Source organism: Pseudomonas sp. MLB6B (genome assembly GCF_054508135.1).
Map to the genome: position 1 here is coordinate 2,444,366 of NZ_CP199313.1, position 56,781 is coordinate 2,501,146.

The window sequence follows — 56,781 nt, forward strand, 5'->3', positions numbered from 1 at the left end:
ATCGTCCAGGCACGCCCGGAAACGGTGAAGAGCCGTGCCAGCGCCAACGTCATGGAGCGCTACCTGCTCAAGGAAAAGGGCACGGTGCTGGTGGAAGGCCGTGCCATCGGCCAGCGCATTGGCGCCGGCAAGGTCCGCGTGATCAAGGACGTTTCGGAAATGGACAAGGTCCAACCCGGCGACGTGCTGGTCTCGGACATGACCGACCCGGATTGGGAACCGGTGATGAAGCGCGCCAGCGCCATCGTCACCAACCGTGGCGGGCGCACCTGCCACGCCGCGATCATCGCCCGCGAACTGGGCATTCCGGCGGTGGTCGGCTGCGGCAACGCCACGCAACTGCTCAAGGACGGCCAGGGCGTCACCGTATCGTGCGCCGAGGGCGACACCGGCTTCATCTTCGAGGGCGAACTGGGCTTCGACGTTCGGCAGAACTCGGTCGATGCCATGCCCGAACTGCCGTTCAAGATCATGATGAACGTGGGCAACCCCGACCGCGCCTTCGACTTCGCGCAGCTGCCCAACGAAGGCGTAGGCCTGGCGCGCCTGGAATTCATCATCAACCGCATGATCGGCGTACACCCCAAGGCGCTGCTCAACTACGACGGCCTGCCGCCCGAGCTCAAGGACAGCGTCGACAAGCGCGTGGCCGGCTACAGCGACCCGGTCGGCTTCTACGTCGAGAAACTGGTCGAGGGCATCAGCACCCTGGCCGCCGCCTTCTACCCGAAAAAGGTCATCGTGCGCCTGTCGGACTTCAAGTCCAACGAATACGCCAACCTGATCGGTGGCAAGCTCTACGAGCCCGAAGAGGAAAACCCGATGCTGGGCTTCCGCGGTGCCTCGCGCTACATCAGCGAGTCCTTCCGCGACTGCTTCGAACTGGAATGCCGCGCGCTCAAGCATGTCCGCGACGTGATGGGCCTGACCAACGTCGAGATCATGGTGCCGTTCGTGCGCACCTTGGGCGAGGCCAGCCAAGTGGTCGAACTGCTCGCCGAGAACGGCCTGGCCCGTGGCGACAACGGCCTGCGCGTGATCATGATGTGCGAACTGCCGTCCAACGCGATCCTGGCCGATGAGTTCCTCGAGTACTTCGATGGCTTCTCCATCGGTTCGAACGATCTGACCCAGCTGACCTTGGGCCTGGACCGCGACTCGGGGATCATCGCCCACCTGTTCGACGAGCGAAATCCTGCGGTGAAGAAGCTGCTGGCCAACGCCATCGCCGCCTGCAACAAGGCCGGCAAGTACATCGGCATCTGTGGCCAGGGCCCCTCGGACCATCCGGATCTGGCCAAGTGGCTGATGGAGCAGGGCATCGAGAGCGTGTCGCTCAACCCCGACTCGGTGCTGGAAACCTGGTTCTTCCTCGCCGAAGAGCGCGTCGGCGACTGATACGCCAGCTGGGCGGGCCGTGGCCTGCCCAAGCCTTCGCCTTGCACTGCGGGCAAGTTCCGATGTCGACGTCGATTGGCATTGGGCCTTGCCCGCCGTGCATTTATACTCGCGGTTTTTTCGTGCGCCAGATTCCATGCAAAGCAGCAGTGCTCTCTTTCCCGTCGCCTTGCTCAGTGCCGAGCGACGCGGTGACCTCAGCGAAGACGTCTACCGTATAAAAGCCGGCAAGGCTGCCGACCCCAGCGTCGAGTTGGCGGTGACGCGCCTTGGCCGTGTCGAGCAGACCGTGCCCCAAGGGGTGCCGGTCATCCTCCTGCACGGCAGCTTCTCCAACCGCCGCTTCTGGTTTTCGCCCAAGGGCCTGGGCCTGGGCGCCTTCCTGGCGCGGGCCGGGTTCGACGTGTGGATTCCCGAGATGCGCGGCCATGGGCTGTCGCCGCGCAACCGCCAGTGGCGCGGCAACCGCGTGGCCGACTACGCCCGTGAGGATTTGCCGCTGATCGCAGCGTTCGTCGCCGAAAAAGCCGGTCGCGCTCCGCATTGGATCGGCCACTCCCTAGGGGGCATCACATTGGCCGCGGCCTTGGGCGGCGGTTACCTGCCGGCCGAACAGGTCGCCAGTGTGGCGCTGTTCGGCACTCAGGTCAGCCATGCCCATTGGGCGCTGAAGGTGCCGCCGCTGGTGTGGGCCGCACGTCTCGCGCTGCGCCGTTTCGCCCAATTGTCGGGGTCGCGGCTCAAGCGTGGCCCGGAAGACGAGCCCATCGGCCTGGCCCTGGAAACCCTGCGCTGGCACGGCCTGTTCGGGCGGTTCGGCGAGAAGGGCAACGATTGGTGGACCGGGTTGGCGCAGGTAGAGGTGCCGGTGCTGGCGGTGGCCGGTGCCGCCGATTCCAGCGACCCAGCCTGGGCCTGCCGCCGATTGCTTGAGCAGATGGGCGGGCAGCACCGGCAGTTCCTGTGCCTGGGCAAGGCGCAGGGCTTCGAAGCGTTCGGGCATGTCGACATGCTGGTGAGCAAGGCAGCGCAGGCCCAGGTGTGGCCGTTGGTCGAAGCCTGGCTACGCGATCCGCTGCACGGCGTGCGCGAGGCCGAGCGGCTCGAAGCGCCACGGGTGACCGCAGCCGCCTCCGCGGTGTAGCCTTGGCCGGCGATTCTGCAAGACCCTAACCTTGCTTGCCAACGACAGGAGTGTGCCATGCAGCATTACCTTACCCCCGACCTGTGCGATGCCTATCCCGACCAGGTGCGTGTGCTGGAGCCCATGTTCAGCAACTTCGGCGGCCATGATTCGTTCGGTGGTCAGATCGTCACCCTCAAGTGCTTCGAGGACAATTCCCTGGTCCGCGAGCAGGTCGAACTCGACGGTACGGGCAAAGTGCTGGTGGTCGACGGTGGCGGTTCGCTGCGCCGCGCGCTGCTGGGCGACATGCTCGCCGCCAAGGCTGCGCAGAACGGCTGGGAAGGCTTGCTGATCTACGGTTGCGTACGCGACGTCGACGCCCTGGCGCAGACCAACGTCGGCATCCAGGCCCTGGCCAGCCATCCGCTGAAGACCGACAAGCGTGGCGTAGGCGAACTCAACGTGGTGGTGGCCTTTGCGGGCGTCACGTTCCACCCAGGCCACTATCTGTATGCCGACAACAATGGCGTAGTGGTCTCGGCCACGCCCTTGAGCCAGCCGCAGTGAGCGGCGCGTAATCTGGATGATGTGTCGATGACCGAGGAAGACAACGCGCAGTGGGGCCTGGTGCATGCATTGCTGCTCGACGGCAAAGGCGGTGCGCGCGCAGTACCGCGCACCGAGCTGGCCGGGCTGCAGTTGGCCGCCGAGCAGAGCTTGTGGTTGCACTGGGATCGCAGTCACCCGCAAACCCGTGGCTGGCTGCTGCACGACAGCGGTTTGAGCGAGTTCGCCTGCGAGCTGCTGCTCGAAGAGAACACGCGGCCCAGGCTGTTGCCGCTGGCCGACGAGCAGATGCTGCTGTTCCTGCGCGGGGTCAACCTCAACCCCGGCGCCGAGCCGGAAGACATGGTCTCGGTGCGCATCTTCGCCGAAGCGCAGCGGGTCATTTCGCTGCGCCTGCGGCCGCTGCGCGCGAGCGACGAGATCATCCAGCAACTGGCCGAGGGTCGCGGGCCGAAGACCGCTTCGGAGCTGTTGGTGGTGATGGGCGAGCTGTTGACCGAAAAGGTCCAGGCGCTGGTCACCGACCTCACCGAAGAGGTCGATCTGGAGGAAGAGAAGGTCGAGGCCGACGAGCACTATTCGCCGGCCCAGGGCAGCCTGCAACAGATCCGCCGCCGCGCCGCCGCGCTACGACGATTCCTGGCGCCGCAGCGCGATATCTATGCGCAGCTGTCGCGGCACAAGTGGAGCTGGTTCGCCGATTCCGATGCCGACTACTGGAACGAACTCAACAACAGCCTGATCCGTTATCTCGAAGAACTGGAGCTCGCCCGCGAGCGCGCTGCGCTGGTGCTCGAGAGCGAAGACCGCAAGCGTGACGAGCGCATGAACCGGACCATGTATCGCTTGGGCATCATCACCTGCATCTTCTTGCCGATGAGCTTCGTCACGGGCTTGCTGGGCATCAACGTCGGCGGCATTCCCTGGTCGGAAAGCCCCAATGGCTTCGTCTTCGCAAGCCTGGTGGTACTGGGCCTGGCGGTAGGGCAGTGGTGGCTGTTCCGCCGCCTGCGCTGGGTGTAGGTCATCCGTGGGCCAGCGCTATGTGACCTGCCGCCGGGCGCTCTCGTCTTTGACTGACACTACGCGAGGTGCCCATGCACGATCCGTTTGAACAATCCTTGCGCGACCTGCTCAATGCCGCGCCGTCCGGCCAAGACCGTGACGACGCCGCGTGCCTGGGGCGCGTGCTGAAAACCGCCAACCGCCAGGTCGGTGCTGGCGACCTGTTCACCTTGCTCGGCCGTTGCGGCCAGGCGCTGATGGTTGCCCTCAACAATGGCTCGGCGCATGTCGCGCCGGTGCGCCGCACACCTGCCGCTGGCAGCAACGCTGATAAGGCCGATTGATTATGGAACTCGATCTCTGGACCCAGAGCCTGGTCACCGCGATGACTGCGCTCTGGACCAAAATTGCGAACTTCATCCCCAACCTGTTCGGCGCCCTGGTCGTGGTGCTGCTGGGCTTCGTGGTCGCCAAGCTGCTCGACACGCTGTTGTCCAAGCTGCTCGCCAAGTTCGGCCTCGACCGCTTGATGAGCGGTACGGGCCTGACGAAGCTGCTCGGCCGCGTCGGTATCCAGGTGCCGATCTCGACGCTGATCGGCAAGATCGTCTATTGGTTCGTGCTGCTGATCTTCCTGGTGTCGGCCGCCGAATCGCTGGGTCTGGAGCGCGTCTCGGCGACCCTCGACATGCTTGCGCTGTATCTGCCGAAAGTGTTCGGCGCTGCCCTGGTGATGCTGGCCGGCGTCCTGCTGGCGCAACTGGCCAACGGGCTGGTGCGCGGCGCCGCCGAAGGCGTGGGGCTGGAATATGCCGCAGGCGTCGGGCGCATCGCCCAGGGTCTGGTGATCATCATCGCCATCTCGGTCGCCATCAGCCAGCTCGAGGTCAAGACCGACCTGCTCAACCATGTGATCGTCATCGGCCTGATTACCGTTGGTCTGGCCATGGCCCTGGCCATGGGCCTGGGCAGCCGGGAAATCGCCAGCCAAATTCTGGCCGGCATCTATGTCCGCGAGCTTTTCCAGGTTGGCCAGCAGGTCCAGATTGGCGAAGTAGAGGGGCAGATCGAGGAAATCGGTACGGTCAAGACCACGCTGCTGACGGACGAGGGCGACTTGGTCTCGGTGTCGAACCGGCAGCTGCTCGAGCACCGTGTGACTCGCCGCTGAACGGGCAAAAGCTGTTAATGTATGCCGCCGCTGAAATCGGGCCTCGATGGCCCCGCGGCGACATTGACCTGACTGTCGGCCAGATTCGCTTTGAATAAAGTTCACCCGCTACCTATGCGTTACGACCCCCGCGAGCTCTCCGACGAGGAGTTGGTGGCGCGTTCGCATGAGGAGCTGTTTCACGTTACCCGTGCCTATGAAGAGCTCATGCGGCGCTACCAGCGGACCCTGTTCAACGTGTGCGCACGTTATCTGGGGAACGACCGCGACGCCGACGATGTCTGTCAGGAAGTGATGCTCAAGGTGCTTTACGGGCTCAAGAATTTCGAGGGGAAGTCGAAATTCAAGACCTGGCTGTACAGCATCACCTACAACGAGTGCATTACCCAGTATCGCAAGGAGCGACGCAAACGACGGCTGATGGATGCCTTGAGTCTCGACCCTATCGATGAGGCGTCCGAGGACAAGGCTCCCAAGCCTGAAGAAAAAGGCGGACTGGATAAGTGGCTGGTGCACGTGAACCCGATAGACCGGGAAATTCTGGTGCTGCGCTTCGTCGCAGAGCTGGAATTCCAGGAGATCGCGGACATCATGCACATGGGGCTGAGCGCGACCAAGATGCGGTACAAGCGCGCACTTGATAAATTGAGGGAAAAATTTGCAGGGTTGGCTGAAACTTAGTCGCTTGCAGGTCTCTCTAATCAACTGGCGAGTCTGCTAGACTCGTCGTCGAGTCGTGCCTTCACCCGGATGGTGGAGGGACTTCTTAACTACCATCAGATGGGGATTCAAACGGATGAAACTGAAAAATACTCTGGGCCTGGCCATTGGCTCGCTCGTAGCTGCCGCCTCGTTCGGCGCTATGGCTCAAGGCCAAGGCGCTGTCGAAACCGAAATCTTCTACAAGAAAGAATTCTTCGACAGCCAGCGCGACTTCAAAAACGACGGCAACCTGTTCGGCGGCTCGATCGGCTACTTCCTGACCGACGACGTTGAACTGCGTCTGGGCTACGACGAAGTGCACAACGCCCGTGGCGACGACGGCAAGAACATCAAGGGCTCGAACACTGCCCTGGACGCCGTTTACCACTTCAACAACCCGTACGACGCTATCCGTCCGTACGTATCGGCTGGTTTCTCCCACCAGTCCCTGGGCCAGAGCTTCCGCGGCGGTCGTGATCACTCCACCTTCGCCAACCTGGGCGCTGGTGCCAAGTGGTACATCACCGACATGTTCTACGCCCGTGCCGGCGTTGAAGCTCAGTACAACATCGACCAAGGTGACACCGAGTGGGCACCGAGCGTTGGCGTTGGTCTGAACTTCGGTGGCAGCCCAAAAACCCAAGAAGCTCCAGTGACCCCGGCTCCAGTTGCTGACGTCTGCACCGACAGCGACAACGATGGCGTCTGCGACAACGTCGACAAGTGCCCAGACACCCCAGCCAACGTTACCGTTGACGCTGATGGCTGCCCGGCCGTTGCCGAAGTCGTTCGCGTTGAGCTGGACGTCAAGTTCGACTTCGACAAGTCGGTCGTCAAGCCTAACAGCTACGGCGACATCAAGAACCTGGCTGACTTCATGAAGCAGTACCCACAGACCACCACCACCGTGGAAGGTCACACTGACTCCGTAGGTCCAGACGCTTACAACCAGAAGCTGTCCGAGCGTCGTGCCAACGCTGTCAAGCAAGTACTGACCCAGCAGTACGGCGTAGAATCCAGCCGTGTTGATTCGGTTGGCTACGGTGAGTCGCGCCCAGTCGCTGACAACGCCACCGAAGAAGGTCGCGCTGTCAACCGTCGCGTTGAAGCTCAAGTAGAAGCCCAAGCCAAGTAATTGGTCTGACGCTTCATGAAAAACCCGGCTTCGGCCGGGTTTTTCTATTTATGGGTTTCGCCAGCGTCCATACGCTGATGGCATCCGCTGTATAGCGTGGGTACACAGGTTTTCCGACCATTTTTCAAGCGGTGCAGGCGCCCGCAGCCTGACCGTTGACGTACGCGTCAAGATTTTTCAGCGCCGTCAGGCGCAAGGGTTGGACGCTCGGCCCTGTCGTCCAAGGCTTGTGCTGGCTATAATCGCCACCCCACGCCTTCCGAGTCTTGCCCGCCCATGTATAACCTGGCCCGCCAGCTGCTGTTCAAGCTTTCCCCGGAAACCTCCCACGACCTGTCCCTGGACCTGATCGGTGCCGGAGGCCGCCTGGGGCTCAACGCCAAGCTGTGCAAGCAGCCGGTCGCAGCGCCAGTGCAGGTGATGGGCTTGAACTTCCCCAACCCGGTGGGCCTGGCCGCAGGCCTGGACAAGAACGCCACCGCCATCGACGGCTTCGCCCAATTGGGCTTCGGCTTCGTCGAGGTCGGCACCGTCACCCCGCGACCGCAGCCGGGCAACCCCAAGCCGCGTCTGTTCCGTCTGCCAGAAGCCAACGCAATCATCAACCGCATGGGCTTCAACAACCTGGGCGTGGATCACCTGCTGGGTCGGGTGCGCGCAGCCCATTACCGTGGTGTGCTCGGCATCAACATCGGCAAGAATTTCGACACGCCTGTGGAGCGTGCCCAGGACGACTACCTGCTGTGCCTGGAGAAGGTCTACGCCGACGCCAGCTACATCACCGTCAACGTCAGCTCGCCTAACACGCCGGGGCTGCGCACCTTGCAGTTCGGCGATTCGCTCAAGCAACTGCTCGACGCCCTGGCGGCGCGGCGCGAGCAGTTGGCCATCCAGCACGGCAAGCGTGTGCCCTTGGCGATCAAGATCGCCCCGGACATGAGCGACGAAGAAACCGCATTGGTGGCGGCTGCGCTCGTGGCTTCGGGTATGGATGCGGTCATCGCCACCAACACCACCCTCAGCCGCGAAGGCGTCGAAGGCTTGCCCAATGCGGGCGAGGCGGGGGGCTTGTCAGGCGCGCCGGTGCTGGACAAGAGCACCCACACGGTCAAGGTATTGGCAGGGGAGCTGGGCGGCAAACTGCAGATCATCGCGGCGGGTGGCATCACTGAGGGCCGGCATGCCGCGCAGAAGATCGAAGCCGGGGCCAGCCTGGTGCAAATCTATTCGGGCTTCATCTATAAAGGCCCTGCCTTGATCCGTGAGGCGGTGGACGCCATCGCTGCACTCAAACGCAGCTGAACACCTAGATCGCGGGCATAAAAAAGGGCCTCATGGGGAGGCCCTTTGGGCATTGGCCCGACGCCTTGAAGGGGCGCTTTGAGGGGTACGGATTCAGTGTCCTTGTTCAGCCAACGGCGTGAAGTTCGTTGAGCCTATGGATACCTGCGGTGCCAGTCATGCCGTCCCAGTTGTCGCCTCGGCCCTCACGCCATCCGTTGATCCAGGCCTGACGCACGGAGGGCAGGGTGAAGGGGCAGAGTTCACGGGATTTACCGGTCACTCCATATTGGTAGCCACGAGAAAAAGCTCTTTCCAACGGATCACGCTTAAGTCTTCTCATAGGGTGTTGCCCTCACTTGTTGACTGTAATGTCCCGTCGACCTCTGGGAGGTCGGGCAGAATCGTTCTGCCGGTGTGCGCTCGCTGCCGGCGTGGCGAGCTGGTAGTGCCGCTTCGTTGCGAAGTGGCCTGGGGTCAGTTCTAACCAAACACGATCAGGGTGTGAATGATCGATTTGTCATAAGAAGGTAACGTTTCCGAAGGTGAGGGGATAAGTAAATAAATGCGACTCAAAATCATCGCCCCAAAACTGCCTCTCGATCAGTCGCTTACGCGCGTTTGAAATCATTGGGCCAGCCTCCAGCGTGAGGGGCTCGCGGTACGACGTAATACGACGAAGGGTCATTACCAGCCCACGACTTCACGAAATTTTTCATACTGTCTGGCGCTCGAATATCTTTGGCACTCGCCAAAACCCGATCGCTCAGCCGGCCCGGCCTTCGCCATGCGCAAGGCCAACCGCGCGACCACTTGAAAGGCGCGCGGCAAAACCTCGGTGGGGACCTTGCGTCGACCTGCCGCCCACTCAGCCTAAAGGCACTGGATTACTCATGTCGGACCTCATCGAACTCTACCTCACCTGCCCCAAAGGCCTCGAAAGCCTGCTGGCCGAAGAAGCCCGCGCACTGGGCCTGACCGAAGTGCGCGAGCACACCTCGGCCATTCGCGGCACGGCCGACATGGAGACCGCCTACCGCCTGTGCCTCTGGTCGCGCCTGGCCAACCGCGTGCTGCTGGTGCTCGAGCGCTTCAGCATGCGCGATGCCGAAGACCTCTACCACGGCGTGCACGGTGTCGATTGGCAAGACCACCTGGCGGCCGACGGTACCCTGGCGGTGGAGTTCAGCGGCCATGGCTCGGGCATCGACAACACCCACTTCGGCGCGCTGAAGGTCAAGGACGCGATCGTCGACAAGCTGCGCAACCGCGAAGGCCTGCGCCCCTCGATCGACAAACTCAACCCGGACCTGCGCGTCCACCTGCGCCTGGACCGCGGCGAGGCGATCCTCTCGCTGGACCTGTCCGGCCACAGCCTGCACCAGCGCGGCTATCGCCTGCAGCAGGGCGCCGCGCCGCTCAAGGAAAACCTCGCCGCCGCCGTGCTGATCCGCTCCGGCTGGCCACGCCTCGCCGCCGAGGGCGGCGCCCTGGCCGACCCCATGTGCGGCGTCGGCACCTTTTTGGTCGAAGCCGCGATGATCGCCGCCGACATCGCCCCCAACCTCAAGCGCGAACGCTGGGGCTTCAGCGCCTGGCTCGGCCACGTGCCGGCCTTGTGGCGCAAACTGCACGACGAGGCCTTGGCCCGTGCCGAAGCGGGTCTGGCCAAACCGCCGCTGTGGATCCGCGGTTACGAAGCCGATCCGCGCCTGATCCAGCCAGGGCGCAACAACGTCGAGCGCGCCGGGCTCAGCGACTGGGTGAAGATCTACCAGGGCGAAGTCGGCACCTTCGAGCCGCGTCCCGACCAGAACCAGAAAGGCCTGGTCATCAGCAACCCGCCCTACGGCGAGCGTTTAGGCGACGAAGCCAGCCTGCTGTACCTCTACCAGAACCTCGGCGAGCGCCTGCGCCAGGCGTGCATGGGCTGGGACGCGGCGGTGTTCACCGGAGCGCCGGAGTTGGGTAAGCGCATGGGCCTGCGCAGCCACAAACAATATGCCTTCTGGAACGGCGCGCTGCCGTGCAAGCTGCTGCTGTTCAAGGTGCAGCCCGACCAGTTCGTCACCGGCGAGCGGCGCCAGAGCGTTTCCGGCGAAGCGCCGTCCGCACCGCGTCAGTCGGATGCGCCAGTCGTCCATGAGCCGGCGCGCTTGTCCGAAGGCGCGCAGATGTTCGCCAACCGCTTGCAGAAGAATTTGAAGCAGTTGGGCAAGTGGGCGCGTCGCGAGCAGATCGGTTGCTACCGTCTCTACGATGCCGACATGCCCGAATACGCCTTGGCCGTCGACGTCTACCAGGACTGGGTGCACGTGCAGGAATACGCGGCGCCACGCTCCATCGACCCGGAAAAGGCCCAAGGTCGTTTGCTCGATGCCCTGGTCGCCATTCCCCAGGCATTGGGCATCGACCCGCAGCGCGTAGTGCTCAAGCGCCGCGAACGCCAGAGCGGCACCCGCCAGTACGAGCGCCAGGCCACCGAGGGCCGGTTCCAGGAAGTCAGCGAAGGCGGTGTCAAGCTGCTGGTCAACCTCACCGACTACCTGGACACCGGCCTGTTCCTCGACCATCGCCCGATGCGCATGCGCGTGCAGCGCGAGGCCGCCGGCAAGCGCTTCCTCAACCTGTTCTGCTACACCGCCACGGCGTCGGTGCATGCGGCCAAGGGTGGCGCGCGCAGCACCACCAGCGTCGACCTGTCGAAAACCTACCTGGACTGGGCGCGGCGCAACCTGGCGCTGAACGGGTTCTCCGAGCGCAACCGCCTGGAGCAGGGCGATGTGATGACCTGGCTGCAAGCGGCCACTGACAGCTTCGACCTGATCTTCATCGACCCGCCGACCTTCTCCAACTCCAAGCGCATGGAAGGGGTGTTCGACGTCCAGCGCGACCACGTGCAACTGCTCGACCTGGCCATGGCACGCTTGGCGCCGGGCGGGGTGCTGTACTTCTCTAACAACTTCCGCAAGTTCCAGCTCGATGAGCACCTGGCCCAGCGCTACGCGGTGGAAGACATCACCGCCCAGACCCTGGACCCGGACTTCGCCCGCAACAACCGCATCCACCGCGCTTGGCGCATCACCTTGCGTTGAGCCCGTAGTTTCGGCCGCGGCTCACCTGCACGGTGAGCCGCGGCCAGCGGATGCGGCATTCTCTGACCTGCGCGAGACTTTCGTATGAGCGACACACTACACATCACCGACCTGGCTGTGGGCGAGGGCAAGGCAGTCGTCAAAGGCGCCTTGATCACCACGCAATACACCGGCTGGCTGGCCGACGGCAGCGAATTCGATTCGTCCTGGTCGCGCGGCAAACCCTTCCAGTGCGTGATCGGCACCGGGCGAGTGATCAAAGGCTGGGACCAAGGCCTGATGGGCATGCGCGAAGGTGGCAAGCGGCGCCTGGTCGTACCCGCAGCGCTGGGCTACGGCGAGCGCAGCATGGGCAAGATCCCGGCGCACGCCGAGCTGACGTTCGAAATCGAGGTGTTGCAGGTGCTGACTCGCGACGATTGAGCGGTCATGTTCCGGCAATGAGAGGCCATTAGACTCGATCAGGCAGAGTCGGTCGGGAACAAAACACGCCAATCGCACTCTGAGGTTCCACCCAAGGCTTGACCCTCTTCTGCCAGCGACCTGTCTGGCAACAGACGGCGTCTGCCTGTGGGCTTTCTCCTTTTGCCGCAAGAGCCTGCTTATGACGTTGCCTGCCTTCCTCCGTCGTCGTCGCCACCTGTTCCTGGGTCTGGCCCTCGTAGGGGCCAGTGTGCCCGCAGCGCTGTACATGCACGACCGCCGCGCCGAACCCGTCGACGGCACCCAGACCCTGGTCTTCATGCGCCACGCCGAAAAACCCGGCGAAGGGCTGGGCCAGCTCAACTGCCAAGGCCTCAACCGCGCCCTCGACCTGGCCACGGTGCTGCCCGAGCGCTTCGGCGACGCCGATTACGTGTTCGCCGCCAACCCCACCCGGCACGTCGAAGAAGGCAGCCAGGATCTGAGCTACAGCTACATCCGCCCGTTGATGACCATCACACCGAGTGCGATTCGCCTGGGGCTGCCGGTGAACATCGACTTCGACGCCAACGACGTCGACGACCTGGCCGACGAACTGATGCGCGACAAGTACCGCAACGCCACGGTCTACACGGCCTGGTCCCACGGCTATCTGCCCGACCTGATCAATGCCGTAGCCGACAAGGCCACCGGCCAGAAGCATACGATCACCGACGATTGGAGCGGCGACGACTTCGACACCCTCTACGTGCTGACCCTGACCTGGCACAACGGCAAGGCCAGCCTGCTTAGCCGCAACGTCCGCCAGGGGCTGGACGACGGCGCGCATAGCTGCCCGACCTGATTCCACTTCGTTTGGGACTGACGCCTGAGCCAGAGGCCGGCGTTGCTGCCCATCGCGAGCGGGCTAGTACCCCAGCCGCTCGCGTGTTCGAGCCGCCGAGTGTCTCAGCGGCCCAGACGCGGCGGCCAGCCGATCACCTTTTTCGGCCGGGGCTTGGCGTAGGTGCGCACTTTCGACGTGCTGAGCCCCAACCGTACCAACGACTCGGCGATCGTCACCGCCGCGCTGACCCCATCGACCACCGGTACGCCGGTGCGCTGCCGAATCTCTTCGTCCAGCCCCGCCATGCCGCCGCAACCCAGGCAGATCACCTCGGCCTTGTCGTCGCGCACTGCGCGTTCGGCCTGCTCGACGATGGCCTGCACCGCGCGCTGCGGCTCGGATTCGAGTTCCAGCACGGCCAGGCCGCTGGCGCGTACCGAGGCGCAGCGGTCGTACAGGCCCGACAGTTTCAGGCGGTCTTCGATCAGTGGCACGGTGCGGTCGAGCGAGGTCACCACCGAGTAGGCATGGCCCAGGTACATGGCGGTGCTGGCCGCCGCGTCGGTGATGTCCACCACCGGCACGTCGAGCAGTTCCTGCAGGCCTTCGCGGCCATGCTCGCCGTAACCGGCCTGGATCACGGCGTCGTACGGCTCGTCATAGGCCAGGACCCGGTCCATGACGGCGATGGCCGCCAGATAGCTCTCGAAATTGCCTTCCACCGACTCTGCGCCGAACCAAGGCGTCAGGCCGACGATCTCGGTACCTGGCGCCGCCACGCTGCGCGCCTGTTCGGCGATCGCTTCGGTGATGGCTTCGGTGGTGTTGACGTTGACGATCAGAATACGCATCGGAAAATCCTTGCTCAGTGACTGCTGTGGTCGACGGCGATGCATTCGCCGCTGACGTCTTGATACACGCGGTGGCGTGGCGCGATCAGCAGGTAGATCGCCGCTGCGATGCCCGCACCGATCAGCCAGGAGAACGGCGCCACGCTGTGGAAGTTGGGCACCAGCGCCAGGACGATCGATAGGGCCGCCGCCGGCACGAAGGCCGCGACCGCGCGCAGGTTGACGCCGCGGCTGTAGTGGTACGCGCAAGCCGGGTGTTCGCTGTACAGCTCGGGTACGTTGATGCAGCCTTTGCGCAGCAGCCAGTAGTCGGACATGATCACGCCGTACAGCGGGCCGAGCAGGGCGCCCAGGCCCGAGAGGAAATACACGATCACCACCGGGCTGTTGTACAGGTTCCAGGGCAGGATCAGCACCGCCAGGGTGGCGCTGATCAGGCCGGCGCGGCGGAAGTTCAGGTGGCGCGGCGCCAGGTTGCTGAGCACGAAGGCCGGCGCGACGAAGTTGGCCATGATGTTCACCGCCACGGTGACGATCAGGAACGCCAGGCAACCCAGGACCAGGAATGCGGTGTGCGGAATGGTCGCGACGATCTGCGTCGGGCTGTCGATGATCTGGCCGTTGATCTTGAACTGCGCACCGCACAGCACCACGGTGATCACCGCGAACACCAGGATGTTCACCGGCAGGCCCCAGAAGTTGCCGACGCGGATGGTCTTGCGGCACGGCGAGGAACGGGCGAAGTCGCAGAAGTTCAGCACCAGGGTGCCATAGATGGCCAGCCACAGCGCGCCGCCAGCGAAGATGTTGCGCCACATCTCATAGCCGGTCAGCGGTTCGGCCACCGACCAGGCGATGCGGGCATCGGCCTTGAAGTACATGTAGAAGGCCAGGCTGGCCACGGTCAGCAGGATCACCGGGCCGGCGAAGGCCTCGTAGCGGCGCACCATCTCCATGCCGTAGGCGAGGATCACCAGCTGCACCACCCAGATCGCGATGAAACACACCCAGCCCAGGCTCGACAGCCCCAGCACGCTGTTGTGGTCGTAGGCGGCCACCTGCGGCCATACCGCGGTCAGCAGCACCCGCAGCACCACGGAGGCCAGGTAGGTCTGGATACCGAACCAGGCGATGGCGATGACCGCGCGGATCAGCGCCGGAATCTGCGCACCGTGGATGCCGAAGGCGATGCGGCTGATGACCGGGAAGGGCACTCCGGTTTTCTGCCCCATGTAGCCCGACAGGTTCATGAAGAAGTACACCAGCGCCGCGCCGATGGCCAACGACATGAGGATCTGCCACCCCCCCAGCCCCAAGGCGAACAGGCCCATGGCGAAGGAATAGTTGGCAATGTTGTGCACGTCGTTGGTCCACAGCGCGAAGATGCTGTAGCCGCCCCAACGGCGACCGGCCAGGCGGGTCGGCGCAAGGTCGCGGTTGTGCAGGCGCGGGCTCAGTTGCAGGTCTGGCGGAAGTCCGTCCAGGGGAGCTGAGGTGGAGGTCGGGGAGGCGATGGGGTGTTCAGGGGCAAGGTTGAGGCTGGTGCTCATTCCGGCAGGCTCCTGATGCGCGTGTACTGCGGTGAGGGGCCGGTGCAAGGCGGGCCGTCTCGTCAGTGCAGCGTGGGCATCACTGGGTTCTGGGCGCAACTGCCACCACTCGGTCGGCGCTGCGGGTTCTTGTACTTATGTTCTGTTTAAGTTGTATACAAAACACGAGTGCAAGAAAGCGAGTTCCATGCCAGGACTTGAAACCTGTAAGGCAAAAGTGACCCTGATGCATCTGGAGTTAAAAGATAAATTATTGAAATTTATGGATAAATGTTTGAACGAGTAGCTGGATTATTACTTTGGTAAAGCCAATAAGCTGATCTTTCAGTCAAATAATGAAACGTGCAGCGTGTAACATCTTGGGGCGCCGTCCGAAAAAGTGCACACAATATTGACACCTAAGGTTACAGTGGTGTGTACAAAACAAATGGCTGCCATTCAGCTACGCACTGCCCTGTATACAGCGCACTCAGCCCATCGGCGGCAAGCGCCGCTTCACCGGGCTCTTCTTGATGATCGCGGTGTTGCTTTCGGCGATCAGGCTCAAGCGATCGAGCAAGGTGTCCAACTGCTCCATGGAGCGCACGTGCAAACGCGCGATGAAGCAGTCCTCACCGGTGACTTTGTCGCACTCGGTGAATTCAGGAGTGGAGACCACATGGCGCTCCACTTCCTGCAGGCGACCTGGCAGCGGGCGGATACGTACGATGGCCTGCAGCTGGTAGCCGAAGCTGCGCGGGTCGACGTCGACCGTGAAGCCGCGCAGCACGCCGCGCTCCTCCAGGCGGCGCAAGCGTTCGCCCACGCTGGGCGCCGACAGCCCGGTCACCTGCGCCAGCGCCTTGAGCGAGCGGCGGCCGTCTTCCATCAGTGCGTTGACCAGCAACTGGTCGATTGGGTCGATCATGGTGAGCCTCGTCGGGTGGAAAGCGATATTGGCCTTGATAGTAAAGGCCGGAGCGGCATTTGGCCTCGTTTAAGATCTGGAGTGGCCGCACGCCGTTTTCCATACTGATCCCCTATTCGAAGGAGGTGCGCAATGAATGACTCGGTGCGACGGGGTTCGCTGGAAATGATCGCAGCCATGCTGATTTCGGGCACCATCGGCTGGTTCGTGCTGGTCAGCGGGCAGGCGGTGATCGACGTGGTGTTCTGGCGCTGCGTGTTCGGCAGCCTGGCACTAGGGGTGATCTGTGCGGCGCTGGGGCATCTGAAATGGGGCGTGCTCACCCGGGCCGCATTGGGTTGGGCGGTGCTCAGTGGGGTGGCCATCGTCGGCAATTGGCTGCTGCTGTTCGCTGCCTACTCGCGGGCGTCGATCGCCATCGCCACGGCGGTCTACAACCTGCAACCGTTCCTGCTGCTCGGGTTGGCGGCCTTGTTTCTCGGTGAGAAGATCACGGCGGCCAAGCTCACCTGGCTGGCCGTAGCCTTCGCCGGCGTGCTGGCCATCGCCGCCGCCCATGGCCAGGGCCAGGCGCAGGGCGACGACTACCTGCTGGGTATCGCCCTGGCCTTGGGGGCGGCATCGTTGTATGCCTTGGCGGCAGTGGTCATCAAACGTCTGCGCGGCACACCCCCCCATGTGATCGCATTGGTGCAAGTGCTGACGGGTGCAGTGCTGCTGGCGCCCTGGGTGATGCCCGTGAGCCTGCCGCAGGCCTCGGGACAGTGGGCCAGCCTGGTGACCCTCGGTCTGATCCACACCGGGGTCATGTACGTCTTGCTCTATAGCGCCATCCAGCGCTTGCCTACCGCGCTCACCGGAGCGCTGACGTTCGTCTATCCCGTTGCGGCGATACTGGTCGACTGGGCGGCGTTCGGGCATCGCCTGGGCGCGTTGCAGTGGTTGGGTGTCGGCTTGATCCTCCTGGCCGCCGCAGGCATGCAGCAGGGATGGTGGTTCGCGACGGCCAAGCCGGTTGCGCTCGACCGTTGAACGGTCGACGCCGACGAAGCGCCAAGACTGCGGGCAAAGCCGGTAGAATGCGCGCTTTTCAGCTTGCGGCCCCGCCATGACCTCGCCTATCCAGACCCTCGAACAGCACCTGCTCACCGCCCTCGATCCGCCGCCAGCGGAAACGCGCCGCCTGTTCCATGGCCGCGGTCGCTGCTGGCCGGGGCTGGAGCAGATCACCGTCGATTGGCTGCAGGGCGTGCTGTCGGTGGCGCTGTTTCGCGAGCTGCCGCCTGAGCAGCTGGCCGAGCTCGAAGCCATGTTGCGCCGGCTCGCCGAAGGGCCGGCATGGCACGGCCAGGCAATTTTGCTGCAACACCGCTACCTGCCCGACAGCCCCGGCCAATGGCTGCTGGGCGAACCCTGCGTACAGCGCGAAGTGGTGGAGGATGGCCTGACGTACCTGCTCGACCTGGGCGTGCGCCAGAACACCGGGCTGTTCCTCGACATGCGCCATGGTCGGCGCTGGGTACGCGAGCAGGCGGCAGGCAAGCGCGTGTTGAACCTGTTCGCCTATACCTGCGGCTTCTCCGTGGCGGCGATCGCCGGCGGCGCTGAGCAGGTGGTCAACCTCGACATGGCCAAGTCGGCCCTGGCACGTGGCCGCGACAACCACCGCCTGAATCGACACGACGCCTCGCGCGTGGCCTATCTGGGCCATGAGCTGTTCAAGTCGTGGGGCAAGGTGCGCAAGTATGGCCCTTATGACCTGATCATCATCGACCCGCCGACCTTCCAGCGCGGCAGCTTCGTGCTGACCCAGGACTACGCCAAGATCCTGCGCCGTCTGCCGGAGCTGCTGAACGCAGGCGGCACTGTACTGGCCTGCGTCAACGATCCGGGTGTCGGCGTGCAGTTCCTGCTCGACGGCATGGCCGAGCAGGCACCGCAGTTGCGCTTCGTCGAGCGCCTGGACAACCCGCCGGAGTTTCCCGACATCGACCCTGAAGGCGGGCTCAAGGCGCTGGTGTTCGTAGCCGCTTAAACCGGAGCGGCCGGTGCCTCGACCCCCGGCAACCGTACCGGATAGACCTGGGCGAAGTGCACGTTGTCGGTCTGGTCGACACGCTTTTTCAAGCGCTCGTTGAAGGCGCGGCTCACCGCGTACTGACCCCCGGAAATGGTACGGAACTGCGCGGTGAGGACAAAGCCGTTGAGGTCCATGCGGTCGACGCCGAACACCTGCAACGGCCCTTGCAGGTTGCTGTTGAGCAACGGGTCGGCGGTGATCGACTGGCCCACCTCGTGGATCAGCGCCAGCGAAGCGTCGACGTCGCTGTCGTAGGTGAACTGCACCGAGAAGAATGCATAGGCGAATTGCCGCGATTGGTTGGTGACCGCCTTGATCTGGCCGAACGGCACCGAGTGCACGAAACCTTTGCCGTCGCGCAAGCGCAAGGTGCGGATGGTCAGGCTTTCCACCGTGCCGGCATGGCCTGAGTCGAGCACCACCCAATCGCCAATGGAAATGGTGTCTTCGATGAGGATGAACAGCCCGGTGATCACATCCTGCACCAGCTGTTGCGACCCGAAGCCGATGGCCAGGCCGATCACTCCGGCACCGGCCAGCAACGGCGCGACGTTGATGCCCAGGTTGGCCATGGTGGTGATGGTGCAGATGACGATCAGGATCACCTTCACCGCATTGCGCAGCATCGGCAGGATGGTCCGCACCCGCGTGCTCGGTTGCCGCGCCGCACGGCGGCCCACGGCGGGCTTGAGCGCCTCCTGGATGGCCGTGTCGAGCACGACCCAGAGCAGCCAGGTCACCAGCAGGATCAGGCCGATGGTCGAGACCGAATTGCTGATCGCCTTGCCCAGGCTGTTGCTCAAGGCGAAGTCCAGTACCGAAAAGCCCCAGATGCGCCCCAGCAGCTCGATGAAGGTCACCGCCATGGCGATGCGCAGCAGCGCGTGGGCCAGGCTGCGCACGAGTTCTTTATAGGGGCGGGTGCGCTGGGCGTTGTCGGGCGTACGAGGGGCGAGCACATGTTGCAGGGTGGTGCTGAGGAACACCGCACCCACCAGCAGCACCGTGGTCAGCAAGGCGTTCTGCAAGGCCTTCTGGCTTTCCTCGCCCGCGCCGATCAGGTGCACCGCCGAGACCAGGATCATCAGCAGGATCGGCAAGTACCAGACCTTGGAGAAGATCCGCAGCGTTTCCTGCACGGCGCGATGCTGCAGGCGCTCCTTCAAGTCGCGGTTGCGGATCAGGTGCGCCACCGGCCTGCGCAGGCGCAGCACCAGGCTGGCGAAGATCGCGGTGGCGATGAGGCCCGTGAGCACCGCCACGCTGCTGGTGATGTTGCCGCCCAACTGGCGGGCGATCTGCGGGCTGGTCAAGGCGTCGCTCCAGGCCGCCAGGAAGCCGATCAGGAACAGCGGCTTGGGCGCGATGCGGCGGATCGCCGCCACGGCGCGGCGTTTGTGCCCGGCGTCGAACAGGGTGATCAGGCACAGGATGATCGAGGTCGAGAACAAGCCACTGCTCGTGGCATAGGCCAGGCTCAGGCCTGTGGCGCGGGCGATCGAAGGGTCGACGAAGCGGCTGGCGTATACCGCCAGCGGCAATGCGGCCAGGGCCGGTACGGTGTAGGGCAGCAGGTAGTCCAGCAGCGCGCGTATGCGCACGCGTCCGCGCATCCAGGCGGTGGCGGCCAGGCGCTTGCTGAGCAGGCGACCGAGCAGGTTGAGCACCACGAAGCTGCCGGCCCAGGCCAAGGTCAGCAGCAGGAAGTCGACGAACAGTTGCAAGGTGTCGCTGGCCGAGTGCTTGTCGACCAGACGCTCGACTTCCTTGCTGGCGCGGTCGGTACGCAGGCGCCAGGCATCGACCAGGTGTTCGTCGAGGTCCAGCTCCTTGCCGGCGCTGTCCAGACCGTCGGCCAGGGCGCCGAGCAGGCCGCCTTGCAAGACCGGCGCAGGCTCGGCGGGTGGCGCTTCGGCAGGCGCCGGGTCGGCGGCCCACAGGTGGGTGCTCAGTAGGCAGCCAAGCAGAAACGGAGTGAGAGAACGCAGCACTGATCGATCCTCGAGCCGGGGTGAGCGGGCAGGGGTAACCAGGAAACTGAGTGGCAGAAGGGCGGGAAGTTCGATGGGGTTGAGGTGGCGGCTGGCCGAGTGAGCGGAGTGGGATGCCTGATCTAGGGCGGTTGAGCCTGTTGCGGATACCTCTGCCTTCACCAGATTTGGGTTCAGTGTTGGAGCGGCCGGTTCAGCGCTCCGATCAGCTCCGATGGGCCGCGTGGCGGCGCTGATGCAGGTATCGCGCTCGGTCGGTGCGATCTGGATCGAGGCCACTGGGCCGGGGTTGCCGACCATCGCGGCTGAAGCCGCTCCAACAAATGAGATGCACGTCACTCGTGTAGGAGCGGCTTTAGCCGCGATGGCCGGCAGCGCCGGCCCAACGGCCTCGACCCTGATCGCCCAGAATGAACGCGGTGCCTGTGTCAGGGCCGCTGCCTGGCCGATTGCGGCTGATCGAAATGAAAAGCGCGCATCGCCCGAGAGTTCAGATCGTTTCGAGCCGCAAGCAGGGCGCCTTCCAGGCGCTTTTACTGTTGGGTATAGATCTGATCGAACACACCACCGTCGTTGAAATGGGTCTTCTGCACGGTGCGCCAGTCACCAAAGGTCTTTTCCACCGAGAGGAAATCCACCTTGGGGAAGCGGTCGGTGTACTTTGCCAGGACCGTGGCATCGCGCGGACGCAGGTAGTTCTGCGCGGCGATTTCCTGAGCGGCCGGCGACCACAGGTACTTGAGGTACTCCTCGGCGACGGCGCGGGTGCCTTTCTTGTCTACCACCTTGTCGACGACGCTCACCGGCGGTTCGGCTTCGGCCGACACGCTCGGGTACACGACCTCGAACTGATCGCGGCCGAACTCGCGGGCGATCATTTCCGCTTCATTCTCGAAGGTCACCAACACATCGCCAATCTGGTTGGTCATGAAGGTCGTGGTTGCGGCGCGGCCGCCGGTGTCGAGCACCGGGGCCTGCTTGAACAGCTTGCCGACGAACGCGCGGGCCTTGGCTTCGTCGCCGCCTTGCTTGAGCACATAGCCCCAGGCCGACAGGTAGGTGTAGCGGCCGTTACCCGAAGTCTTGGGGTTGGGCACGATCACCTGCACACCGTCCTTGAGCAGGTCGGGCCAGTCTTTCAGCGCCTTGGGGTTGCCCTTGCGCACGATGAACACGGTGGCCGAGGTGAAAGGCGCGCTGTTGTTCGGCAGGCGCGTGACCCAGTTGTCGGGCACCAGCTTGCCCTTGTCGACCAGGGCGTTGATGTCGGTGGCCATGTTCATGGTGATGACGTCGGCCTGCAGACCGTCGATCACCGCGCGCGCCTGCTTGCTCGAACCACCGAACGACATCTGTACCTCGACCTTCTCGTTGTGCTCGGCCTGCCAGTGTTTCTGGAAGGCCGGGTTGTAATCCTTGTAGAAGTCGCGCATCACGTCGTAGGACACGTTGAGCAGAGACGGAGCGGCTTGGGCCAGGTTGCCCAAAGCCAGGCCGGCGACGAGCAGTGACGCGCTGAGGAGTTTCTTCACGATCGGTCCTTGTAGAAGGTGGATGGCACAGTGCCTGCGACTATAGCGGGTGGCCGTGGCCGAGCTAAAGAACAAAAAGTGAGGTGGATATGCGCCAAGTGCCGCGCTTGGCCGGCCGTGGGTCGGCGTGCTAGCCAGGTGCAATGGCCGCAGGCCTGGCATCGCTGTAGCCAGGCATCGTCAGGATCTGGGCCGCCTCACGGCCCATGACAGGTATGCGCGCAGCGGCGGCCGCTCAACCCTTGCCGAACAGGCTGCTGCCACAGCGCGAGCAGAACGCCGCAGTCTGCTCGTGCTGGGGCTTGGCGCAACGCGGGCAATCCTGCTGCAAGCGCTCCCCACGCATGGCGTTGGCCAGTTCGGCGGTGAAGATGCCGGTGGGCACGGCGATGATCGAATAACCGGTGATCATCACCAGCGACGACAGCACCTGGCCCAAGGGCGTCTGCGGCACGATGTCGCCGAAGCCCACGGTGGTCAGGGTCACGATGGCCCAGTAGATGCCCTTGGGAATGCTGGTGAAGCCATGCTCGGGCCCTTCGATCACGTACATCAAGGTGCCGAACACGGTCACCAGGGTCGAGACGCTGACCAGGAACACGATGATCTTCTGCTTGCTGCCGCGCAGCGCCTTGAGCAGGTAGTCGGCCTGGTTCAGGTAGGGACTGAGCTTGAGCACGCGGAAGATGCGCAGCATGCGGATCACCCGCACGATCAGCAGGTACTGCGCGTCGCTGTAGTACAGGGCGATGATCCCCGGCACGATCGCCAGCAGATCGACCAGGCCATAGAAGCTGAAGGCGTAGCGCAAGGGCTTGGGCGAGCTGTACAGGCGGGTCAGGTATTCGAGCAGGAAGATGGTGGTGAAGCCCCACTCGATAGCGGCCAGTACGCCGGAGTAGCTGCGGTGGACCTCGCTGATGCTGTCGAGGATGACCGTGACCAGGCTGGCGAGGATGATCAGCAGGAGGATCTTGTCGAAGCGACGTCCGGCAACGGTGTCGCTCTGGAAGACCATGACGTAAAGGCGTTCACGAAAGGTGGTTGACATCGAATGGTCAGGTCTTGAAAGGGGGCATAAGCCCAGAAGGGTTATCTAATACTGACAAGCGTGTTCGAGCCTGGCAGAAATGCCAGCAGCGGGCAGGTGATCACTGTGAGACAGTCGACCAGTGGATCCTAAGGAAGCAACCTCAATGAAATCAGCCTATTTCTATGGGAACGACACACTGGTCCTAGCGACCGTTGGATTGTCTTCGACTCGCTTATTCCGCACCGGTATGCCATTGGCAGAGTTGCCTTCTGACCAGGGTGTACGAACGCTGCTTATCGACCGCGCCCAAACGGTCTTGGGGGTGTCTGACGGTGAGCACCGCTGTTCCTTTTCTCCCTATTGTTGGATGGGAACGCGCACCAAGGCGCTTCTCGCCTTCAATGGACACTGGTTGGATCGTACGACGCACAGCTACCCGCTGGGTGCAGGGCAACGCAGCTATTCGCCGGCCTTGATGCGCTTTTGTAGCAGCGACAGTTTGAGTCCGTTCGGTGTTGGAGGCCTTAACGCTTATGTGTATTGCCAGAACGATCCCATCAATAAAAGGGATGACTCCGGTCATTCCCCAGGCCTGCATAACAATTTGAAGCGGCTCCATGAGCTTGGTCCAGCTCTCCTCGCATCCCATAAAAATCAACGTCTAGCAGGCTACCAATACGACGCAGGGAAAAATACGTTCACTGAATTCCGTGCGCGTTCTCATACGGGCGGTTTTGCAGGTACGCTTGTGAGCAAGGCTTCGAAGCCAGATGGATTGAACCCCGGAGATATCCAAGGGGATTTTTTCGTCAGTACTGACATGAGTCTTTTTATAAAAACGAAAACGGTTCAAAGCCAAACCGCTGCCCAAAGCTCCACGTTTGCAAGTGTTTCGCTGGAGGGGTATTCAGATGTTTTCCAACGGGCGGGTTATAAGAGGTGGTCCGTTAATCCAATGTTTGCCAGGGTGTCGGACCTGGCCAGTGGAAACTTTGGGCCTGAGATGCTTATCGATAGAGATGGAATGCGTGTTTTCAATCCGAACGCTTCAGGCAATACGCATGCTGGAGCCATAGATCAGTGCGGTACGTCTGTGGCTGAGATGAGTCGTATAAGGGGCAAGACCTGATGGGGCCATGTTCGCATCGTGGGTGGATCACACCAAGCTGCAGAGGCACAGTAGTAAGCGTGGAGGGTCTATCCATGAGCATCTTCCTGATCGAAGATGCTCATCGTTGGGGCGTCGATGCGAACGAGTGCGCTGCCTTCAGGAATACTGAAGTATCAGTCAGATGATCGAGCGCGGTTCACAGCGGCCAAATCCACTAACGAAATTGTGCCTTGCATCAACCAACACCCCACCACGAACGGTGCCGTCAACCCCGCCACCGGCATCAGCTCGAACGCCGGCTGCAACACCAGCGCCAGGGTGATCGCCAGCAGCGTCACCCACGGTCGCTCCCCCTGCCGGCTGAACGCCAACGCCGCCAGCGCCGCATTGAATCCACACAGCCCCATCCACGCCGCCTGCTCCTGACCCGCCAGCAGTGCCACCCCGCCACCAAGCGCCGAGCCGATCACCGCCCACATGGCCGCATACGGCTGTGCGATGAGCAGGCCCACCACAACAAGCAGTCCTGCCAATGGGTGGTCCAGTAGAAATATCTGCCCCACGCCGCGTAACAGCCCGTGCAACGGATTCGCCTCGACGACCGCTGGCACCTTCGGCTCGGCCAGCAGCAACGTCGCCCACCCCAACAACACGAACGGCGCCGTATACGCCACCAGCAACCTGCCCCCACGCTTGCGCCACTGGTGCGTGACGATGCTCGACAACCCCCCGGCCGCGATGATCAGCGGCGGCAAGATGGCCGACCACGGCAGCACCGCGCAGATCAGGATGCCGATCAGCACGCCGTTGTAGCAGTACAAGCCGGCCTGGCGGTCGGCGCGGTCGTAGCCGCGACGCTGGGCCGTGAGCAGGCCGGCGAGGGCGCCGAGCAGGGCGCCGCCGACCAACGTCGGGGCGGTGAGCAGAATGGCCAGCAGGCAGCACAGGCCGCACGGCGGGCTGCGCAGCAGCAGTACCTGGCTGAAACCGTTGAGCAAGGCCGTAGCCCAGTCGGGGCAAGGGTTGACGAAGTTCTTGGTGTACATGGGGCGTCGGCGGAGTGATGGGAAATGTATGCCTGGGAATGGGTGATGCAGCTCGCCTGACGTGGGGCCATCCGCAAGGCACGATGCCCGCGACCGACCCCATTGCTGGGCGTGGCCGCAGGAGCGCCATCGTTGGCTCGCCCAAAGCGCGCTACACCAGCACCTCGATCCGTAGCGTATTGGTCGTGCCCGGCTTGCCAAAAGGCACACCCGCCGTGATCAGCAAGGTGTCGCCCAACTGCGCCATTCCTTGCGCCTGGGCGATTTCCAGGGCCGTGGAGCAGATCTCGTCGACCTGGTGCAGGCGGTCGTTGACCACCGAATGCACGCCCCAGGTCACGCTCAGCCGCCGCGCGGTACGGCGGTTGGGCGTGAGGTTGAGGATCGGCGCGCGGGGCCGTTCGCGGGCCGCGCGCAGGGTCGAGGCGCCCGATTCGCTGTAGTTGACCAGCACCGCCACTGGCAGGATGCCGCTGATGCGGCGGATCGCGCAGCTGATGGCGTCCGACACCGTGGCCTCGGCTTTAGGCCGGCCCACGTCGAGTTGCGCCTGGTAGTCCGGGCCGTTCTCCACTTGGCGGATGATCTTGCCCATCATCCGCACCGCTTCGAGGGGGTACTCCCCCGAGGCGGTCTCGGCCGACAGCATCACCGCATCGGCACCTTCGGCCACGGCGTTGGCCACATCGGTGACCTCGGCACGGGTCGGCGCCGGGGAGAAGCGCATCGATTCGAGCATCTGCGTGGCCACCACCACCGGTTTGCCCAGCTGGCGACACACGCCAACGATGCTTTTCTGGATCTGCGGCACGCGCTCGGCCGGCACTTCCACGCCCAGGTCGCCGCGGGCGACCATGATCGCGTCGGCCAGCTCGGCGATGGCCTGCAGTTGCGTCACCGCCGACGGTTTCTCGATCTTTGCCATCAGGTAAGCGCGGTCGCCGATCAGCTCGCGGGCCTCGATGAGGTCTTGCGGGCGCTGCACGAACGACAGCGCCACCCAGTCGACCCCCAGTTCCAGGCCGAACGCCAGGTCGCGGCGGTCCTTGTCGGTCAGCGGCGACAGCTCCAGCATCGCTTGCGGCACGTTGACGCCCTTGCGGTCGGACAGCTCGCCACCGTCCACCACCTCGGTGTCGATGGCATCGAGGTGCTTGCCCACCACGCGCAGGCGCAGCTTGCCATCGTCGAGCAGCAGGTCCATGCCCGGCTCCAGCGCGGCGATGATCTCCGGGTGGGGCAGGTTGACGCGCGAGGCATCGCCGGGGGTGGCGTCCAGGTCCAGGCGCAGTGGCTGGCCGCGTCGCAACTGCACCTTGCCCTCGGCGAACCGGCCGACGCGCAGCTTGGGGCCTTGCAGGTCCATGAGGATGCCCAGCGGCCGGTTGAGCTGGCGCTCGACGTCGCGAATCCAGTCGTAGCGTTGGGCGTGGTCGGCATGCTCGCCGTGGCTGTAGTTCAGGCGAAAGATGTTCACCCCGGTCTCGACCAGCTGGCGCACGTCGTCGACGCTGCGGGTGGCCGGGCCCAGCGTGGCGAGGATCTTGACTTTCTTGTCGACGGTCATGGGTACGGAGTCTCGAGGATGAGGATGGCGCGGAAGTCGTTGACGTTGGTGCGCGTCGGCTCGGTGACGATCAGCGCGTCCAGGGCCTCGAAGTAGCCATAGCCGTTGTTGTTGTCCAGCTCGTCGGTGGCCGACAGCCCGAGCGCGGCGGCGCGGGCGTAGCTGTCGGGGGTCATGAGGGCGCCGGCGTTGTCTTCCGAGCCGTCGATGCCATCGGTGTCCCCCGCCAGCGCATAGACGCCGGGCAGGCCCTTGAGGCTGTCGGTTAGGCTGAGCAGGAACTCGGCGTTGCGCCCGCCGCGGCCGTTGCCGCGCACGGTGACGGTGGTTTCGCCACCGGACAGGATGATGCACGGCGGTTTGAGCGGCTGGCCGTGCAGCACGATCTGGCGGGCGATGCCGGCATGCACCTTGGCCACTTCCCGCGATTCGCCCTCCAGGTCACCGAGAATCAGCGGGCTGTAGCCGGCCTGACGCGCTTTCACGGCGGCAGCCTCCAGGGATTGCTGGGGCTTGGCGATCAGTTGGAAATGGCTGCGCGACAGTACCGGATCGCCCGCTTTGACCGTTTCCGAGGCCGGGTCGTCGAGCCAGTCGAGCACCGCCTGCGGTGCGTCGATGGCATAGCGCTTGAGCACGGCCAGGGCGTCGTGGCGGGTGGTTGGGTCGGCCACCGTCGGGCCGGAAGCGATTACCGTGGCCAGGTCGCCCGGCACGTCGGAAATCGCATAGGTGTAGACGGTGGCCGGCCAGCAGGCCTTGGCCAGGCGACCGCCCTTGATCGCCGAGAGGTGCTTGCGCACGCAGTTCATCTCGCCGATGGTGGCGCCGGATTTGAGCAGGGCTTTGTTCACCTGTTGCTTGTCGGCCAGGGTCAGGCCGGGGGCGGGCAGGGCCAGCAGCGCCGAGCCGCCGCCGGAGAGCAGGAAGATCACCCGGTCGTCTTCGCTAAGGTCGCTGACCATCGCCAGCACGCGTTCGGCCACGGCCAGGCCGGCGGCGTCGGGCACCGGGTGCGCGGCTTCGACCACTTCGATCTTCTGGCAGCTGGCGCCGTGGCCGTAGCGGGTCACCACCAGGCCGCTGACGTCGCCTTGCCAGTGCTTTTCCACCACCTCGGCCATGGCCGCGGCGGCCTTGCCGGCGCCGATCACGATCACCCGGCCGCTGCGGTCGGCGGGCAGGCAGGGTTCGAGGACCTGGCGCGGGTGGGCTGCGGCGACCGCGGCATCGAACAGCGCGCGGAGTAAGGTTTGCGGATCGTCCGACATGGCAAGCTCCCAATCGTTGTTGTTGTGCAAATCAGAACCGCCCCGCATTCGGCTTCCGTGCAGGCCGAATGCGGGGCGGGTGTTGCGCGTTGCAGAAGCGCTGACCAGGCACTCCCGTGAGACAGCTCAGTCCTCGTCGCGGATCGAGAAATTGGCCATGTGCTCCAGGCCCTTGATCAGCGCCGAGTGGTCCCAGTTGCCGCCGCCCAGCGCCACGCAGGTGCTGAACACCTGTTGCGCGTTGGAGGTGTTGGGCAGGTTGATGCCCAGCTCCTTGGCGCCTTGCAGGGCCAGGTTGAGGTCTTTCTGGTGCAGGTTGATCTTGAAGCCGGGGTCGAAGGTGCCTTTGATCATGCGTTCGGCATGCACCTCGAGAATCTTCGACGAGGCGAAGCCGCCCATCAGCGCCGCACGCACCTTGGCCGGGTCCGCGCCGTTCCTGGCGGCGAACAGCAGCGCTTCGCCGACGGCCTGGATGTTCAGCGCGACGATGATCTGGTTGGCCACCTTGGCGGTCTGGCCGTCACCGCTGGCGCCGACGTGGGTGATGTTCTTGCCCATGGCCTGGAACAGCGGCAGGGCACGTGCGAAGGCTTTTTCGCAACCGCCGATCATGATGCTCAGGGTCGCGGCCTTGGCGCCGACTTCGCCACCGGACACCGGCGCGTCCAGATAGGCCGCGCCCAGTTCGCCGATGCGCGTGGCGAAGGCCTTGGTGGCGGTGGGCGAGATCGAACTCATGTCGATCACCACCTTGTTCGCGCTCAGGCCCTGCGCCACGCCACCGTCGTCGAACAGCACGCTCTCGACCTGGGGCGTGTCGGGAACGATGACGATGACGAACTCCGCTTCCTGGGCCACCTCTTTCGGGCTCGCCAGCGCTACCGCGCCGGCCTCGAGCAGGTCGGCCGGGGCCTTGCTGTGGTGTTCGGAGACGAACAGGTCATGGCCTGCCTTGAGCAGGTTGAGGGCCATGGGTTTACCCATGATGCCCGTGCCGATGAAACCGATCTTAGCCATGTGCGGGTGCCTCTTTTTTATTGGAAGGTGGGAGCAGGGGTTTGCGCTCAGGGGGCGCGGCGGGTAAGCCGACCAGACGCCGCTGCCTTGGCGTACCGTACCCTCGTACGCCAGGAAACACCGTCAGACCACGTTGTGCGTCTTCAACCAGCCAAGCCCCGCCTCGGTCGTGCTCAGCGGCTTGTACTCGGCGCCTACCCAGCCCCGGTAGCCGATGCGGTCCAGGTGCGCGAACAGGAAGTGGTAGTTGATCTCGCCGGTGCCCGGCTCGTGGCGCCCAGGGTTGTCGGCCAACTGCACATGGTTGATTAGCGCCAGGTTGTTCTCCAGGCTGCGCGCCAGGTCGCCCTCCATGATCTGCATGTGGTAGATGTCGTACTGCAGGAACAGGTTGTCGCTGCCGACCTCGGCCCGGATGTCCAGCGCCTGGGCGGTGGTATTGAGGTAGAAACCGGGGATGTCGCGGGTGTTGATCATCTCCATGACCAGGCGCAGGCCGGCCGCATGCAAGCGCTCGGCGGCATAGCGCAGGTTGTCGACGAAGGTGGCGCGCACCCGGTGCTCGTCCACGCCTTGCGGGCGAATGCCGGCCAGGCAGTTGACCTGGGTATTGCCCAGCACTCGGGCGTATTCGATGGCCTGGTCGACACCGGCGCGGAACTGCTCGACGCGGTCCGGGTGGCAGGCGATGCCGCGCTCGCCCTGGCTCCAGTCGCCGGCCGGCAGGTTGAACAGCACCTGGGTCAGGCCGTTGGCGTCCAGTTGCTGGCGAATCTCCTCGGCGCGGTAATCGTAGGGAAAGAGGTACTCGACCCCGGTGAAGCCGGCATCGGCGGCGGCCTTGAACCGGGCCAGGAAGTCCTGTTCGGTGAACAGCATCGACAGGTTGGCGGCGAAGCGAGGCATGGTGGGTCTCCTAGCGGATATAGGCCCAGCGCCGCGAAGCGGGCGCCGGGGCGTCGGACGTTCAGTCGAGCAGCGAAATCGCAGTGGGGGCGTCGTTACCGATCAGCGCGAGGTCTTCGAATTCGTTGACCGCGTCGATCTCGGTGCCCATGGAAATGTTGGTCACCCGTTCCAGGATGATCTCCACCACCACCGGTACCCGCAACGCTTGCGCCATGTCTTGCGCCTTGACCAGCGCCGGGCCGATCTCGGCCGGCTCGAATACGCGCAGCGCCTTGCAGCCCAGGCCCTCGACCACGGCCACATGGTCCACACCATAGCTGCTGGCGTCGCTGGCGTTGATGTTTTCGAAGGCCAACTGCACGCAGTAGTCCATCTCGAAGCCGCGCTGGGCCTGGCGGATCAGCCCCAGGTAGGCGTTGTTCACCAGCACGTGCACATAAGGCAGGTTGAACTGCGCGCCCACCGCCAGCTCTTCGATCATGAACTGGAAGTCGTAGTCGCCCGACAGCGCCACCACCTTGCGCGACGGGTCGGCCTTGACCACGCCGAGGGCGGCGGGAATGGTCCAGCCCAAGGGGCCGGCCTGGCCGCAGTTGATCCAGTGCCGCGGCCTGTACACATGCAGGAACTGCGCGCCGGCGATCTGCGACAGGCCGATGGTGCTGACGTAGCAGGTGTCCTTGCCGAACACCTTGTTCATTTCCTGGTACACGCGCTGCGGCTTGACCGGCACGTTGTCGAAATGGGTCTTGCGCTGCAGTTTGGCTTTGCGCTGCTGGCAGTCGGCGAGCCACTGGCGGCGGTCCTTGAGCTTGCCGGCGGCTTTCCATTCGCGGGCCACTTCGATGAAGCGGTCCAGGGCGCTGCCGGCGTCGGACACGATGCCCAGGTCCGGAGTGAACACGCGGCCGATCTGGGTCGGTTCGATGTCGACGTGGATGAAGCGCCGGCCTTGGGTGTAGACGTCCACGGAGCCGGTGTGGCGGTTGGCCCAGCGGTTGCCGATGCCCAGCACCAGGTCGGATGCGAGCAGGGTGGCGTTGCCGTAGCGGTGCGAGGTTTGCAGGCCGACCATGCCGACCATCAGCGGGTGGTCGTCGGGCAGGGTGCCCCAGCCCATCAGGGTCGGGATCACCGGCACGCCGACCAGCTCGGCGAAGGCCACCAGTTTGTCGCTGGCATCGGCATTGATGATGCCGCCACCGGCCACCAGCAGCGGACGTTCGGCGTCGTTGAGCATGGCTAAAGCCTTTTCGACCTGCACCCGTGAGGCAGCGGGCTTGTGCACCGGCAGCGGCTCGTAGGCGTCGATGTCGAATTCGATTTCGGCCATCTGCACGTCGAAGGGCAGGTCGATCAGCACCGGGCCCGGGCGGCCGCTGCGCATTTCGTAGAAGGCTTTCTGGAAGGCGTAAGGCACCTGGCCGGGTTCTAGCACGGTGGTGGCCCATTTGGTCACCGGCTTGACGATGCTGGTGATGTCGACGGCCTGGAAGTCTTCCTTGTGCAGGCGCGCACGCGGTGCTTGGCCGGTGATGCTGAGGATGGGAATGGAGTCGGCCGAGGCGCTGTAGAGGCCGGTGACCATATCGGTGCCGGCCGGACCCGAGGTGCCGATGCAGACGCCGATGTTGCCGGGGTTGGCGCGGGTGTAGCCCTCGGCCATGTGCGAGGCACCTTCGACATGGCGCGCGAGGATGTGATCGATGCCACCGGCTTTCTTCAACGCCGAATACAGCGGGTTGATGGCTGCGCCTGGAATGCCGAAGGCGGTGTCGACGCCTTCGCGGCGCATGACAAGCACGGCCGCATCGATTGCTCTCATTTTGCTCATGGGTTGTGCCTCATCGATTTTGTAATTGTATACAACTTTTGTTGCGATGAAGTGTATTCATGCTTTCTTGCGGTGGTCAACACCTTTCGTTGAAAGCCGAATGATCGGGACTCGTGCTGAATGGAAGGTGTTTTGGCATGTTTTGAGACGATCGTTTAAAAATATTGTATACAATTATCGATACTATTGTGTTCTAGTGACGGCTTCGGTTTGCAATCGCCTGCGGGCGTCCACAACAACAAGAGGACCTTTCCATGAACCCCCTGACGCTCAAGTCCGCCGTCGGCCTGGTGACCGCCGCCCTGGCCGTCGGCCGCACCATTGAGGCCGCGCCGCTGACCGTGGCCGTGCTCGATGCCGGCGGCCATCTGCTGACCCTGCAGCGCGAAGACGGCGCCAGTCTGATGCGTCCCGACATCGCCATCGGCAAGGCCTGGGGGGCGATCGCGCTGGGCAAGGGCTCGCGTCTGCTGGCGCTGGACGCGCAGCAACGCCCGGCCTTCTTCGCCGCCCTCAATGGCCTGGGCGAGCGGCCCGTGGTGCCGGTGCCGGGCGGCGTGCTGATCCGCGACGCGGACGGCAAGGTGCTCGGTGCGGTAGGCATCAGCGGCGACACCTCCGACATCGACGAGCAGTGCGCCATCAGTGCGATAGAGGCGGTGGGGTTGAAGGCGGATGCGGGGGTGGGGGTGTAGGAGCGGCCGATTCGGCGCTCCGATTAGCCGCGATGGCCGGCACCGCCAGCCCAGTCCAAGCACGGCGTATGGCGTGTCGGAGGCGCTAGCGCTTGGGCCGGCTGCGCCGGCCATCGCGGCTGAAGCCGCTCCCACAGGGAGTCAGCGGTAAGTCGTGCCCTCAGCCGGCGTCCGGCTCGCACCCCTTGAGCACCAGGCGAATGATGGTCTGCGCCGCCGCTTCGTAGTCGCTGTCGGCCAACTTCGCCTTGCCGGTCACCGCCGAAATCTGCCAGTCGAAATCCGCGTAGGTCTGCGTCGCCGCCCAGATGCTGAACATCAGGTGGTGTGGATCGATCGACGCGATCTGCCCGCGCTCGATCCATTGCTCGATGCAGGCGATGTTGTGCCGCGCTTGCGCGTTCAACTGCTCGGCCTGGGCCGTCGACAGGTGCGGCGCGCCGTGCATGATCTCGCTGGCGAACACTTTCGACGCATGCGGCAGGTCGCGGGAAATGCGGATCTTGGAACGGATGTAGGCGCTGAGCACCTGCTGGGGGTCACCGTCGGCGTTGAACGGCGTGGACGCCTGCATGATCGGCGCGATGATGCTTTCCAGCACCTCGCGGTACAGGTTGTCCTTGGACTTGAAGTAGTAATAGACGTTGGGTTTGGGCAGCCCGGCCTTGGCGGCGATGTCGCTGGTCTTGGTGGCCGCGAAGCCCTTGTCGGCGAACTCCTCGCTGGCCGCACGCAGGATCAGTGCCTTGTTGCGCTCACGAATGGTGCTCATGGTCCGGACACTTCCTCTATCGGCCTACAGCGGCAAGCGGGGCGGCATGGTAGCACCGTGCCGGAAGCGCGCTCAAGGCGGCGCCCGGCAGCCTGCCCAGCGCCTCGGCGCAGGAGTGTGCAATCGCGATGGCGGGATGCGATAGCCCATTGCGCATCTCATCCCGGCGGCTTACCGCCGCGAGCGCGACGCCTTGCAGCCCGGTCGATGCTCAGCTCATCGGTTCGCAGGCGCAAAGGCGCTACGCACATCGGTCTACTGCGCACCACCAAGCCCGGAGCCGGCGCGACGGCCATCGCGCAGAACTCCTCGGTGCCCGCTCGGTCTGTATCCCATTCCCTCGCCGCCAGGCGCCGGCTCGCGCTGGGCCTGGCCGGCCATGGGGCCTGCGGGCACCGCATCAATCGACTCAGGAAACACAGACATGGCTGGCAGCAGTTTCTTCGCATTGTTGGACGATATCGCCGCACTGCTCGATGACATCTCCCTGATGAGCAAGGTGGCGGCGAAAAAGACCGCGAGCGTGCTCAGCGACGACCTGGCGGTGAATGCCGAGCAGGTCACCGGCATGCGCGCCGACCGCGAGCTGCCCGTGGTCTGGGCTGTGTTCAAGGGTTCGTTGCTGAACAAGGCGATCCTGGTACCGTGCGCGTTGCTGCTCAACGCCTTCGCACCCTGGTCGGTGAAGTGGCTGCTGATGGCCGGCGGCATCTACCTCTGCTATGAGGGCTTCGAAGCGATCAAGGAGAAGTTCCAGCGCGGCGGCGAAGAGGCCGAAGCGCGCGAAGCCAAGGCCGTGCCGAAAACCCCGGAGGCGCTGGCGGCCTACGAGAAACGCAAGGTCAAAGGCGCCATCCGCACCGATTTCATCCTCAGCGCGGAAATCACCGTCATCACCTTGAACGTGGTGGCGGCCGCGCCTTTGATGCAGCAGATCGTGACCCTGATCGTCATTTCCATCGCCATGACGGCCGGCGTCTACGGCGCGGTCGCAGGCATCGTCAGAATGGACGACGTGGGTTTCAAGCTGCTCAAGACCAAGGGCACGCTGCGGAAGAAGATCGGCGGCGCGCTAGTGGCCTCGGCGCCGGTGCTGATGAAGGCGCTGTCGTGGATCGGCACGGTGGCGATGTTCCTGGTCGGCGGCACCTTCGTGGCCGAAGGCATCCAGCCGATCGAGCATTTCCTCGAGGCGCTGGTGGGCGATCTGGGTGGCTGGGCGGTGGTGGCCAAGATGTTCGCCTTTGGCGTGATCGGTGCCATCGCCGGGATGATCGCCGCCGTGGTTGTGGGTGCTGTCAGCAAGGTCGTGGGTACGACCCGCAAGGAAGAACCGGCCAAGTGAGGTTCGAGCCGTCCGGACAGGTCGGAAGAGGCTCGGCCAGCTCACGCGTGGCCCGCCCAGGATCGACCGGACGGAGCAGGCCAGCCTGGCCGAGCTCGAAGCAGCCCAGTTGCGCTTGACTCGGCCTCGCCAAACAGCCGACAGGTCTTCTCCAAACGCCCGATGACCGCATCATCGATGGCGCGCTTACCCGCCTGGCGCATCCCGAGCGGGCGCGCCCGCCCTCAGAAGTGCACTTTCACCAACAAGCTGGCGGTGTTCTGGTCAGTGGTGAAACCGTCCGAATCCTTGATGCCGTACTTGTTCTTCCAGTAGTCGTACTCCACACCCACATACAGCTGCTTCTCGCCGAGTTTGAGCGCTTTGCCCAGGTCGTACTTGATCTGCGGGTTGAAGTGCAGGTTGGCGTGGTAGGTGCCGCGGCGGTTTTCGTCGTTGTCCACCACCCAGTCCATGTAGCCGTCGATCAGCAGGTCGGACGAACCCAGCGGCAGGGTGTAGGCCCATACCGGCGTGATCTGCCAGACGTCGTCACCCGGCCGGCTGCCGTCGGTGGTGCGCTTGTAGAAGTTGACCTGGAAGTAGTCGAAGCCCGGCACTGCCAGGTCGAAGCCCGGGCCGATCAGGTACGACTCGCTGTCGCCTTCGCCGAACTCGTAGGTCATGGCCAGTAGCACGTCTTTAATCGGGCCGAACGACAGGTCCTGGTCGAAGATCTTGCCGAACGACAGACGCGGGGTGAATTCGCCGTAGTAGGTGTTGGGCCCGACGTTGGCGTCCTTCTTGCCCTGGTAGAAGATGCGGTCGATGAAGAAGAAGTTGTCGCCGTATTTCCAGCCGTCGGCGTGCTCGAAGGTGAAGGTCTGCTGGGTGTCGGGGTTGACCTTGAAGTTCTTGCCCCACAGGTAGGTGAGGCTGTTGCTCTGCCACTGCAGCAGGTCGCCGGCGACGCTGGCGCCGCAGGTCAGCAAGCCGCCGGCAAGGATCAGGCTGTTGAGGGTACGCATGGTAGGTGTCGCTCCTGTTGGGTCGGGTAGCGGCGCTCGACTGGCGCCGTTTCTTGTCTTTTAGGTCAACTCGCAGTCACGGGCCGCACTTCATCGCACACGGCGCGGCATCGGCTTGCGATGCTGCGTCGCCCGCTGCTCGGTGCCGCTGGGCACGGATGAAGAGGGGGCTCGTGGTGCGGTCGCAGGCTTCGCTCCGTCGTGCCGACATGCCTGGCAATGGGTGAGCGAGGCGGACGAAATCCGTACCGTCCTGTTCGAAGGGCGCGCAGATTACTGGCTTGCGCGTAGACCCTCAAGCGCGCCGTCCTGGCACGCGAAAGCGCACGGCTGATCGTTCGGTCAGGTTGTTGCCGCCGGCCTGGCGCCTGGCATGGCGCCGGGCCGGCCGCGCCTGGCCAGCCGCAATCCTGGTTTCAGGGGTGGTGGCAGGCCTCGCGCTGCGCGCCGCGGCCGGCGCCGCCGAGGATGTTGAACAGTACGTTCAGCACCAGCGCGCTGAGTGTGGCCATGGCAATGCCACTATGCGTGATGGGCGCCATCCAGGCCGGCAGCTGCGCGAAGAAGTCGGGGCGTACCACCGGAATCAGCCCGAAACCGATGCTCACCGCCACCAACAGTTGATTGCGCCGATCGGCGATGTCGGCCTCTTGCAGGATTTTGATACCGGTGGCGGTGACCATGCCGAACATGGCGATCGAAGCGCCGCCCAGCACCGCCGGCGGAATCGAGGCGATCAGGTAGGCCGCCTTGGGCAGCAGGCTGAGGCCGATCAACAGCGCTCCGGCCATCACCGTCACGTAACGGCAGCGCACGCCGGTCATCTGCACCAGGCCGATGTTCTGCGCGAACGAGGAATGGGTGAAGGTGTTGAACAACCCGGCCACCAACGAGGCGCCGGCATCGCACAGCAGGCCGCGGCGCAGCATGCCGGGCGTGACCTCGCGGTCGGTGACCTGGCCCAGCGCCAGGAACATGCCGGTGGACTCGACGAAGATGATCACCACCACCAGGCACATCGACAGCACCGGCGCGAGGCTGAAGGTCGGCATACCGAAGTGCAGCGGCGTCACCACCTGCAACCACGGCGCCCGCGCCAGCCCGGACAGGTCGACCATGCCCAGGCTGCCGGCCAGCACGTAACCCAGGCCCATGCCCAGCAGCACCGACACGTTGACCCAGAAGCCCCGCATGAAACGGTGGATCAGCAGGATGATCGCCAGCACCAGGCCGGCCACCATCAGGTACAGCGGCGAGCCGAAGGTCTCGGCCTGCTGGCCGCCACCGGCCCAGTTCACCGCCACCGGGAACAGCGACAGGCCGATGGAGGTGATCACCGTGCCGGTGACCAGCGGCGGGAAGAAGCGCACCACCTTGGACATGAAGGGCGCGATCAGCAGGCCGAATGCGCCGGCGGCGATCGTCGCGCCGAAGATGCCCTGCAAGCCGACGCCGGGCATGCCGGCCATGGCCACCATGCTGCCGACCGCGGCGAAACTGGCGCCCATCATCACCGGCATGCGGATGCCGACCGGGCCGATGCCCAGCGACTGCACGACAGTGGCGACACCGGCGACCAACAGGTCGGCGTTGATCAGGAAGGCGACGTCTTCACGGGACAGCCCAGCCGCCTGACCGACGATCAGCGGCACGGCGATCGCGCCGCCGTACATCAGCAGCACGTGTTGCAGACCGACCAGGAACAGCTGGAAGGCGGGCAGGGGTTGACGGGGCGGCGCCGGGGGAACGGCGGCCTTGCAGAACGTGGACATGCAGCACCTCGAGTCTTGTTTTTATTCTCGGATCCAAGCGGCGGGCGTTGCGCTTCCAGCTTCGTCGGAAGGCTGGAGGCGCGGGCTCGAAGCTCGATGCTTGCTTGTTGCAGGCGGCTGGCAAGCAGGGAGCGACGCGCGTGGGCCGCAACCTCCAGAAAGTGGCTTGGAGGCTGCGGCCCCAGCGTGGGGCTCGGTGCTTGCGTGTCGCTCAGGACTTGCGGTTTACGTACGACGGGTGCGCTTCACTCGACCGGCGCGCCCTTGGCGATCCAGTCGCCGACCAGCTTGCGTTCTTCGACGGTCATCTGCGTGATGTTGCCCAAGGGCATGATCTGGCTGGCCACGGCCTGGGCCTGGATACGCGCGGCCTGGGCATGCATCTGCTGCGGCGTGTCGAACAGCACGCCACCGGGCGCGGTGCTGAACAGTGGGCTGGTGGGGGTGGCCGAGTGGCACACGGTGCAGCGTTGGTGGATTACGTCATGCACTTGGGCGACGCTACCGCCGCTGGAGCCGGGCGCCGTTTCGGCCGGTGCCTGGCTGGGCGCGGCCGCAGCTTGCTTGGCCTGCTCGGCCTCGTCGGCGCGGCGCTCGGCGGCCGTCTTGCCGCCGATGGCGGTGGCCGGCAGCGGCTGGTACTTCACGGCCGCCTGTTCAGGGCTGGTCGGCGCCGGCTTGGGCGCGGTGACGTAGGCCAGGCAGATCATCGCCAGGGCGCCGGCGGGCAAGGTCCAGGCGTACTTGTGGCTGTCGTGGCGGGTGTTGAAGTAGTGGCGGATCAACACGGCGGCCACGGCGATGCCGGCCAGGATCAGCCAGTTGTACTGGCTGCCGTAGGTGCTCGGGAAGTGGTTGCTGATCATGATGAACAGCACCGGCAGGGTGAAGTAGTTGTTGTGCCGCGAGCGCAGCAGGCCCTTGGCCGGCAGCAGTGGGTCGGGCGTGCGGTTCTGCTCGATGGCGGCGACCAGCTGGCGCTGGGCCGGCATGATGATGCGGAACACGTTGCCGACCATGATGGTGCCCATGATCGCGCCGGTGTGCAGGTACGCGCCACGGCCGCTGAACACCAGGCTGAAGCCCCAGCACGCGGCGATGATCAGCACGAACAGCACGCCGCCCAGCAGCATCGGGCGCTTGCCCAGGGCCGAATCGCAGAGCAGGTCGTAGATGAACCAGCCGGCTACCAGCGAGCCTACGCCGATGGCCACGCCTTCGGGGCCCGACAGCGTGCTGCCGGGGGCCAGCAGGTACAGCGTCGGGTTCCAGTAGAACACCACGCAGAGCAGGGCGATGCCCGACATCCAGGTGAAATAGGCCTCCCATTTGAACCAGTGCAGGTTGTCCGGCATCTTCGGCGGGGCCAGCTTGTATTTCTCCAGGTGGTAGATGCCGCCCCCATGGATCGCCCACAGGTCGCCCGACAGCCCCTCGCGGGGCGTACGCCGATCCAGGTTGTTCTCCAGCCAGACGAAATAGAACGACGCGCCGATCCAGGCGACACCCGTGATCATGTGAACCCAGCGCACGCTCAGGTTCAGCCACTCGTGAAGGTGTGCTTCCACAGTAAGTACCTCATGCCGGTCACCAGGACGATGACCGACCCTTTCTTATTGGTTGGGACTGAGGACCATCAATTGCTCCTCGGTGAAGTAATGCTCATCGCAGTTGTGGCCTGCACCACTGCGATCAACCACCAGGAAGTCATCCCGCTTTTCGATCGTCAGCACCGGATGGTGCCAGACGCCGCGATGGTAATTGATGCCCTGCCTGCCGTTGGTGCGGAAGGCGCGGACCAGACCCGATACAGGTTCGTCGCCAATAGGCGCGACCACGATCAGAAAGGGGTTGCCGAGCAGCGGAATGAAAGCCTGGCTGCCCCGCGGATGGCGTTCGAGCATGCGGATGGTCAGCGGCATTTCCAGCGCCTCGGCGCTGAAGATGCTGATGATCGCCTTGTCGCCCAGCTCGGCGGTGTCGACGGTCGCGAGCTGGTGATAACGCCTGGTCGAGCCGTTGTTGATCATGAAGTGGTCGCGGCCATCGGTTTCGATCACGTCACCGAACGGGGCGAAGGCTTCTTGGGTCAGGGGCTCGATCGTCAGGGTGCGCATGCTTTTTGTTCTCTTTGTCTTGTGATTGTCGTAAGGGTAAGGCATTGGCCTACGGCGGGGCGGACGCTTCACGCACCGGGCCGCAGGGTGTTTCACGGTATCGAACTTCAGGCTTACAGCTGCGACAGGCGCAGCAGGGCGATGCGGTTGATCTGTACCAGGGCTTGCTGGAACTCGGTGTCGGGATCGTTGTGCAGGCGCGTTTCGAAGGCGGCGAGGATCTGGTGCCGGTCGCTGCCGCGCACGGCCATGATGAACGGAAACTGGAAGCGCGCCTTGTAGGCGTCGTTGAGCGCGGTGAAGCGTGCGAACTCTTCGGGCGTGCATTGGTGAATGCCGGCACCGGCTTGCTCGGCGGTGCTGGAAGCGGTCAGCTCGCCTTGCACCGCTGCCTTGCCGGCGAGGTCCGGGTGGGCGTTGATCAGCGCCAGCTGTTCGGCGTGGCTGGCGCCGAGCAGCACGTCGCTCATGCGCTTGTGCAGCGTCTCTACGTCATCGAGCTCGCTCACGTGGCCCTGGTCGAAGGCACGCTGCGCGACCCACGGGGAATGCTCGTAGATGTCGGCGAAGGTGGCGATGAACGCCTCGCGGCCCAGGGACGACGGAGTGAGGGTCTTGAAGGCGGTCATCAGACGTTCTCTTCGTTCACGAACGGGTGGGTGGCGTGCCAGTGGCGGGCGATGTCGACCCGGCGGGCGAACCACACTTGCTCATGGCCCTTGGCGTACTCGACGAAACGCTTGAGCGCGGCGATACGCGCCGGGCGGCCGACCAGGCGGCAGTGCAGGCCGATGGAGAGCATCTTCGGCGCCTCGGCGCCTTCGGCGTAGAGCACGTCGAACGCATCCTTGAGGTACTGGTAGAACTGCTCGCCACAGTTGAAGCCCTGCACCTGGGTGAAGCGCATGTCGTTGGTGTCCAGGGTATAGGGGATCACCAGGTGCGGCTTGTCGGTGGGGTTGTTGCGTTCCCAGTAGGGCAGGTCGTCGTCGTAGGTGTCGCTGTCGTAGAGGAAGCCGCCTTCCTCCATCACCAGACGCCGGGTGTTGGGGCTGGTGCGGCCGGTGTACCAGCCCAGCGGACGTTCGCCGCTCAGTTCGGTGAGGATGCGGATGGCTTCGAGCATGTGCTCGCGCTCCTGGGCCTCGTCCATGGTCTGGTAGTCGATCCAGCGGTAGCCGTGGCTGCAGATTTCGTGGCCGGCTTGCACCATGGCGCGGATCACGTCCGGGTGGCGCTGGGCGGCCATGGCCACGGCGAAGACGGTCAGCGGCACGCCGGTGTCCTCGAACAGTTTGAGCAGGCGCCATACGCCGGCGCGGCTGCCGTATTCGTAGAGCGATTCCATGCTCTGGTTGCGCTGGCCTTGGAGCGGCTGGGCGGCGACCATTTCCGAGAGGAAGGCTTCGGACTCCTTGTCACCGTGCAGAATGTTGCGCTCGCCGCCTTCCTCGTAGTTGAGGACGAACGACAGCGCGATGCGGGCGTTGCCCGGCCAGTGCGGGTGGGGAGGGTTGTTGCCGTAGCCGATCAGGTCGCGAGGGTAGTCAGCGTTCACTGCAGTGTTCCTTCTTGTTCGTTCAGTGCACGAGATGGGCGAACCCGCGTCGGGATGTCGCACCACCGGATGAGCTGATTGTATACAAGTTTTGAAATCCTTTGTAATCCCGTTTTTTCCCGGCATCGACCTGACGGAGGCGTTGGGACAGGCGGCCTAAAGTTGCCTGATTGGTCAGGTATTGTCTAGGGGCGTAGCGCATTTATTGTGCTTGTCGGAATATCTTGTGCAGCGATGGATGTCAGGAATTCAACAAAAAATTGTGTACAATCTTCTGGCCGGCTGCCTTAATAAGCGCCGCCGACAGCGTCGCGTACCGTTCACGCCCACGCTGCCCTGATCCTTCCCAAACCATTCGACAAGAGGCGCTGAGCCGATGGGACGCTTGACCACACACGTACTGGACGCTGCGCACGGTTGCCCGGGCAGCGCCATCACCCTGGAGCTGTACCGCGTCGAAGGCCAGCGCCTGGAACTGGTGCGCAGTGCCGTGACCAACAGCGACGGCCGCGTCGACGCCCCTCTGCTCGAAGGCGACGACTACCGCACCGGTGTCTACCAGTTGCAGTTCGCCGCCGGCGCCTACTACCGTGCCCGCGGCACGCCCTTGCCCGAACAGGCCTTCCTCGACGTGGTGGTGCTGCGCTTCGGCATCGATGCCGCGCAGGACCACTACCACGTGCCGCTGCTGATTTCGCCCTACAGCTATTCGACCTATCGCGGCAGCTAGCACCGGCGCCGTCGTTCTTCGTAGGTACTTGCCCGCGCACACTGCGGGCTTTTTTATGCCTGCCGTACGGGCCGTCGACCAGGCGCTTCCCCGGAGGCACACAAGCGCCACGGCACAGGCCATAATTCCCCCTTAATCCAGCTCCTGTGCAATGCCACCCCTTTTACCGGAATACCCACCATGCACGTACTGCTCTGCGAGGACGACGACCTGATCGCCAGCGGCATCTGCGCCGGCCTCACCGCGCAGGGTCTGACGGTCGACCGTGTCGCCACCGCCGCCGCTGCGCAGCACATGCTGCACACCGCCCGGTTCGACGTGATGATCCTCGACCTGGGCCTACCCGACGAAGACGGCCTCGTCCTGCTACGGCGCCTGCGCCAGCAGGGCGAGGCCTTGCCGGTGCTGGTGCTGACCGCCCGCGACGCCGTCACCGACCGCGTCGATGGCCTGCACGCCGGCGCCGACGACTACCTGCTCAAACCCTTCGACCTGCGCGAGCTGGCTGCGCGCCTGCACACCTTGCTGCGCCGCGCCGCCGGCCGCGCGGTGAACGTCATCGAGCACGGCGCGCTGCGCTACGACCCAAGCAGTTGCGAGGCCTTCCTGCACGGCGCGCCGGTCGATCTGTCGCGCCGCGAGCAGGCCCTGCTGCAAGCACTGCTGCACAACCCCGGGCGGGTGTTGTCGAGCGAACACCTCAAGGATTGCGTCTACGGTTTCAACGACGAGGTCGAGAGCAACGCCCTGAACGTGCACATCCACCACCTGCGGCGCAAGCTCGGCAGCGGCATCGTCGAAACCGTGCGCGGTCTGGGCTACCGCCTGGGGCCGGCCGCATGAGCCTGCGTTTGAGGTTGTCCCTGGGGCTGGGCAGCGTCTTCGTGCTGATCTGGGCGCTGGCTGCGGCCTGGATGCTGTGCGACCTGCGCCAGCAGATGATGTTCTCCCTCGACCAGCGCCTGGTGGCCTCGGCGCGCATGGTCGCCGGGCTGATCGACCAGTTGCCGCAGCCGCTCGGCGTCAAGGGCGAGGAGGCGCACATCGCCGCCGACCAGCTCAGCGTGCCCGACGGCATGGCCTGCCAGGTCACCTCGCTGCGCGGCGAGATCCTGGCCAGCAACCACCAGCACGACACCAGCCTCGACGAGCGCGGTAACGGCTTCCACGACCAGACCATCGACGGCGCCGCCTGGCGCAGCTTCACCTACAGCCATGGCGACGTGCGCATCACCACCGCCGACCGTCACCAGGAGCGCGAGGCGCTGAACCGCTCGGTGCTGTTGGTCGCCTCGGCGCCCGTGCTGATGGCCCTGCTCGGCAGCCTGGGGCTGTTGTGGATCGGCCTGGGCAAGGGCTTGGCGCCGCTCAACCGCATGCGCGACGCCTTGCGCCAGCGCCGCGCCGACAGCGTCGAGCCGTTGCAGGTCGAGGGCTTGCCCAGCGAGCTGCAACCGCTGCTCGACACGCAGAACCAGCTGTTCCGGCGCATCGCCCAGACCCTGGAGCGCGAACGGCGCCTGACCGATGACGCGGCCCACGAACTGCGCAGCCCACTGACCGTGGTCAAGACCCACTTGCAAGTGGCGCGCATGACCGACGGCGCGGTACGCGATCAGGCCCTGGAGCACGCCGAACAAGGGGCCGACCGCCTGCACCGCACGCTGGAGCAACTGCTGATGCTGGCGCGCGTGGAGGGCAGCCTGTCGTTCGACGATGGCGTGCAGTGCAGCGCCGAGCAGGTGGCCCGCCAGGCCATGCACGACGTCGGCCCTGACCACCAGCAACGCATCCACCTGCGCCTGCCCGACGACGCGGCGCGCACCTACCTGGGCCTGCCCGCGCCTCTGGCTGTGACCGCGTTGCGCAACCTGCTCGACAACGCTTTGCGCCATGGCGGCGCGCAGGCGCCGATAGAGCTGGACGTGCGCATGATCGACGACCAGGTCGGCTTCGTGGTCCGCGACCATGGCCCCGGTATCGCAGCCGCCGACCTGCAGCGCCTGACCGAACGCTTCTGGCGGCACAGCCATAGCAGCGGCTGCGGTCTGGGCCTGGCCATCGTCGAGGCGATCGTCCAGCGCTGCGCCGGGCGTTTGCGCTTCGACAGCCGCGAAGACGGTTTGCGCGTCTCGTTGCAGTTGCCCACGCGCAGCCTCTGAGCGGGCGGCAGCCGCGGAAAACCCCTCGCAGGCGCTAAATCCACCCGACGCCTAAGCGTTCTCCAAGCATTGCCCCGCACATATCCGGTTACAGGGCTGGGCGGGAATCAAACGCACGCTTGTGAGGGCCTTGCCATGTCCACCGCTTCGAGCCTTGCCCACGTCCTGCCGGCCCGCGCGCCCCAGGCGTTGTACGAATTCACCGACTCACCCCTGTTGCTGCGCCAGCAACAGCAGGAGTCCAACGCCCGCAGTTATCCGCGGCGCATTCCGCTGGCGCTCAAGCGCGCCCGGGGCATCCACGTCGAGGACGTCGAGGGCCGCCAGTTCATCGACTGCCTGGCCGGCGCCGGCACCTTGGCCTTGGGCCACAACCACCCGGTGGTGATCGAAGCGATCCAGCGTGTGCTGAGCGACGAGCTGCCGCTGCATACCCTCGACCTCACCACGCCGGTCAAGGACCGCTTCGTCCAGGACCTGTTCGGCCTGCTGCCCGAAGGCCTGCGCCGCGAAGCGAAGATCCAGTTCTGCGGCCCTACCGGCACCGACGCGGTCGAGGCCGCACTGAAGCTGGTGCGCATCGCCACCGGCCGTAGCACCGTGCTGGCTTTCCAGGGTGCCTACCACGGCATGTCGCAAGGCGCCTTGAGCCTGATGGGCAGCCTGGGCCCGAAAAAAGCCCTGGGCGCGCTGCTCAACAACAACGTGCAGTTCCTGCCATACCCCTATGACTACCGCTGCCCGTTCGGCTTGGGCGGCGAGGCCGGCGTGCGCGCCAACCTGCATTACCTGGAAACCCTGTTCAGCGACCCGGAGGCCGGGGTGCAACTGCCGGCGGCGGTGATCGTCGAGGTGGTGCAGGGCGAGGGCGGCATGATCCCGGCCGATGTCCAGTGGCTGCAGGGCTTGCGCCGCATCACCGCCGAACATGGCGTGGCGCTGATCGTTGATGAGATCCAGAGCGGCTTCGCCCGTACCGGCAAGATGTTCGCCTTCGAGCACGCCGGCATCGTGCCCGACGTAGTGGCCCTGTCCAAGGCCATCGGCGGCAGCCTGCCGCTGGCGGTGGTGGTGTATCGCGACTGGCTCGACCAGTGGGGGCCGGGCGCCCACGCCGGCACCTTCCGCGGCAATCAGATGGCCATGGCGGCAGGCTCTGCGGTAATGAACTACCTGGTCGAGCACGATCTGGCCGCCCATGCCGAGACCATGGGCCAGCGCCTCTGTGGCCATTTGCGCCAGTTGCAGCGCGATTGCCCGCAGTTGGGCGACATCCGCGGTCGCGGTCTGATGCTTGGCGTGGAACTGGTCGACCCGCAAGGTACGCCCGACGCCCAGGGCCATCCGCCGGTGTGCCGTCTGCTGGCGCCGAAGGTGCAGCGCGAATGCTTGCGCCGCGGCCTGATCGTCGAGCTGGGTGGGCGCCATGGTGCGGTGGTGCGTTTCCTGCCGCCGCTGATCATCACCGCAGAGCAGATCGACGAGGTGGCCGAGCGCTTCGCCCAGGCCGTGCACGCCGCACTGGCGGGCTGAAACCCCTGGATGAGGTCGGCCGCCAGGCCGGCCTCACCGCGCTACAGGCTTGGTCCGCAGCCCATTGCGCTGATGCGGCCTGTCAATCCAGTACTCGTCCCGCACGCCAATAGCCCATCAAACTCAGGCATCCCCGGTCCAAACCCCGTTCCTTGACCAGAAAGCGACGAATGTCCATCACCGTCGCCGACTCCCCGGCCACCCAGGCATGGAAGGCACCGTCATTGGCGCTGGCCTGTTCCCAAAGCATCTCGCGATCGACATCGACGTCGTCCAGTTCGCCCTCGGCAATCCACTGCATTGCTGGCAGCCAGGCCCGCTCGCGCACCGCCTGGCGCATGGCCTGGCCCTGCGCGCAGTGCAGCGTATCGCGCGCTAGCCAATGCAAGCGCGCGCCGCTCGGCAGCCGCAGTGGCAGGCAATCCTCGGCCAACGGCACTTCGATGAACGCTTCGACCTGGGCCGTGCTGGTCTGGTCGGCCAGCTGTTCGAGAATGCCTGCGATGGCCGGCAGCGCGGTTTCGTCGCCTACCAGTAGCAGACGTTGCAGCCCCTGGGGCGGCTTCCATTCGTAACCGCCTGGATCGCCGACGAAAGCCAGATTCGGCGCGATCATCTGCAGGCGGTTCCCCGGTCGTGCCTGGGTCGCCCAAGCCGAGGCCGGACCGTTGACGCCGTGCAGGACGAAGTCCACCGACACTTCCAGGACGCTGCGATCCAACGAACGGATGGTGTAGGTGCGCATCGGCGGTCGCTGCGCAGGGGGCAAGCGGCGCCGGGCTTCGCTCCAGTGCAGGCTCGGGTCCAGGGCCGGCAGCGAACCGTCGGCAGCCGGAAACAGCAGCTTGACCCGCTGATCGGGGGCGAGGGTGTTCATCTGCGCGACGTCGGCGCCGGTGAACACCAGGCGCAACAGGGAAGGGCTGAGGGCGATGCGGCGCTTGAGGGTCAGGTCGAAGGTGCGGTAGCCGCTGGGCGGCTGTGCGGGTGTCGTGGACATGACAGAGCTCCTGTGTAGCGAATAGGCGTGGGCATAGCCGACCGGCGTTGCGTTTCAGCCGAACCGCACCACACGGCTCAGCCAGGCGACGCGAGGCGCAGCGCGGCGTATGACCATCGCGCCGCGCACCGCGACGTATGACCATCGCGCCGCGCACCGCGACGTATGACCATCGCGCCGCGCACCGCATCTACAGCATGTCCAGCCAATCGGCGAGGTGGCTGTAGACGCCGTCGATCTGCCCGGTGATGCCGGACATGCGCAGGAAATCGTGGGTCAGGCCGTGTTGGGTGAGAAGCGTCACCGGCGTGCCGCTGGCCCGCAGATGCTCGGCGTAGGCCAAGCCTTCGTCGTACAGCGGGTCATACTCGGCCAGGCTCAGGTAGGCCGGTGCCAGCGCGGGCAGGGCGTGGGCCAGCAGCGGCGAGGCGCGCCAGTCGCGGCGCTGCTCGGGGTGGGGGAAATAGTGCTGGTAGAACCATTCCAGGGTGTCGCTTTCCAGCAGGTAACCTTCACCGAAGCGCGCATGTGAAGGACGGGTTCGTGAGGCATCCGTCACCGGGTAGAACAGCAGTTGCGCCCGTGGCGCGAAGCCTGCCGCGAGCGCGCCCCGCGCCGCGCCGATGGCCAGCACCGTGGCCAGGGTGGCGCCGGCACTGTCGCCAGCCACGATCAAGCGCTCGCTGTCCACGGCCAACGCAGGCGCATGCCGAACCAGCCACGCGGCGCTGTCTTCGGCATCCTGCGCGGCCACCGGAAACACCTGTTCCGGCGCCAGGCGGTAGGCGGGCGCCAGCACGGCGTGCCCGCACACGGCGGCCAGGCGTCGACAGATCGAGTCGTGCGAATCGAGGCTGCCCACCACGTACCCGCCACCATGGAAATACAGCACGCATGGCAGCGCGTGCGGGCTACCCCCTGGCCGGTACAGCCGGGCTTCGAGGCGCGCGCCGTCGCGGGTGTCGATCCAGTGCTGGCTGACCGCCACAGCGGCCGGTGGCGCAGGGTCGAGCACTTGCGAACTCGACTCGAAGGTCGCACGGGCCTCTGTCACGCCCAGCGCGTGCAGCGGCTTGTGCTTGCCGCTCAAGCGGCCCAGTTCGGCGAGTTCGAGAAAACCTTCCAGGTCGGGGTCCAGCGGCATTGCGGTGTCCTCTTTGCAAACAGGGAAGCTAATGCGGGGCCAGCGAAGCCCCGGCAGAAAACGCGTCGATCAGGCCAGGGCCGGTTCACGCAGCACGTGCCCGGCCTGCAGGCGCACCACATGGTCGGCGACGTCGAAGTAGCGGTCGTCGTGGGAAATCACGACCAGGGTCTTGCCCAGGCGTTTGAGCTCGGGCAATAGCTCGGTGTAGAAGATGCGGCGGAAGGCCGGGTCCTGGTCGGCGGCCCACTCGTCGAACACCAGCACCGGGCGCTGGTCCAGCCAGGCGTTGACCAAGGCCAGGCGCTTGCGTTGGCCGGTCGACAGGTCGGTGGTGGTGAAGGCGCCGTCGCGCACACTGACCTTGTGCGCGATCTCCAGGCGTTCCAGGTAGCGCGTGGCGTCCTGCGGCACGCGCTGGTCGGGCTGCATCAGGTCGTCGAACAGGAAGTAGTCGGCGAAGATGGTGGTGAACAGCTGCCGGTAGTCGTCCAGCCCGGCCGCTTCGACCGGCACGCCGTTGACCAGCACCTGGCCCTTGCTCGGCACGTACAGGCCCAGCAGCAGCTTGATCAGCGAGGTCTTGCCCGAACCGTTGTCGCCGACGATGAAGACGATGTCCCCAGCGGCGATGTCCAGGTTCACCGGCCCCACGCGGAAGGCGGCGCTGCCCTCGACCGCCGGGTAGGCGTATTCCACACCGCGCAGTTCCAGGCGCTCCAGGGTCACGGCCGGCGGCCGCACATCGTCGAGCAGCAGATGCGGCTCGGGCGAGGAGAAACGCTCCGACAGGTCGGCGATGCGGCGGAAGGCGATCTGCGCGCGGCTGACGATGGGCAGGTTGCCGATCAGGTTTTCCAGCGGGCCTTTCATGTACAGCAGCACCAGCACGAAGCCGCTGATCACCGCCGGGTCGCCGCTCGGCCACAGCGACTGCATCGCCAGGGCCAGGCCGATGACCACGAAGAACAGCATCGAACCCAGGCTCTTGGCGATCACGAAGATGTTGATCGAGCGGATGTGGGTGTCGCAGATGTGGTCGGCGGTGCCCTGGATGTTGCGGGTGAACATCGCATGGCGGCGCGGGCGGTGGATGCGTAGCTCCTTGGCGCCTTCGGCGATGGCCGAGTAGTGCTTCTGCAAGTGGTCTTCGGCGTCCCGCGCTTCATGGAAACCGCGCTCGCCCTTGCGTCGGGCGGCGAACTGGATCACCGAGCCGATGCCGATGGCCGCCACGGTCATGGCGAAGATCGGCAGCGACAGCGTGGCCAGGTAACCGAGGCAACCGAGCACCACGGTGCACGACACCGCCAATGGCGCGAAGGAAAAGGCGAAGTCGCTGATGGTGTCGACGTCGTGGGTCAGCACCGGGATCAGGCGATGGGTGCGGTAGCGCTCGATCTGCTCGATGGGCGCGGCCAGCACCTTGGCACCCAGCTCTTTGCGCAGCCGGGCGATGACGTGCTGGCCCACCCAGTTGGTGCCGATGTCGGCGGCGATGCCGCTGAGCAGCGCCACCAGGCACAGGCTGGCGAACGCCAGGATCACACCGCCGCTCAGGCCGTCGGCGTTGTGCAGGCCGCGGTTGACCGTCGCCAGCAGCGCCGTGATGCTCAGGCCGCCGAGGATGCCCAGCACGATGGAGCCGGCCACGATCCAGCGGTAGGGCCGCAGCAGGGTCATCAGTTCGTGGAAGGCGCTGCGCGATGGTGCGGACATGGAACTACCTCGGTCGCAAGCTGGCGATTGCCAGGGGCGGGTGGGGGCCGAGCGGCCTGGTAGTTGATGAACGTTTGACCGGTAAGCGGATTTAGCGCCCCGCGCGGTGGACGCTACCGGCCCGGTGTCGGCGTTGCCGGCGCTGCGCCGCTCAAGGCCGACGGCGCCTCGGGCCTGGTGCCGGACGGGAGCACGCCTCAGGCCAGCACACGCTCCAGTTCGGCCATGAACCGGTCGATCTGCGCCTCGTCGTTGAGCAATCCAGGCGAGGTGCGGATCACCGGCCCCACGTCGCGGCTGACCGCATCGATGTTGACCTTGCGTGCGATCAGCGCTGCGGCCACCTGGTCGCACTCGCGACCCTTGACCGTGAAGAAGGTGAAACCCGAAGACAGCGCCGGGCTGCGCGGCGTCACCAGGTGCACCCGCGTATCGGCCGCCAGGCATTCGCGCAGGTAGCCGTTGAGCTGGTGGATGCGCGCCTGCACGTCGGCCTTGCCCAGTTGCAGGTGCAGTTTGAAGGCTTCGTCCAGTGCCCAGCGGTGCTCGAACGCGTGGTAGCCGCCAGGGGTCATGCGTGTGGCGAAGTTGGTGTCTTCAGAAAAGGTCGGGATCGAGGGCGTGAGGTTTTCCAGCACTTCGCTGCGGGCGCAGATGATGCCCGTGCCGCGCGGGCCGAACATCCATTTGTGCGTGCCGGCGATGAAGAAGTCGCAATTCATCTGGGCGAAGCTCAGGTCTTCGACGCCGAAACCGTGCACGCCGTCGATCACATAGAGAATGCGCTCGCTGTCGGCGCGTTCGCGGTTGTGCCGCGCCACCAGTTCGCCGATTTCCACCACCGGTAGCTTCACGCCGCTGCTCGAATGCACCCAGGTCATGCCCAACACCCGGGTGTGCGGGGCGATGGCGCGGTCGATGTTGCCGAGGATTTCGTCGTGGCTTGCCTGTGCCGGGTCTTCGAACAGGCGGATCTTGCGCACCTGGGTGCCGTCGCGTTGGGTGCGGTAGGCGAGCGTGGTGCGGGCGGCGTAGTGCTCGTGAACGGTGGTGAGGATTTCCTGGTCGGGGCGCACGTGGATGCCGCCGTAGATCATCGCCAGGCCCTCGGTGGTGCTGCCGGTCAGTGCGATCTGCCCCGGTTTGGCGCCCAGGTAGCGACCGGCCCAGTCGCGTACCTGAGCTTCGTGCTGCCAGGTTTCCTCGCGGTCCCAGTCCATGGCCAGGCTGGGGTTGCGGTCGAGCCAGGCACGGTGGCGCTCGATGGCCTGGCGCACCGGTGTGGGGTGGGCGGTGAGCAGGAAGTTGGCGAGGTGCAGGTAGTCCGGGTCGAGGGTGAACAGGCTTTGCAGCCGGCGCCACTTGTCGCCGCCAGCCAGGCCCGGCACGTCGGTGCCCTGCGCCTGGGCGCAGGCCGTGAGCCCGCTGCCCAAGGGCAGTGCCATGGCCACCAGGCTGGCCTGTTTGAGAAAGGTGCGGCGGTCGGTCATGGCGGTGTTCACGGCTGAGGGGTGGAAGTGGATGGCGCGGCGCGTTGCACCTGCTCCCAGACGCGCAGGAAGTTGCCGCCCCAGAGCTTGGCGATGTCCGCTTCGGTGTAGCCGCGCTGGAGCAGTTCGGCGGTGACGTTGCGCGATTCACTGACATCGTTCCAGCCCTGCACGCCGCCGCCTTCGTTGAAGTCAGAGGCGATGCCGACGTGGTCGATGCCGATCTTGCGCACGGCGTAATCGATGGCGTCGCCGAATTCCTTGAGCGTGGCTTGCGGCTCTTCGTCGAGGATGGCGTACAGCTGGCTGGCATAGCTGCCGAACTGCTGTTCGCTCCAGGCGGCGATCACCGCATCGCCCGGCATCAGCGCCATGGCCTGGTTGGGCAGCGGCGGCAGGCCGAATTCGTGGCGCAGGGCGTTGAGCTTGTCCTGGGTCTTGGCTGTCAGCGGCTTGAGGTAGGCGGAGAACGCCACGATCTGCACCACGCCGCCGCTGTCGCGGATCAGGCGCATTTCCTTGTCGCTGAGGTTGCGCGGAATGTCGACGAAAGCCTGCGGCACCGAGTGCGAGGCCACGATCGGCGCACGGCTGAGCGCCGCCACCTGCTCCAGGGCCAAGGTGGACATGTGCGACACGTCGATGATCACGCCCAGGTCGTTGAGCCGCCGCACGGCCTGCTTGCCCAGGTCCGACAGGCCGCCCAACGCGTCGGGCGAGTCGTTGAGAAACGGCAGTGGGCGCGAGGAGTCCGACCAGTCGTTGTTGCCGATGTAGTTGAAGCCGAACATGCGCATGCCGCGCGCGGCCCAGGTGTCGAGCAGGCCAAGGTCATGGCCCAGCGGGTAGGCGTTGAGCATGCTGATGAAAATGGCGAACTTGCCCTCGCCGTGCAGGCGCCGCAGGTCGTCGGGGGTGTAGGCGATGCCGACCTGATTGGGGAAGTCGCGGACCATGCCGGTGATGGCCTTGTAGCGCACTTCCTGCTGGTTGCGCGCCTCCTCCACGAAACCTGCGGTAGGGCGGTGCGGGGCGTTGGGGCCGTTCCAGATTTCCGGCCAGCCGAAGACCGTCAGCGCCGCGCCCGACAGCCTGCCCTCAGCGGCCTTGGGCAGGTCGAAGCGCCCGTTGCCGCGCTGGTCAGCCTCGTTGCCGCGGCTACCGAAGCGCAGCGGCAAGGTGATGTGGCTGTCGAAGGAGACCATGCGCTCTTGCAGTTCGTTGGCCTGCTCGACCACTTTGCGCGGGTAGAGCGAGACGGGATCGATCCAGCGCCAGGCGAAGTAGCCGCCCGCGCCGATCAGCAAGGCCAGGGGCAGGCCGAGGTAAAGGGTCTTCCAGCGTGGTCGTGTCATTGCTGTCTCGATACGGGTGACGAAGGCGGGGCGGGGCTACCAGGGTGGGACGAGGTGTGGCGGAGGAAATTTAGTCCGCCCGGCCACGCCCCGGGCCGCTAAATTTGCCCGTCCTGGATACGTTCCTGCTGGGATGACGAACGCTTGAAGGCGGTGATACAGGTGGCTGGATGACGATTTCTCGACGTGGGTTCATGGCGGTTGCGGCAGTGCTGGGCGCAGCCGTGCCGGCCGGCTACTACGGCCACCGTGAACTGACCCGGCCGGACGACCCGCCCGAGACACCGGGCGAGGCTACCGTAGACCTCACCGATGTCGCCGGCCAGCACCTGGCCAACCGTCTGCGCGGCATCTGGCGCCTGCGCCTGTATGGCACCGAGGCCGGTCTGCCCGGCCTGCCCCGGGAAGAGCTCGAGCTGTTCCTCGACGTCGCCGCGCGAGGGCGCGGTGTGCGCGGTTGCCTGGACAGCGCCGCGCGCTTGCGCGGCAGTCAGGCCCCGCGCTACCGGCTGATCGGCGACCTGCGCCAGGACGACGCCGGTCGCCTTTATTGGCGCCTGGTGGCCGAAGGGCAGACCGATCCGCGCTATGAAATGACCGTCCTGGTGGATGAGGTGTGGGACGCGTTCGGCAACGCCGGCAGCGATACCTTCACCGGCCAGTTGCTCGATCTGGCCCGCCCGTTGGCCTTGCCCGAGCAGGACAACCGTTTCGTCGCCACCAAGCAGCGCTTTCCCGAAGCGCGCCAGCGCATCGCGTTGGAAGCGCCGTTGTTGAGCTGGCTGATCGCCCCCGAACACCGGCTGTTCCACCAGCTGTGGCACGCCAGCCGCGACAAATGGCACAAGCTGCCCGAGGACAAGCGCGAGGCCCTGCGCGGCCTGGGCTGGCAACCCGGCCCGCGCGAGCGCGAGCGCGATGCCCGCGGTCGGCACAAGGACCGCAATGGCTCGGGCGTGGATTTCTTCTTCATGCACCGGCACATGCTGGGCCACGCGCGCGCTTTGCAGCCCTTGCCGTCGTGGACGCAGTTTCCGCTGCCGCAACCGGCACTGGAGCGTGACCGCCTGGGGTTCGCCGCCTACTTCGACAACCTCGACGGCTGCTCGGTCCCCCCCACCTGGCTGGCCGAGGGCGACGAGGAGTACACCGAATGGGTCAGTGGCATCAAACGCGAAGAAACCTTTCAGGCCAACTTCGCCTTGTGGGAGTCGCAATACCGTGACCCGCGTTACCTGTCCAAATTGACTCTCGGCCAGCTCGGCTCGGAGATGGAACTGGGTCTGCACGACTGGCTGCACATGCGCTGGGCCGCCGTGCCGCGCGATCCCTCCAACGGCGCGCCGGTGCCTTATGGGCGTACCCAGGACGACTTTGCGCCGCGCTGGTTCGCGGCCGAGAACGACTTCCTCGGCGATCCGTTTTCCTCCCACGTGCATCCGGTGTTCTGGCGCTTCCATGGCTGGATCGACGACCGCGTGGAAGACTGGTTCGCCGCCCACCAACGCTTCCATCCCGGTGAAGTGCGCCGGCTCCAGGTCGCCGGCGTGCCTTGGTTCGCCCCGGGGCGCTGGGTCGAAGTGGACGACCCATGGCTCGGCCCCGACACTCACGGCTGTAGCACGGTGCCGGGTGTGCGTCCCGGCAAGTCGGTGGAGATGGACGTCGAAACCATGAAGCTGGCCCTGCGCATCGTCTTCGCCGACGAGGAGCAGGACAGCCAGGGCTTGTTCAAGCGTGTGCCGAAACGGCCGTGGTATGCGCGGCACTTGTCAGTGGCAGGAATGGATTTCTAGGCGCTCTGCGCCCCAAGGTCAGTGCAGCGCTTGCACGACGGGCGCAACTGCCTGGCGCTTCGACTCTTCGTGCTGGGCCACCTGCCAGCCACCGCCCAAGGCCTTGTACAGAGCGACGCTACCTTGCAGGCGCTGCAGACGCAGGCGCGCCTGCTGGTCTTGGGCGGCGAACAGCGTGCGCTGGGTTTCCAGCACCACCAGCAGGGTTTCGGCACCGGCGCGGTAGCGCTGCTGGGCGAGGTCGAAGGCCAGTTGCGCCTGTTGCACTTCCTGGTCCTGCCACTGCTGCTGACGCTCGACCCCGGCCACGGCGTTCAGGGCTTTTTCCACGTCGCCGAAGCCGGCCACGATCCGTGCTCGGTAGTCTTCCAGCAGCTCGGCCTGGCGTGCCTGGGCGACATCGCGCCCGGCGCGCAAGCGGCCATTGTCGAAGATCGGTGCGGCCAGCCCAGCAGTCAGGGTGTAGAAGGGGCTCTGCAAGAGATCGGCGGCGGTGCGCGCGCCGCTGCCCAGGTCGATGCCCAACTGCAGAGCCGGCAGCATCGCCGCGCGTGCCACCCGTACATCGGCGCTGGCGGCGGCCAGTCGCGCCTCGGCGGCGGCGATGTCCGGGCGGCGGGTGAGCAGTTCGCTGGGCATGCCGCCTGCGAGCGGCGGCCAATGCAGCGCCGTGATGCGCTTGTCGTGCTTGGGCAGGGCCTGCACCGGCTCGCCGAGCAGCGTGGCAAGGGTGACGCGGTTGTCCTGGCGTTGCTGTTCGAGCAACTGCACCTGGCGCCGTTGCGCCGCCAGCAGGCCCGACTGTTGGGCTTGCTCCAAGCGGCTGGCCGCGCCGGCCTGTTGACGGCTCTGCACCACGCGCAGCACATCGGTGGCGTTGTCCAGGTTGAGGCGAGCGATGCGCACCTGCTCGGCCAGGGCGAGGTCGCGCAGGTAGGCATCGGCGACCGCGCCGATCAGGGTCAGCTCCACGGTCTGGCGGTCGAAGCGGCTGGCGTCCAAGGTGCGCAGGGCGCTGTCGCGCTTGCCGCGCACGCCGCCCCAGAAATCCACCTCGTAACGGGTGCTGAGCACGGCGTCGAAGCTGCTGCTGGTGCGGTAATGCTCGCTGACGTCCAGGCCGTCGTAGCCTGGCCCGTGCAACAGGTGCTGGCGATTGGCGTCCAGCGCCAGTTGCACCACGGGCAGCAGGGGCGCGCCGGCGATCACGGCATTGGCCTGGGCCTGGCGCACCCGCGCGGTGGCGGCGGCCAGGTCATGGCTGTTGCGCCGGGCACGCTCGACCAGGCGGTCCAGCGTGGGGCTGGCGAAGGCTTGCCACCATTGCCGGTCGGGCCAGGCCTGGTGCGCATCGGGCGCTGCGCTTTGCCAGCGCGCCGGCGCCTCGACACCGGCTTCGGGCGCAGGAGGCGTGGAGCAGGCGGCGAGGCACAGGCTCAAGGTCAGCAGGCTGATACGGCTAGGCAGGGTCATGGTCTCTTCGCTGATCGGGACTGGTGGCGGGTCGAAAGGGTGCAAGGGTCGAGGCTGCGCCATGGGCCGGAGCGGTGGCGCGCGTCGAGGCGCTGCGGATCGCGCTCATTCGCTGGTCAAGGCTTTGACCGGGTCCAGGCGCGCGGCCTGGCGCGCCGGCATGAAGCCGAACACCACGCCGGTGACCACAGCGCAGGCAAAAGCGCCGAGGATGGCGGACACGGCAAAGGCCACGGCGACATCGGCCAGCACCAGCCCGGCGCCGATCAGCAGCGCCAGCGCGATGCCGCTCAAGCCGCCGACCATCGACAGCATCACCGCTTCGCTGAGGAACTGGCGCAGGATGTCGCGCTGCCGCGCGCCGGTGGCCATGCGGATGCCGATCTCGCGGGTGCGTTCGCGCACGGTCATGAGCATGATGTTCATCACCCCGATGCCACCCACCAGCAACGAGATCGCGGCGATGGCGCCGAGCATCAGCGACAGGCTGTTCTGCGTGCGCGCTTCGGCCTGGATCAAGGCGGCATTGTTGGTCAGCTCGTAATCGTGTTTGCCCTGATGGCGTTGGCGCAGCAGATGGTCGATGGCGCCTTCGCTGTCGGCCACCCGGGTCGAATCGGCGGCGGCGATGATCACGTATTCCGGGTCGGGCTTGGCGAACAGGCGGATGGCCGCGGCGGAGTAGGGCACCACGATGCGCTCGTCGCTGTCCTGATCGCCCGAACTCGCGCCCTTGCCGGCCAGAATGCCGACCACCTGGAACGGCACGTTGCCCAGCAGCAGGTACTGGCCGATCGGGTCGCTGCCGGGCGGCAGCAGCTTGTCGCGCACCTTCTGGCCGATCACCGCCACGGCCGCGCCGGCACGTTCGTCGGCCTCGCTGAAGAACGCGCCTTGCACCACCGGCCAGTTGAGGATCTGCGAGAACTGCGTGTTGTTGCCGCCTACGTAAAAGCGCTGGTTGTTGTTGCCGTGGCGCACGTCCAGCTTGCCGCCGATCACCGGCATGGCGCGCTGCACCTGGGGCAACTGGCCGATGGCCTCGACATCGTCGAGGGTGACGATGCCGGCCGCTTCGCGCAGGGTGGCGTGCTTGCCATTGAGGTAGAGGATGTTCGAGCCGAAGGCGGCCATCTGCGCCATGACCTGGCGCTTGCTGCCTTCGCCGATGGCCAGCATGACCACCACCGAGGCCACGCCGATGACGATACCGAGCAGGGTCAGCGCGGTGCGGAAACGGTTGATCCACATCACCCGCCAGGCCGCGCGCAGCGATTCGACCAGCTCGCCTTTCCACGCGCCGCGCTGGACCGCGCCGCGGTCCAGGCGCTGGCGCAGGTCGTCGGCCTGCAGGTGCTCGGTCGCTGCAGGAGGCTCGCCGGGCGCGGCGAGCTTGCGGCCCGAATCGCTGACCACCTGGCCGTCGCGCACCTCGACGATACGCTGCGCGCGCGCCGCCACGTCGCGGTCGTGGGTGATGAGAACGATCACGTGGCCCTGGCTGGCCAGCTCGTCGAGCAGGGCCATCACCTGCGCGCCGCTGTGGCTGTCGAGCGCGCCGGTGGGTTCGTCGGCGAGGATGATGTGGCCGCCGTTCATCAGGGCGCGGGCGATCGACACCCGCTGTTGCTGGCCGCCCGAGAGTTGGTGCGGGCGGTTGCCGGTGCGGCTGGCCAGGCCCA

The 56,781-nt window shown here is 65.3% G+C and carries 49 protein-coding genes (2 of these 49 only partly in view); 22 read left to right on the forward strand and 27 right to left on the reverse strand.

All coding sequences use genetic code 11. The features are described from left to right. The 9 genes from ppsA to ACSMEV_RS10865 form a co-directional block, all read left to right on the forward strand. A protein-coding gene (ppsA, locus tag ACSMEV_RS10825; RefSeq protein WP_459205161.1) for a phosphoenolpyruvate synthase crosses the window boundary here: on the forward strand, window positions 1–1,398 show its 3' portion. The gene continues 978 nt to the left of window position 1, outside the view; only the last 1,398 of its 2,376 coding nucleotides appear in the window; its start codon lies beyond the left edge, outside the window; the stop codon is at window positions 1,396–1,398. Window positions 1,399–1,534: 136 nt separating this feature from the next. Then, window positions 1,535–2,542, forward strand: a complete 1,008-nt coding sequence (locus tag ACSMEV_RS10830; protein WP_459205162.1) for an alpha/beta fold hydrolase — start codon at window positions 1,535–1,537, stop codon at window positions 2,540–2,542. Between the two features lie 57 nt (window positions 2,543–2,599). Next, window positions 2,600–3,091 (forward strand): ribonuclease E activity regulator RraA, encoded by a 492-nt coding sequence (rraA, locus tag ACSMEV_RS10835; protein ID WP_459205163.1) that lies wholly within the window; start codon window positions 2,600–2,602, stop codon window positions 3,089–3,091. Between the two features lie 27 nt (window positions 3,092–3,118). Beyond that, window positions 3,119–4,114, forward strand: coding sequence for a zinc transporter ZntB (locus ACSMEV_RS10840; RefSeq protein WP_459205164.1), 996 nt, complete (start codon window positions 3,119–3,121; stop codon window positions 4,112–4,114). A gap of 74 nt (window positions 4,115–4,188) precedes the next feature. Further along, window positions 4,189–4,440 (forward strand): CrfX protein, encoded by a 252-nt coding sequence (locus ACSMEV_RS10845; RefSeq protein WP_313740435.1) that lies wholly within the window; start codon window positions 4,189–4,191, stop codon window positions 4,438–4,440. Window positions 4,441–4,442: 2 nt separating this feature from the next. Next, entirely contained in the window at window positions 4,443–5,267 is an 825-nt protein-coding gene (locus ACSMEV_RS10850; protein ID WP_296264190.1) for a mechanosensitive ion channel family protein, read from the forward strand. Between the two features lie 90 nt (window positions 5,268–5,357). Next, complete coding sequence (sigX, locus tag ACSMEV_RS10855; RefSeq protein WP_459205165.1) at window positions 5,358–5,948, forward strand: RNA polymerase sigma factor SigX; 591 nt, start codon at window positions 5,358–5,360, stop codon at window positions 5,946–5,948. 115 nt (window positions 5,949–6,063) lie between these two features. Continuing rightward, on the forward strand, window positions 6,064–7,104 hold the full coding sequence (locus tag ACSMEV_RS10860; protein ID WP_296264186.1) for an OmpA family protein: 1,041 nt from the start codon (window positions 6,064–6,066) through the stop codon (window positions 7,102–7,104). A gap of 276 nt (window positions 7,105–7,380) precedes the next feature. Further along, on the forward strand, window positions 7,381–8,406 hold the full coding sequence (locus ACSMEV_RS10865; RefSeq protein ID WP_459205166.1) for a quinone-dependent dihydroorotate dehydrogenase: 1,026 nt from the start codon (window positions 7,381–7,383) through the stop codon (window positions 8,404–8,406). Window positions 8,407–8,512: 106 nt separating this feature from the next. Here ACSMEV_RS10865 and rmf read toward each other — a convergent pair whose 3' ends face one another. Further along, window positions 8,513–8,728: a ribosome modulation factor gene (gene rmf, locus ACSMEV_RS10870; RefSeq protein WP_010223328.1), complete on the reverse strand. Its 216-nt coding sequence runs from the start codon at window positions 8,726–8,728 to the stop codon at window positions 8,513–8,515. A 550-nt stretch (window positions 8,729–9,278) separates the two neighbouring features. Here rmf and rlmKL point away from each other — a divergent pair. The 3 genes from rlmKL (at window position 9,279) to ACSMEV_RS10885 (ending at window position 12,747) form a co-directional block, all read left to right on the forward strand. After that, window positions 9,279–11,480 (forward strand): bifunctional 23S rRNA (guanine(2069)-N(7))-methyltransferase RlmK/23S rRNA (guanine(2445)-N(2))-methyltransferase RlmL, encoded by a 2,202-nt coding sequence (gene rlmKL, locus ACSMEV_RS10875; RefSeq protein WP_459205167.1) that lies wholly within the window; start codon window positions 9,279–9,281, stop codon window positions 11,478–11,480. A gap of 84 nt (window positions 11,481–11,564) precedes the next feature. Beyond that, window positions 11,565–11,903, forward strand: coding sequence for an FKBP-type peptidyl-prolyl cis-trans isomerase (locus ACSMEV_RS10880; RefSeq protein ID WP_313740431.1), 339 nt, complete (start codon window positions 11,565–11,567; stop codon window positions 11,901–11,903). 181 nt (window positions 11,904–12,084) lie between these two features. Then, the gene (locus tag ACSMEV_RS10885; RefSeq protein WP_459205168.1) at window positions 12,085–12,747 is read left to right on the forward strand and encodes a histidine phosphatase family protein; all 663 of its coding nucleotides are present in this window, start codon (window positions 12,085–12,087) and stop codon (window positions 12,745–12,747) included. 104 nt (window positions 12,748–12,851) lie between these two features. On the opposite strand, the gene ACSMEV_RS10890 is transcribed toward ACSMEV_RS10885, so the two are convergent. From ACSMEV_RS10890 to ACSMEV_RS10900, 3 genes are all read right to left on the reverse strand, one after another. Beyond that, complete coding sequence (locus tag ACSMEV_RS10890) at window positions 12,852–13,580, reverse strand: aspartate/glutamate racemase family protein (RefSeq protein ID WP_296264176.1); 729 nt, start codon at window positions 13,578–13,580, stop codon at window positions 12,852–12,854. Between the two features lie 14 nt (window positions 13,581–13,594). Then, window positions 13,595–15,130 carry an NCS1 family nucleobase:cation symporter-1 gene (locus ACSMEV_RS10895; protein WP_459205169.1) on the reverse strand — a complete coding sequence of 512 codons (1,536 nt, stop codon included), beginning with the start codon at window positions 15,128–15,130 and terminating at the stop codon, window positions 13,595–13,597. 469 nt (window positions 15,131–15,599) lie between these two features. Continuing rightward, the gene (locus ACSMEV_RS10900; protein ID WP_459205170.1) at window positions 15,600–16,037 is read right to left on the reverse strand and encodes an Lrp/AsnC family transcriptional regulator; all 438 of its coding nucleotides are present in this window, start codon (window positions 16,035–16,037) and stop codon (window positions 15,600–15,602) included. A 132-nt stretch (window positions 16,038–16,169) separates the two neighbouring features. On the opposite strand from ACSMEV_RS10900, the gene ACSMEV_RS10905 reads away from it, so the two are divergent. Together ACSMEV_RS10905 and ACSMEV_RS10910 are read left to right on the forward strand one after the other, a co-directional pair. Further along, on the forward strand, window positions 16,170–17,069 hold the full coding sequence (locus ACSMEV_RS10905) for a DMT family transporter (protein WP_459205171.1): 900 nt from the start codon (window positions 16,170–16,172) through the stop codon (window positions 17,067–17,069). Window positions 17,070–17,145: 76 nt separating this feature from the next. Continuing rightward, window positions 17,146–18,072 (forward strand): class I SAM-dependent methyltransferase, encoded by a 927-nt coding sequence (locus ACSMEV_RS10910; RefSeq protein ID WP_459205172.1) that lies wholly within the window; start codon window positions 17,146–17,148, stop codon window positions 18,070–18,072. Here the strand turns inward: ACSMEV_RS10910 and ACSMEV_RS10915 are convergent. The 3 genes from ACSMEV_RS10915 to ACSMEV_RS10925 form a co-directional block, all read right to left on the reverse strand. Next, window positions 18,069–20,108, reverse strand: coding sequence for a mechanosensitive ion channel family protein (locus ACSMEV_RS10915; RefSeq protein WP_459205173.1), 2,040 nt, complete (start codon window positions 20,106–20,108; stop codon window positions 18,069–18,071). The two genes, ACSMEV_RS10910 and ACSMEV_RS10915, sit on opposite strands and share 4 nt — an antisense overlap. 533 nt (window positions 20,109–20,641) lie before the next feature. Continuing rightward, window positions 20,642–21,640 (reverse strand): sulfate ABC transporter substrate-binding protein, encoded by a 999-nt coding sequence (locus ACSMEV_RS10920; protein WP_459205174.1) that lies wholly within the window; start codon window positions 21,638–21,640, stop codon window positions 20,642–20,644. Between the two features lie 235 nt (window positions 21,641–21,875). Continuing rightward, window positions 21,876–22,691, reverse strand: coding sequence for an ion transporter (locus tag ACSMEV_RS10925; RefSeq protein WP_459205175.1), 816 nt, complete (start codon window positions 22,689–22,691; stop codon window positions 21,876–21,878). 145 nt (window positions 22,692–22,836) lie between these two features. Here ACSMEV_RS10925 and ACSMEV_RS10930 point away from each other — a divergent pair, with 145 nt between their 5' ends. After that, on the forward strand, window positions 22,837–23,802 hold the full coding sequence (locus ACSMEV_RS10930; RefSeq protein ID WP_459205176.1) for an RHS repeat-associated core domain-containing protein: 966 nt from the start codon (window positions 22,837–22,839) through the stop codon (window positions 23,800–23,802). A gap of 155 nt (window positions 23,803–23,957) precedes the next feature. Here ACSMEV_RS10930 and ACSMEV_RS10935 read toward each other — a convergent pair whose 3' ends face one another. The 6 genes from ACSMEV_RS10935 to gcl all read right to left on the reverse strand — a co-directional run bounded on the left by ACSMEV_RS10935 (window position 23,958) and on the right by gcl (window position 31,431). Beyond that, window positions 23,958–24,830: an urea transporter gene (locus ACSMEV_RS10935; RefSeq protein WP_459205177.1), complete on the reverse strand. Its 873-nt coding sequence runs from the start codon at window positions 24,828–24,830 to the stop codon at window positions 23,958–23,960. A gap of 151 nt (window positions 24,831–24,981) precedes the next feature. Continuing rightward, on the reverse strand, window positions 24,982–26,397 hold the full coding sequence (gene pyk / locus ACSMEV_RS10940) for a pyruvate kinase (protein ID WP_459205178.1): 1,416 nt from the start codon (window positions 26,395–26,397) through the stop codon (window positions 24,982–24,984). Further along, the gene (locus ACSMEV_RS10945) at window positions 26,394–27,668 is read right to left on the reverse strand and encodes a glycerate kinase type-2 family protein (protein WP_459208327.1); all 1,275 of its coding nucleotides are present in this window, start codon (window positions 27,666–27,668) and stop codon (window positions 26,394–26,396) included. Before ACSMEV_RS10945 ends, pyk begins: the two co-directional genes overlap by 4 nt. A 126-nt stretch (window positions 27,669–27,794) precedes the next feature. After that, entirely contained in the window at window positions 27,795–28,688 is an 894-nt protein-coding gene (locus ACSMEV_RS10950; RefSeq protein WP_459205179.1) for a 2-hydroxy-3-oxopropionate reductase, read from the reverse strand. A 123-nt stretch (window positions 28,689–28,811) separates the two neighbouring features. After that, window positions 28,812–29,594, reverse strand: a complete 783-nt coding sequence (gene hyi, locus ACSMEV_RS10955) for a hydroxypyruvate isomerase (protein ID WP_459205180.1) — start codon at window positions 29,592–29,594, stop codon at window positions 28,812–28,814. A gap of 61 nt (window positions 29,595–29,655) precedes the next feature. Then, window positions 29,656–31,431 carry a glyoxylate carboligase gene (gcl, locus tag ACSMEV_RS10960; protein WP_459205181.1) on the reverse strand — a complete coding sequence of 592 codons (1,776 nt, stop codon included), beginning with the start codon at window positions 31,429–31,431 and terminating at the stop codon, window positions 29,656–29,658. 254 nt (window positions 31,432–31,685) lie between these two features. Between gcl and ACSMEV_RS10965 the strand changes: the two genes are divergently transcribed. Further along, entirely contained in the window at window positions 31,686–32,126 is a 441-nt protein-coding gene (locus ACSMEV_RS10965; protein WP_296264147.1) for a GlcG/HbpS family heme-binding protein, read from the forward strand. A gap of 160 nt (window positions 32,127–32,286) precedes the next feature. Here the strand turns inward: ACSMEV_RS10965 and ACSMEV_RS10970 are convergent, their stop codons facing one another. Continuing rightward, window positions 32,287–32,898, reverse strand: a complete 612-nt coding sequence (locus ACSMEV_RS10970; protein WP_459205182.1) for a TetR/AcrR family transcriptional regulator — start codon at window positions 32,896–32,898, stop codon at window positions 32,287–32,289. A 424-nt stretch (window positions 32,899–33,322) separates the two neighbouring features. On the opposite strand from ACSMEV_RS10970, the gene ACSMEV_RS10975 reads away from it, so the two are divergent. Further along, window positions 33,323–34,243, forward strand: a complete 921-nt coding sequence (locus ACSMEV_RS10975) for a DUF808 domain-containing protein (RefSeq protein ID WP_459205183.1) — start codon at window positions 33,323–33,325, stop codon at window positions 34,241–34,243. Window positions 34,244–34,467: 224 nt separating this feature from the next. Here the strand turns inward: ACSMEV_RS10975 and ACSMEV_RS10980 are convergent, their stop codons facing one another. From ACSMEV_RS10980 to puuE, 6 genes are all read right to left on the reverse strand, one after another. Further along, window positions 34,468–35,250 (reverse strand): outer membrane protein OmpK, encoded by a 783-nt coding sequence (locus ACSMEV_RS10980; RefSeq protein ID WP_459205184.1) that lies wholly within the window; start codon window positions 35,248–35,250, stop codon window positions 34,468–34,470. Window positions 35,251–35,666: 416 nt separating this feature from the next. After that, entirely contained in the window at window positions 35,667–37,022 is a 1,356-nt protein-coding gene (locus ACSMEV_RS10985; RefSeq protein ID WP_459205185.1) for a nucleobase:cation symporter-2 family protein, read from the reverse strand. A 245-nt stretch (window positions 37,023–37,267) separates the two neighbouring features. Continuing rightward, window positions 37,268–38,590: a urate hydroxylase PuuD gene (locus ACSMEV_RS10990; protein WP_459205186.1), complete on the reverse strand. Its 1,323-nt coding sequence runs from the start codon at window positions 38,588–38,590 to the stop codon at window positions 37,268–37,270. A 45-nt stretch (window positions 38,591–38,635) separates the two neighbouring features. Beyond that, on the reverse strand, window positions 38,636–39,139 hold the full coding sequence (locus ACSMEV_RS10995; protein WP_459205187.1) for an ureidoglycolate lyase: 504 nt from the start codon (window positions 39,137–39,139) through the stop codon (window positions 38,636–38,638). 113 nt (window positions 39,140–39,252) lie between these two features. Continuing rightward, a complete protein-coding gene (gene uraD, locus ACSMEV_RS11000; protein ID WP_459205188.1) occupies window positions 39,253–39,768 on the reverse strand; it encodes a 2-oxo-4-hydroxy-4-carboxy-5-ureidoimidazoline decarboxylase in 516 nt (171 codons plus the stop codon). Further along, a complete protein-coding gene (gene puuE / locus ACSMEV_RS11005) occupies window positions 39,768–40,697 on the reverse strand; it encodes an allantoinase PuuE (protein WP_459205189.1) in 930 nt (309 codons plus the stop codon). Before puuE ends, uraD begins: the two co-directional genes overlap by 1 nt. 376 nt (window positions 40,698–41,073) lie before the next feature. Between puuE and uraH the strand changes: the two genes are divergently transcribed. The 4 genes from uraH (at window position 41,074) to ACSMEV_RS11025 (ending at window position 45,122) form a co-directional block, all read left to right on the forward strand. Next, window positions 41,074–41,427, forward strand: coding sequence for a hydroxyisourate hydrolase (gene uraH, locus ACSMEV_RS11010; protein ID WP_296264130.1), 354 nt, complete (start codon window positions 41,074–41,076; stop codon window positions 41,425–41,427). A gap of 180 nt (window positions 41,428–41,607) precedes the next feature. Next, on the forward strand, window positions 41,608–42,270 hold the full coding sequence (locus ACSMEV_RS11015; RefSeq protein WP_459205190.1) for a response regulator: 663 nt from the start codon (window positions 41,608–41,610) through the stop codon (window positions 42,268–42,270). Further along, a complete protein-coding gene (locus tag ACSMEV_RS11020) occupies window positions 42,267–43,589 on the forward strand; it encodes an ATP-binding protein (protein WP_459205191.1) in 1,323 nt (440 codons plus the stop codon). The genes ACSMEV_RS11015 and ACSMEV_RS11020 overlap by 4 nt, the downstream gene beginning before the upstream one ends. 135 nt (window positions 43,590–43,724) lie before the next feature. Beyond that, complete coding sequence (locus ACSMEV_RS11025) at window positions 43,725–45,122, forward strand: diaminobutyrate--2-oxoglutarate transaminase (protein WP_459205192.1); 1,398 nt, start codon at window positions 43,725–43,727, stop codon at window positions 45,120–45,122. A gap of 82 nt (window positions 45,123–45,204) precedes the next feature. On the opposite strand, the gene ACSMEV_RS11030 is transcribed toward ACSMEV_RS11025, so the two are convergent. The 5 genes from ACSMEV_RS11030 to pvdM form a co-directional block, all read right to left on the reverse strand. Next, on the reverse strand, window positions 45,205–46,122 hold the full coding sequence (locus ACSMEV_RS11030) for a siderophore-interacting protein (RefSeq protein WP_459205193.1): 918 nt from the start codon (window positions 46,120–46,122) through the stop codon (window positions 45,205–45,207). 190 nt (window positions 46,123–46,312) lie between these two features. Further along, window positions 46,313–47,266 carry an alpha/beta hydrolase gene (locus tag ACSMEV_RS11035; protein WP_459205194.1) on the reverse strand — a complete coding sequence of 318 codons (954 nt, stop codon included), beginning with the start codon at window positions 47,264–47,266 and terminating at the stop codon, window positions 46,313–46,315. A gap of 69 nt (window positions 47,267–47,335) precedes the next feature. Further along, window positions 47,336–48,985 (reverse strand): cyclic peptide export ABC transporter, encoded by a 1,650-nt coding sequence (locus ACSMEV_RS11040; protein WP_459205195.1) that lies wholly within the window; start codon window positions 48,983–48,985, stop codon window positions 47,336–47,338. Between the two features lie 197 nt (window positions 48,986–49,182). After that, window positions 49,183–50,475 (reverse strand): pyoverdine-tailoring periplasmic protein PvdN, encoded by a 1,293-nt coding sequence (pvdN, locus tag ACSMEV_RS11045; protein WP_459205196.1) that lies wholly within the window; start codon window positions 50,473–50,475, stop codon window positions 49,183–49,185. Window positions 50,476–50,483: 8 nt separating this feature from the next. Then, complete coding sequence (gene pvdM, locus ACSMEV_RS11050; RefSeq protein WP_459205197.1) at window positions 50,484–51,830, reverse strand: pyoverdine-tailoring dipeptidase-like protein PvdM; 1,347 nt, start codon at window positions 51,828–51,830, stop codon at window positions 50,484–50,486. Window positions 51,831–52,000: 170 nt separating this feature from the next. On the opposite strand from pvdM, the gene pvdP reads away from it, so the two are divergent. After that, window positions 52,001–53,626: a pyoverdine maturation tyrosinase PvdP gene (pvdP, locus tag ACSMEV_RS11055; protein WP_459205198.1), complete on the forward strand. Its 1,626-nt coding sequence runs from the start codon at window positions 52,001–52,003 to the stop codon at window positions 53,624–53,626. 18 nt (window positions 53,627–53,644) lie between these two features. On the opposite strand, the gene ACSMEV_RS11060 is transcribed toward pvdP, so the two are convergent. Together ACSMEV_RS11060 and ACSMEV_RS11065 are read right to left on the reverse strand one after the other, a co-directional pair. Beyond that, on the reverse strand, window positions 53,645–55,099 hold the full coding sequence (locus ACSMEV_RS11060; RefSeq protein WP_459205199.1) for an efflux transporter outer membrane subunit: 1,455 nt from the start codon (window positions 55,097–55,099) through the stop codon (window positions 53,645–53,647). Between the two features lie 105 nt (window positions 55,100–55,204). After that, window positions 55,205–56,781 carry the 3' portion of a MacB family efflux pump subunit gene (locus ACSMEV_RS11065; RefSeq protein ID WP_459205200.1) on the reverse strand. The gene runs 400 nt beyond the window's last position, so 1,577 of the gene's 1,977 nt are visible here — the last part of the coding sequence; its start codon lies beyond the right edge, outside the window; it ends in the stop codon at window positions 55,205–55,207.

What these genes read in the sequence shown, in the direction of transcription:
- ACSMEV_RS10830 (WP_459205162.1), top strand. Translation starts at nt 1,535, where the DNA reads ATGCAAAGCAGCAGTGCTCTCTTTCCCGTCGCCTTGCTCAGTGCCGAG.
- rraA (WP_459205163.1), top strand. Translation starts at nt 2,600, where the DNA reads ATGCAGCATTACCTTACCCCCGACCTGTGCGATGCCTATCCCGACCAG.
- ACSMEV_RS10840 (WP_459205164.1), top strand. Translation starts at nt 3,119, where the DNA reads ATGACCGAGGAAGACAACGCGCAGTGGGGCCTGGTGCATGCATTGCTG.
- ACSMEV_RS10845 (WP_313740435.1), top strand. Translation starts at nt 4,189, where the DNA reads ATGCACGATCCGTTTGAACAATCCTTGCGCGACCTGCTCAATGCCGCG.
- ACSMEV_RS10850 (WP_296264190.1), top strand. Translation starts at nt 4,443, where the DNA reads ATGGAACTCGATCTCTGGACCCAGAGCCTGGTCACCGCGATGACTGCG.
- ACSMEV_RS10860 (WP_296264186.1), top strand. Translation starts at nt 6,064, where the DNA reads ATGAAACTGAAAAATACTCTGGGCCTGGCCATTGGCTCGCTCGTAGCT.
- ACSMEV_RS10865 (WP_459205166.1), top strand. Translation starts at nt 7,381, where the DNA reads ATGTATAACCTGGCCCGCCAGCTGCTGTTCAAGCTTTCCCCGGAAACC.
- rmf (WP_010223328.1), bottom strand. Translation starts at nt 8,728, where the DNA reads ATGAGAAGACTTAAGCGTGATCCGTTGGAAAGAGCTTTTTCTCGTGGC.
- rlmKL (WP_459205167.1), top strand. Translation starts at nt 9,279, where the DNA reads ATGTCGGACCTCATCGAACTCTACCTCACCTGCCCCAAAGGCCTCGAA.
- ACSMEV_RS10880 (WP_313740431.1), top strand. Translation starts at nt 11,565, where the DNA reads ATGAGCGACACACTACACATCACCGACCTGGCTGTGGGCGAGGGCAAG.
- ACSMEV_RS10885 (WP_459205168.1), top strand. Translation starts at nt 12,085, where the DNA reads ATGACGTTGCCTGCCTTCCTCCGTCGTCGTCGCCACCTGTTCCTGGGT.
- ACSMEV_RS10890 (WP_296264176.1), bottom strand. Translation starts at nt 13,580, where the DNA reads ATGCGTATTCTGATCGTCAACGTCAACACCACCGAAGCCATCACCGAA.
- ACSMEV_RS10895 (WP_459205169.1), bottom strand. Translation starts at nt 15,130, where the DNA reads ATGAGCACCAGCCTCAACCTTGCCCCTGAACACCCCATCGCCTCCCCG.
- ACSMEV_RS10900 (WP_459205170.1), bottom strand. Translation starts at nt 16,037, where the DNA reads ATGATCGACCCAATCGACCAGTTGCTGGTCAACGCACTGATGGAAGAC.
- ACSMEV_RS10905 (WP_459205171.1), top strand. Translation starts at nt 16,170, where the DNA reads ATGAATGACTCGGTGCGACGGGGTTCGCTGGAAATGATCGCAGCCATG.
- ACSMEV_RS10910 (WP_459205172.1), top strand. Translation starts at nt 17,146, where the DNA reads ATGACCTCGCCTATCCAGACCCTCGAACAGCACCTGCTCACCGCCCTC.
- ACSMEV_RS10925 (WP_459205175.1), bottom strand. Translation starts at nt 22,691, where the DNA reads ATGTCAACCACCTTTCGTGAACGCCTTTACGTCATGGTCTTCCAGAGC.
- ACSMEV_RS10930 (WP_459205176.1), top strand. Translation starts at nt 22,837, where the DNA reads ATGAAATCAGCCTATTTCTATGGGAACGACACACTGGTCCTAGCGACC.
- ACSMEV_RS10935 (WP_459205177.1), bottom strand. Translation starts at nt 24,830, where the DNA reads ATGTACACCAAGAACTTCGTCAACCCTTGCCCCGACTGGGCTACGGCC.
- pyk (WP_459205178.1), bottom strand. Translation starts at nt 26,397, where the DNA reads ATGACCGTCGACAAGAAAGTCAAGATCCTCGCCACGCTGGGCCCGGCC.
- ACSMEV_RS10945 (WP_459208327.1), bottom strand. Translation starts at nt 27,668, where the DNA reads ATGTCGGACGATCCGCAAACCTTACTCCGCGCGCTGTTCGATGCCGCG.
- ACSMEV_RS10950 (WP_459205179.1), bottom strand. Translation starts at nt 28,688, where the DNA reads ATGGCTAAGATCGGTTTCATCGGCACGGGCATCATGGGTAAACCCATG.
- hyi (WP_459205180.1), bottom strand. Translation starts at nt 29,594, where the DNA reads ATGCCTCGCTTCGCCGCCAACCTGTCGATGCTGTTCACCGAACAGGAC.
- gcl (WP_459205181.1), bottom strand. Translation starts at nt 31,431, where the DNA reads ATGAGCAAAATGAGAGCAATCGATGCGGCCGTGCTTGTCATGCGCCGC.
- ACSMEV_RS10965 (WP_296264147.1), top strand. Translation starts at nt 31,686, where the DNA reads ATGAACCCCCTGACGCTCAAGTCCGCCGTCGGCCTGGTGACCGCCGCC.
- ACSMEV_RS10970 (WP_459205182.1), bottom strand. Translation starts at nt 32,898, where the DNA reads ATGAGCACCATTCGTGAGCGCAACAAGGCACTGATCCTGCGTGCGGCC.
- ACSMEV_RS10975 (WP_459205183.1), top strand. Translation starts at nt 33,323, where the DNA reads ATGGCTGGCAGCAGTTTCTTCGCATTGTTGGACGATATCGCCGCACTG.
- ACSMEV_RS10980 (WP_459205184.1), bottom strand. Translation starts at nt 35,250, where the DNA reads ATGCGTACCCTCAACAGCCTGATCCTTGCCGGCGGCTTGCTGACCTGC.
- ACSMEV_RS10985 (WP_459205185.1), bottom strand. Translation starts at nt 37,022, where the DNA reads ATGTCCACGTTCTGCAAGGCCGCCGTTCCCCCGGCGCCGCCCCGTCAA.
- ACSMEV_RS10995 (WP_459205187.1), bottom strand. Translation starts at nt 39,139, where the DNA reads ATGCGCACCCTGACGATCGAGCCCCTGACCCAAGAAGCCTTCGCCCCG.
- uraD (WP_459205188.1), bottom strand. Translation starts at nt 39,768, where the DNA reads ATGACCGCCTTCAAGACCCTCACTCCGTCGTCCCTGGGCCGCGAGGCG.
- uraH (WP_296264130.1), top strand. Translation starts at nt 41,074, where the DNA reads ATGGGACGCTTGACCACACACGTACTGGACGCTGCGCACGGTTGCCCG.
- ACSMEV_RS11015 (WP_459205190.1), top strand. Translation starts at nt 41,608, where the DNA reads ATGCACGTACTGCTCTGCGAGGACGACGACCTGATCGCCAGCGGCATC.
- ACSMEV_RS11020 (WP_459205191.1), top strand. Translation starts at nt 42,267, where the DNA reads ATGAGCCTGCGTTTGAGGTTGTCCCTGGGGCTGGGCAGCGTCTTCGTG.
- ACSMEV_RS11025 (WP_459205192.1), top strand. Translation starts at nt 43,725, where the DNA reads ATGTCCACCGCTTCGAGCCTTGCCCACGTCCTGCCGGCCCGCGCGCCC.
- ACSMEV_RS11030 (WP_459205193.1), bottom strand. Translation starts at nt 46,122, where the DNA reads ATGTCCACGACACCCGCACAGCCGCCCAGCGGCTACCGCACCTTCGAC.
- ACSMEV_RS11035 (WP_459205194.1), bottom strand. Translation starts at nt 47,266, where the DNA reads ATGCCGCTGGACCCCGACCTGGAAGGTTTTCTCGAACTCGCCGAACTG.
- ACSMEV_RS11040 (WP_459205195.1), bottom strand. Translation starts at nt 48,985, where the DNA reads ATGTCCGCACCATCGCGCAGCGCCTTCCACGAACTGATGACCCTGCTG.
- pvdN (WP_459205196.1), bottom strand. Translation starts at nt 50,475, where the DNA reads ATGACCGACCGCCGCACCTTTCTCAAACAGGCCAGCCTGGTGGCCATG.
- pvdM (WP_459205197.1), bottom strand. Translation starts at nt 51,830, where the DNA reads ATGACACGACCACGCTGGAAGACCCTTTACCTCGGCCTGCCCCTGGCC.
- pvdP (WP_459205198.1), top strand. Translation starts at nt 52,001, where the DNA reads ATGACGATTTCTCGACGTGGGTTCATGGCGGTTGCGGCAGTGCTGGGC.
- ACSMEV_RS11060 (WP_459205199.1), bottom strand. Translation starts at nt 55,099, where the DNA reads ATGACCCTGCCTAGCCGTATCAGCCTGCTGACCTTGAGCCTGTGCCTC.